Raw genomic sequence first — 57,671 nt, forward strand, 5'->3', positions numbered from 1 at the left:
CCGCGAACAGGAGGGAGTTCAGGCAGTAGCGGAAACCTTTTGGGTCCCTTTATTGAAGTCCATAAAGAAAATGCAGCGACGCCAGGACATATTCATGGCTGGAACGAACGAAATAAGTGGTGAAACATGGGTCATGAGCATGGGGCATTTTATGGGCCTCTTTGATAAAGATTGGATGGGGATCCGCCGAACAGGGAAAATGATCAACCTAAGATATGCAGAGTTTCATTGCGTGGAGAATGGAAAGATCACCAAAACGGGCTTATTCGTTGACCTGATCGGATTCATGATTCAGGCTGGAGTGAATCCACTGCCTCCTTCAACGGGTACATACTTTGTTTATCCAGGTCCAAGGAATCATGATGGACTGCAATTTGAAGATGTTCCAGAAGAAGAAGGTGTGAAAACGCTGACTCTTGTCAATCAAATGGTCGATGATTTATCGGAATTGAATAAGAGTGGAGCCATGGGATGTCCTCCAGAGGTCTTGGAGCGAACTTGGTCGGAGGATATGATTTGGTACGGTCCTGGTGGTATTGGGGCAAGTTATACCATTCCGAGATACCAACAGCAGCACCAGCTTCCCTTTAGAAATGGTCTGAAGGATAAGGAATTCAATGGTCATGTGTGCCGGTTTGCTGAAGGACAGTTCGCGTGCTTCTTTGGATGGCCGAACCTTTCGAATACGCCAATAGGTGGATTTCTGGGGCTGCCAGGGGGGAATATTCGTGCTGACATGCAAGTGGTGGATGTGTATTACCGCCAAGGAGATAAGCTTTCTGAGAACTGGGTTCTGATCGATATCCCTTATTGGCTGAAGCAGCAGGGATTGGATATTTTTGAGCGTACACAAGGGATTATAAATCCGTCACTTTAAGGATCAGCTTCAAGGGTAAGTACAGGATCACTTCTCTAACGGTATAACTGGAGATAAGAAATAATGAATGCGTTTACAAATTGAATGCTTGTAACTCTTCCTATATCAATTCCATACATCTTCGTCTCAATCATAAGCCTCTTGATAAAGGAAGTGGGTAGATCATATTGTTTGTTTTTGAATCCGCATTCAATAAAAATGGATATGGGGGGTCTTAGTTCAATATGGGTTGGATTGATATGACAATTGTTGCCGTATATATGATTGCTCTGATCATTATGGGTTATAAACTGGGGAAGGGAAATCACACACAAGATGACTATTTTGTAGGTGGGAGATCTGTTGCAACATTCCCGATTGCTCTTTCCATAGCAGCCACCACGGTCAGCGCAAATGGATTCATCGGCGGCCCAGGGTGGGCGTATGGTTCAGGGTTAATCGCTTTTATGTTGAATTTTAGTATACCGATCGTATTGATTTTAACATTATCGATATTCCTACCGTTTTTCTACAATCTGAGGGTGACCTCGATCTATGAATATATCGAAATGCGTCTGGGAGGGAAAAGTAGACTTTTAGTTGTCTTTGGATTCATTGTTTCTAATGTGATTCAGGTGGGTTCGTTTTTATTTATTCCTTCACTGGTCATCCAAACCTTCACAGGATGGTCATTGACGATTGTCGTTCCCATGGTGGTGGCAGTGGCGATTCTGTATACGTTACTAGGCGGAATTAAAGCGGTTATCTGGACGGATGCGATTCAGATGTTTGTCTTGTGGGGAGGAGTCATTGCTGCATTTGTTATTATTTTAAGCAATTTAGATATTGGCTTCTTTGAGGCGATGAAGGTCGTGAAGGAAGAGGGGAAACTGGATGCACTTGACTTCTCGCTGGATGCGAAATTAGAGAATGGTGTCTGGGTTGGCCTGATTGGCGGTCTCTTTATGTGGCTTAAATACTATGCCACGGATCAGACACAGACTCAAAGGATGTTCGCAGCAAAGTCCATCAATGAAGTGAAAAAGTCGATCTGTATCAGCGGATTTGTAATGAATATCATGTATTTTGTGTTCATGTTCATAGGAGTATTGCTTTTCGTTTTCTTTGACGGCAGGGAATTCGATAATTCCAACAACATTATGATTACTTTCATTGCAAATAACATCCCTGTAGGAATCTTGGGGCTGATCATGGCAGGAATATTTGCTGCTGCCATGTCCAGTATAGACTCCGTCTTAAACTCAGTGACGACCGTCTTCATTAAAGATATTTATGAAAAGTTCATCACGAAAGGAAAGCCGGCTTCTCTCAAGGTTTCGATGGTCTTCACACTCGTATTTGGGGTATTGCTGATCGGATTTACCTTGATGGCATTCAGCGGTACGACCGCTTCAATCTTAAAGACAGTGGGAAGCTATCTCTCATACTTCTCAGGATCGATACTGGCTATGTTTCTTCTGGCGATGTTCACGAAGAAAGCGAACGATAATGGAGTCGCCATCGGGTTTGTATTGGGAATCGTCATCACGACGTATATTGGAAACCTTGGCTTAGTGAACTGGCTCTGGAATTATCCTATCGGATGCGTAATCACTCTTATCATCGGTTACATTTTCAGCTTACTATTTCAAAAGAATAGAAGAATTGAACTGGAAGAATTCACGTTTAATGGTCAAAGAGCCAGGTTGATAAAAGAAGGAACTGTAACGGATGAAAACGGTCATTCCATCGTTCCAGGGGGCATGGACAAATACTCGTATGCACTCATCGGATTGTTTATTGCTCAGATTGTCATTTTGGGGCTTATCCAGTTATAAGGAATGAGGCTTTGTAATTGTCTGAATTTTTAATTATAATAGAATGTGAATCCGTATTCATAGTTGATTTCACAATAAAGACATCCGGATTTAATAAATGAAGGTAACATTTGAAAGGGTTTTGAAAAATGAACGGCAGAATCAGCGCATATGATGTGGCGAAAAAGGCAAGTGTTTCACAATCTACGGTTTCCAGGGTTCTGAATAATTATCCCCATATCAAGGAATCTACAAGAAGGAAAGTCCTTGAAGCGATAAAGGAATTAGGATTCACAAGAGATGAGATTGCCAGAAGCCTTGCCAGTAATAAAACGAGAACCATCGGGTTAATTGTCGGGGATATCACGAATCCCTTTTTTGCAGAATCAGCGAAAGTGATTACGGGAAAAGCACAGGAGATGCAGTATGATGTGATCCTCTGCAACACCAATCATAACGAAGAGAATCTGGATAAATATATTCAAACCCTTAAGGGGAAGCGAGTCGATGGGATAATCATTGCTTCTGCCGATAAGGACAATCAACGGATTAAAGAATTGTATGATCAAGGATTTCCTGTCATTCTTTTCAACAGTATCCTGGAACACGAGAAGGCAAATTATATAGCCGTCAACAACTACAAAGGAGCAAGGCTTGCGGTGGAGCATCTTTACCAGCTAAACCACCGTCGCATTGGATATATTGCAGGTCCTTCGAAGTATGTAACCACACACTTGAGAAACTTAGGATACAAAGAAGCACTTGCGGACTTAGGCATTGTAGGAAATGATCGATTTGTCTATGATAAAGAGTTCTCTTACGATGAAGTCTATCAATTCACGAGAACGTTATTAAAACAGAGCGACCGGCCAACGAGTTTTTTCTCTGCTTCCGACCAAATGGCCCTTGCCGTGTTAGATGCTGCAGCAAGTGAAAACATCAAGGTACCGGAAGAATTATCAGTCGTAGGATTTGATGATATCGATTTGGCTAAGAATCAGTATATTGGACTTACCACCATCACCCAACCGAAAGAAAAAATGGCAACCCTCGCCTTGGAAAAACTGATCTCCCTGATTGAAGAGGGCGAAGGGAAAGATGAAGGGTTCCAAATCATATTAGAACCCGATTTAATTCAACGAAAAACCACGGGAGTATGTAGGTACGAGAAGGAGGATAAGAAGTGACGCACTTTGCTGAACTCAAAGGTAAAAGGGTCTTGGTTACGGGAGGAAGTAAAGGCATTGGGAAGGATATTGCGCTCTCCTTTGCCAAACTGGGGGCAACAGTGATGATTTCAGGGAGGGATGAAAAAGCCCTGTCAGCTGCTGTCCTTGAGCTGAATCGTTACTCCCCCGATTGTTCTTATGTGAAGGCTGACATCCGGCATGTTGCTGACATTCATCAGATGGTGGATGAGGCAGCCGCTCAAATGGGTGGACTGGATGTACTGGTCAATAACGCAGGAGTGAATATTTCTAAACCAGCCATGGAAGTGACGGAGGAAGATTGGGACTCGATCCTTGATACAAATCTTAAAGGAAGCTTCTTCTCCTCCCAGCGTGCAGCGAAGTACTTTCTACCACAAAAAAGTGGGAAGATCATCAACATCGTGTCACAGATGGCATTCGTTGGCTATATCAAGCGGGCAGCCTATTGTTCCAGTAAGGGAGGGGCGGTTCAAATGACGAAGGCTCTTGCCGTTGAATGGGCGCCCTACAATATAAAGGTTAACGCAGTCGCCCCGACTTTCATTGAAACGGAACTCACCTCCAGCATGTTTGAAGACCATGACTTTTATCAAGATGTTCTAAACAGAATTCCATTAGGGAAACTCGCACAGCCTTCCGATGTGACAGGAGCGGTCCTATTCCTGGCGTCAGACATGGCAAACTTTGTAACGGGTGAAACCATCAAGGTTGATGGAGGTTGGACCGCAATTTAAAGAGTATCTTTCATTGCGTTTTGAATGCGCATTCAAAAAAGGAGGAATCAAGATGCCGAAAGTGGATGAACGAAAAGAGGAAAAAGTAGAAGTGGATCGTCCTTTTTATCAAGCACCTCAACATGACAACGTATTCTATGGCGACTCAAACGAAGTGAACCGGGTCGGCTATGCGGATTACAATGAATTCTCAAAGAATACGAAACGTAAACAGCGAATGAATGGATTTGACGAGGAGTATCTCGATTTTGTGGATTATATCATCAAGATCACCCATCGCATCTGGGAAGAGAAAGGGATCGGGATTATTTATCAAACCTATCATAATGATGTCACCATGCACACGGGAACAGCCCATATACAAGGTGTAAATGAGGTGGTGTCCGGGACCTTACAGGCTTTGCACGCCTTTCCGGATCGAAGGCTTGTTGGTGAAAATGTCATATGGTCAGGTAATGATGAGGAAGGATTTTTATCTTCTCACCGTATCGCATCGAGTGCTACAAACCTGGGGGATTCCTCATTCGGGCCCGCTACAGGTAAGAAAGTATTCTTTCGAACCACGGTTGACTGCTTTGTCCATTCAAACCGGATCGTGGAAGAGTGGCTGGTACGAGACAACCTGTATCTAGTCAAACAGTTAGGATTTGATCCCATCGAAGTGGCAAAGAAACTGGCACGGAATTCGGAGAACAAGACCCCGGCATTGCAATCCCACTTCGGTTCAAGCGGGACAATGGAAGGGCAGCTGATGCCACAAGTTTACTCTCCGAAGACAGAAGGTTTTGAAATTGGTGATTTTATTTTAGCCATGTACAACAAAGTATGGGAATGGCGACTATTCAATCACGTGAAGGACTTCTACGCCGATCATGCGGTGGTCCACTATATTTGCAATAAAGATTTGATTGGGACCAGCCAGATCCAGGGAATGCTCGTCAGTTTGTTTGCCTCTTTCCCAAGCGCTAAATATATGGTCGAGAGAGTGACCTGTAACGAGGGAGTCCAAAAGGGCGAATGGGATGTTGCTGTAAGATGGAGATTGCAAGGGATTCATGAGGGGATTGGATATTTTGGCCAGCCTAGTGGAAAAACAGTAGAGGTATTGGGGATTTCTCACCTGAAAGTGAGAAATGAGAAAATCGTAGAAGAATGGATGACATTTGACGGCTTGGATGTATTGAGGCAGATCTATTTAGGTACAGAGTCTGATGCTGACGATACAGAAACCGGAAAATACGAATAAACCATCTTTCATTTATTTGGTTTTGAATGCGCATTCAAAAGGAGGAAATACCATGTCAGTACAAACGTCTATTCAGAAAAATCCTTCAAGTATAAGTCATCAGGATTTTTATATGCCCGGGAATGTCCGTTTTGGAGTCGACACATTTTATTCCTTGCCGGATGAGATTAAGAAATTAGAGGTTAGCAGAGTCGTCATTATTAGTGATAAAGGTCTTGAACGGGTCGGAGTCGTTGAACGTGTACAGGAAGTAGTGGAATCGGCAGGAATCGAGAGTAACGTGTTTACAGACATTGAAGGAGAGCCGACCTTTACCCTGGTACAAAAGTCAGTAGAGTTTGTGAAGAAATCAGGGAGTGAACTCGTCATCGGTATCGGGGGCGGAAGTGCTCTGGATGTGGCCAAAGCGACGGCAGCCCTGGTTGATAAAGATGATGTAAGTCCTTATTTAAGTGGGACTAAAACCATAGAATCCAGACAGGTCAAGTGCATTCTGCTTCCGACGACGTCAGGAACCGGATCGGAAGTGACGATGAATGCCATATTCGGAGATGAAGAAGAGGAAGTAAAACGGGGGATTGTCAGCAGGCACCTTCTCCCGGACCTCGCCATCATCGATCCCGCTTTGACACGCTCCTGTCCGCCTCGGGTCACCGCTGCTTCAGGAGTGGATGCTTTCACACATGCCATTGAATCGTATGTTGCCGTGAAAGCTACCCCTTTAACGAAGATCTATGCTGAAAAGGCCATGAAGTTATTCAGTTCGAACATTACGAAGGCGGTTCATCATGGGAATGACATGGAAGGTCGCGTCGGAATGAGCTGGGTGAGCCTGTTGGCGGGCGTTTCGTTAGCCAATGCAGGTGTGGGAGCCGTTCATGCTTTGGCTTATCCACTCGGTGGAAAATATCATATCGAACATGGGGTTGCCAATGCGTTGCTTTTGCCGTTTGTTTTCGAAGAGACTGGGAAAACGTGCACTCAGGAAATGGTAGAGGTTGCAGGCTATCTTGAATTAGGGGATTACTCAAAAAATCCACACCAAGCGCTAAAGGCAATAGTGGGGTATCTATATGAATTACTGACGAATCTTGACCTCCCGACATCATTGGCGGAGCTTGGGATCAATGAGGAAGACTTGCCTCTTCTTGCCGGGCAAGCCTCACAGATTGATCGCCTGTTGTCCAACACACCGTACCAATTGACCGAAAAGAAAATCTTAGACATTTATAAAAAAGCATTCACGGGATACGAGAAAGGACGTGAGGAAGGGTGCTGAAAAATCAACTCAAAAAGAAACTCTACATCGATGGCAGGTGGCAGGAAGCAAAGGATTACTATGAGTTAAAATCCCCATTCAGCGGAGACGTCATTGCAAGCGTCCCCCTGGCAGATGAGCGTGAAGTGGAAGACGCCTTAGAGAGTGCACAATCAGGTTCTGAGAAAATGAAGCAGTTGACTTCCTTGGAACGTTCGGAAATCCTTGAGCGGGTTTCGCGACTTTTTGAAGAGAGATCTGAGGAAGCAGCAGAAATCCTTGCCCTGGAATGTGCGAAGCCGATAAAGGCAGCTCGTGCTGAAATAGCGAGAACGATTGAAACGTATAAATTTGCAAGCGAAGAGGCGAAAAGGATTCATGGGGAAACCATTCCCATGGATGCCGCCAAGAGTGGAAAGGGACGCTTTGCTTTTACGATTCGTGAGCCTTTAGGGGTCATCGCAGCGATCACTCCCTTTAACTTCCCATTCAACCTTGTGGCCCATAAACTGGGACCCGCCTTTGCTGCCGGGAATTCAGTGGTCCTGAAGCCGGCGAATCAGACGCCTTTAAGCGCACTCCTTACAGCGGAAATCTTTGAGCAGGCAGGCTTACCAGAAGGGGCGTTAAACGTAGTCACGGGGAGAGGCAGCGTCATTGGAGATCAGCTCGTGAAAGATCCGAGAGTGAAAATGGTCACCTTTACGGGGAGTGTGGAGGTGGGTATTGGCATCAAGGAGAAGGCAGGGCTGAAAAAAGTAACACTTGAACTGGGTTCGAACTCTGCTGTCATCGTCGATGGGGCGGAGGATATGAATGCTGTCGTCGATCGATGTGTGGAAGGTGCTTATTCATTTGCCGGTCAAGTATGCATTTCAGTGCAGAGGATATACGTGCAGGAAAAGCTCTATGAATCTTTTGTACATCAATTCGTTGAAAGAACGAAACGGCTTGTGATCGGCGATCCACTGTCAGAAGGCACAGACTTATCGGCCATGATCAATCTTGGGGAGGCAGAGAGGATTGAAGAGTGGTTCAAGGAAGCAACAGAAGCAGGCGCGCACATCTTGTATGGAGGAAAGCGGGAGGATGCCGTCATACACCCAACTGTGATCACGGGGGGATCATCCACTTTATCCCTGAACTGTAAGGAAGCATTTGCCCCCATTGTCACGATCACACCATACGGTTCGTTGGATGAAGCCATCGAACTCGTGAACGATTCGGAATACGGATTGCAGGCAGGGATCTATACCCCCTCTGTTCATAAAGCTTTTGATGCACTGCATCGACTTCAAGTCGGGGGAGTCATGATCAACGATATCCCTACTTACAGAGTCGATCAGATGCCTTATGGGGGAGTAAAGAACAGCGGTACCGGCCGTGAAGGAATTAAATATTCCGTGGAAGAGATGACCGAACTGAAATTAGTGACTTTTAATTTATGAGAATAGTCAATAAAAAACATTCTGAATAATAGAAAGGGAGATTAAAATGCCGACAGAACAACCGAAAGTGAAACGATATGTATCCAATGAAAAGATGGAAGATAACTGGATCGTCCGATTTGATGATCTAAAATCTAAAGCGATTCCCCTCATGTTTATTGATAGTATCATACCTGGTCATCAACGCCTGAATTACGCCCTGATCGGGGATACCGCCAGTGAAAATGATGCCTATTCCCCCGAAATCACGGAACCCCACGGGTTTCAAATCGGCATGGTGAAAGCACCTCCAGGGAATGGACCGGCCTACCATACACATGATTACATTGAGGCGTTTCTCCCTCTTTCCGGAAAATGGCGCTTCTATTGGGGAAATAGTGAAGATGAGATTGAGGGTGAAACCATCATCGAAGAATGGGATTTAATTTCCCTGCCGCCAGGGTTATGGAGAGGCTTTGAGAACATCAGTGATGAAGATGCTTGGATCTTTGCCGTACTTGAACAGCACGAAGTATTCAACGGGAAAGACCCATACTGGGCTCCACAGGTCGTAAGGAAAGCTGCGGAACATGGCTTCCATGCAGATACGTCAGGAAAGATGATCAAACCTGAGAATTTTTCCGCACTTGAGAAACAAATGGCGGAGAAGCTGAGAGCGGGAGAAAAATAGTAGATGAAGAAAGAAGCGTTAGTATTATTACCGGGTACGCTATGTGATGAGAGACTTTGGGAGCATCAGTTGGAGCATCTGACTGATGTTTCCGATCCTTCCGTCTCTATGTTAACCGAAGAAGACACCATAGAGGGAATGGCTGAATCCGTCTTGAAGCATGCCCCTGAACGCTTTGCTCTAGCTGGGCTTTCGCTTGGTGGGATTGTGGCAATGGAAGTCATTCGGCGAGCACCAGAAAGAGTGACCAGACTTGCCCTGTTGGACTCGAATCCACACGGCCCTAAGCAAGAGCAGTTGGAGGGCTGGAAGGACCTTATTTCAAAGGTGGAATCTGGGGAGTTTCAAAGCATTGTAGAGGAAAAATTGTTACCGAATCTCATTCATCCCAGCAGGCAGGAAGAACGTGATCTAGTATCAACCATAAGGGATATGGCGGAGAAAATCGGGCCAGAAGTATATGTGCAGCAATTAAGGGCAGTTTCTACGCGTTCTGACCTTCGGGAAGTGTTAAGGGAAATCAACGTTCCCACGCTCCTTTTAGTAGGAAGGGATGATCAGGTTTGCCCCTTGTCCTTACATGAAGAAATGCAGGAATCTATTTCAGAGTCACGGTTAGTTGTCGTAAATCACTGTGGCCATTTAAGCAGTTTGGAGCAACCGGAAGAAGTGACGGCTGCTTTACGTAACTGGCTGATGGAGTAAAGGATGGAAAATAGGGAGGTAATGTCATTGATCAATCCTGTAAAGGACAAACTTAGAAGCGGGGAAAAAGTGCTTGGAAGTTTCATTGGATTCTATTCTCCTAATTTCATTGAAATGATAGGATATGCCGGATTTGATTTCGTGGTCATAGACGATGAGCATGGTGCCTTCAGTCCTTCTGAATTAGAAAACATGATCCGGACAGCTGAATCAGTGGATCTGGTCCCCATTGTGAGAGTTTCATATGATCCTTCCAGCATCCAGAAGGCATTGGATAGAGGGGCCAAAGGAGTACAAATCCCTATGGTCAACACAAGGGAAGATGCCATAAAGGCTGTGAAAAGGGCGAAATTCCCTCCTTTAGGAAACAGGGGTGTCGCTTATTCACATAGGGCGGCGCGCTATGGGAATGAAGGAGGGAAGGCATTCTTAGATAGCTCCGATGAAAACATCCTAGTCATTCCACATATAGAAACCTTTGAAGCGGTGGAGAATATTGAGGAGATTATGGGTGTTGAAGGTATCGATGTTCTTTTCATCGGTACAACCGACCTATCGGTTGATATGGGGTTTAAAGAAGAAGGTGCCAAGCATCCAGAAGTACAAGGAGTCCTTCGAACATTGTATGAAAAAGCTTCAGAAAAAAACGTTGCGATTGGAACTGTGGCAGCTGATAGTACAGGAGCGCAGCAAGCTTTTGATAAAGGTGCAAGTTATGTAGGGGTTGTAGCGAATTCAGTGACTCTTAAGGCTCTACAGATAGTGGTAGAAGATACTAAAAGAGTCGGAAATGAAATGATCCAATAGCGGAATTGAAGTGAAAAAAGGAATCTTCACCAAACTCGTAAAAATGATGGTGAAGAATGGTGCTCTAGTGAACTTAATATATAGGAGGAAAAGGGACGGTTCTCGTGCTGACGAATAAGGAAGCATGAGAACCGTCCCTGTGGTTTTTTTCTGCGCATGCCTCCCAACCAGTGGAGCAGGCAGGGACCAAATCTCGTCCTTCGATCCAAGGCACCTTTCTCCCCGACTTACAGAAATTTCGTCAAAGCCATATGGAGACTAGATGTCACAGTAATGTTCGAAGAATCGATTCCGAGATGGGTCATGGTCTGGGCAATCTCGGGTCTTATACCAGATAGGATGGTTTCGACTCCGATCAGGGATAAGGCATCCACTACCTTGAAGATACGGTCTGCTACCATCGTATCAATGATCGGAACACCGGACAGGTCAATCACCAAGTATTCTAAGGATAATTCGCTTCCTTTTGAGAGTGCTTTATCCATCAGTTCTTGGGCTCTTTCGGTGTCAATATCACCTATCAAAGGGAGTATGCCAACTTGATTGGTTATTTTAATCACAGGGATGGATAATTCTAACGCTACAGCTTCTGCAGCGTTGATCCGGGTATAAAATCTTCTTGTATACGACATGCTCAGCCAATGTACGGCCTTGTCCACCACTGCGTCAAAATCTGAGATCAGGTGATAGAATTGATCGAATGTCAAGTTGAAAGCGGAAGCTTCCTCTTTAATGATTTGTCCGATTAAATTTCGGTAATCTCTCACCTCGTCCAGGGCAACCTCCAATGGAAGATTGAAATTAACGAGTGTATCGACGGCTTCTGATCCCCATTCCTGTAATTGCTCGAAGGCCGTATCCAAGTCACTTTCAATCGATTTTGCATAAATGTCAATGATATTCTCACGCCAACTATGAAGCTTCGATTCTATGTTACTGTACTGGCTTGATCTCAAATTGTCCTTTTGAACGATAAGCTCTTGCTTTTGACTCAATACTTTGTCACAGATAGCTTTCGTGTATGTTCGTTTACCTTGATCGATCATGTACTCACAGTCTCTCCTTTTACTGTAGTTTCCAAATATATTTTAACATAACTAAAAGGGAGAGGTGGAGCATGAACGATTGGGGTGAGCCAAGGAGCCAAGGGGAATCGGGAAGTAAAGTGGTGGTTTGGGGAGCCAAGGGGACAGGTCCCTTGGCTCAGGAGTAAACGATGAAATGGGGAAGAATTGCGGTGTTTGTGATTGGAGGCAAGGGGAATCGGGAAGTAAAGTGGTGGTTTTGCTACTTTTCCTAGTTCATGAAGGAAGCATGAGAACCGTCCCTGTGCTTCCAGGTAAAAAAAAGCGTATACACAGAAATCTGTGGTTTACGCTTTTTCTTTGCTATCAAACTTTCTAATTAAACCAGGGGAGTTGGTCTAAGAAGGATTAACGGTCGTTTTTGTTGAATTTTATATTGAATCAACAGTGCATGATAATGGGTTCGTAAGTTCCTTATAGTTAGTAAATTCAAAGGATCGCAGTCTTAGAGATATAATAAATGTTGACAATACCACACAATGATAAGGAGTTGGAATTATGAAGTTTCTACTCACATCTGCAGGCGTCAATAACAAAAGCATACACGACGCGTTGGTTGACATGCTTGACAAGCCAATCGAAGAATCCACAGCCCTGTGCATACCCACTGCGATGTACGGACACCCCTGGGTCGGACCAGGCGTCAAAGCATGGGAGTTCATCTCTGGCAACTCCGAGAATCCAATGGTCGATCTGGGCTGGAAATCCGTCGGTGTGCTGGAGCTCACAGCGCTGCCAAGTATCGATGAAGAACGATGGGTGCCGCTGGTCCGGGAGACGGACGTCCTGCTGGTCTCAGGCGGAGACGCCCTCTACCTTAGCTATTGGATGCAGGAATCCGGACTTGCTAACCTCTTGCCGTCGCTGCAGGCAGTCTATGTGGGAATGAGTGCCGGGAGCATGGTGATGGCACCCAACATTGGTGACTTCTTCGTTGGCTGGACTCCACCCGGTGGTGGCGATGATGCGCTCGGAATGGTCGATTTTTCAATCTTTCCCCACCTGGATCACGAAATGCTGCCGCATAATACTATGGTTGCCGCAGAGAAATGGGCCGCTGGCATGCAGGGGCCGGCTTATGCGATTGACGATCAAACGGCCATCAAGGTGATGGACGGAGCGGTCGAAGTGATCTCTGAAGGGAATTGTAAATTGTTTTCGTAGTGATGAGGTTAGGGTGGGGAGGGTCCCCACTCTACTCGAACCGTTTTTTAGACATAAAAACTCCCCCATAAAGACAAACAGATTTTTGTTTATAAGTGAGCATACCTCTGTCTGCGTGGCTTATAACGAGTGGGAAAATGTGGGTTTTTCAGTGAGGGAGACTGAGAGAGTTATAGAAAGGGGTCTGTGACCCGGGAATGGTGTTTGGCCCTGTAAGAAGTGTGACGGGGATCGGACATCATTTTTTTATGGAAGCAAAAGAGCCGCCCCATGATTCCGCGTCAATATCATACAAGAGAGCCTTGGGGTATATGTGTTACACTGTTCTTCAGAAAAACCAGGGAGGTTGTTCGCATGGGAAAAGGAGAAAGAATGGTCCGGTTCGATCAGGATTTACAGATAGAATCGTATCGTTTTGAGGGCATTATGCAAACATTTCCGAACCACTTCCATGAATATTATGTGATTGGTTTTATTGAAAGTGGCCAAAGACGAATGTCTTGTAAGAATAAAGAGTATGAAATCGGTCCGGGAGATCTGATCTTTTTTAATCCTCTGGACAATCACTCCTGTGAACCGATGGATCATCAACCTATGGACTACCGATGGATCATCAACCTATGGACTACCGATGTTTGAATATCAATACTGATATCATGCGAAGAGTGACAGAAGAGATTACAGGAGAAGATTATCTTCCTTTCTTTGCTTCTCCTGTTGCCTATAGCAGTGGTCATGCTCCATTACTGAAGAAGCTTCATCAGATGATCATGGATGAGATTTCAGATTTCGAAAAGGAAGAGACCTTTTATTTCCTATTTCAACAGCTCATCCAAGAATATGCTTCGGAAACCAGGGAGGCAGAATGTAGAGTGGTGAAGCAGGAAATTGAGGATGTATGTGATTACCTGAAAGTTCATTATGCAGAGCCTGTAACATTAGATGATCTGGCAAGGATAGCGAATATGAACAAATATTCATTATTGCGCTCCTTTACCCGATTCAAGGGCATCACCCCGTATCGTTATTTGCAGACGATCCGCGTCGGTGAGGCGAAAAAGCTGTTGGAACAAAATGTGAAACCGCTGGATGCTGCCATGGAGACAGGATTTGTGGATCAAAGTCATTTCAGTCGTTTCTTTATGGAGTTTATCGGTCTCACACCTGGACAGTACAGGGAGATCTTTATCAAAGGTGAATCTGCAGTAAATTAAAAACAGGTAAGGATGTGAAACGGGTTTATGCTAAATGAGGAAATCCGCTTTTCAAAAGCCCTGAAATCGATTGCCAGGGATCAGGAACTGAAAAGCTATTTACAACATTCAAAGGAACTTTACCCCATTTTCATGAAAGGAGCCAAGCGGTTTGTGGCGGGTGAAACGCGCGAGGAAGGAATGGATCGCGTGATTTCCTTATCAAATGAAGGGTATGAGGTATCATTAGAATATTTGGGGGAAAATACATCAACAGAGGAGGAATGTATCCTCGCAAATAATGAATTCCTGAAATTAATAAAAGATCTCGGGGCAGTCGAACTGCGGGCTACTGTCTCATTTGATCTTTCCCATATCGGCATGATGATATCTGATGAACTGGCACTGAACCATCTGAAAGAATTGGCCAAAGAGGCACAGCAGCATGGTATTCAACTGATGATCAGTATGGAGGAATCCCAGAAGACCGAACGGATTCTTTCCATTTATAAAAAGGCTTCTACGGAATATCCAAATGTCGGTATCACATTACAAGTGCATTTGAAACGTTCAGATCGCGATCTGGAGGATCTATTGAAATACCCGGGCAGAATCCGTTTAGTCAAGGGGGCTTATCAGGAGCCAAAGGATCTTTACATTCCAAGATCTTCAGAACTGGATAAGCGCTATATCGAATTTGTCACGAAATGTGTCCATCAGCAACATCCATTGTCCGTTGCGACTCATGATGAAACGATCGTGATGAAGTTAAAAGAAAATGGATTGCTTGATCGACCCACTGTAGAAGTAGAGATGCTGGATGGGGTGCGTCCGGACTTAAAAGCGTTCCTAAAAGATTCTCATATCCAGACAAAAGTCTATGTCACATATGGGAGCGAATGGTACTTATATCTCGTTCACCGGATCGCTGAACATCCAGCCAATATTTATCCTTTCATCTCAGATATTATTGAGTGGAAGCATGGGGACGGTTCTCCTGCTCTTACTTGATCAAATAAGAAGCACGGGAGCCGTCCTCGTGCTTCTATTTTTAAAGAATTCTTTGAAAACGCATTTGTAATATGATAACATTATTGGAAATTAGAGGTGAGTATTTATGCAATCATTTAAACAGCCAATGATCTCGTTCTCACAATTACATCATCATATCAAGTAGCCTTGCTATCCGATTTATTAAAAATCGTTCATAGGAAGGCTATTTATCAATAAACCGTATTTGATTAAGTTCAACACTTAAATCAAGTGCGGTTTTTTATTTTATTAAAAATTGGAGGCAATGAAAATGAAGAAAATGGATTATCAGAATGTTAAGGGTACTCAGGATTATTTGCCCAATGCTGAGGTGGTAAGAAGAGACATAAGAAGAACATTAGAAGATGTATTTATCCAATATGGATGTAAACCACTGGAAACGCCTATATTAAATTACACCGAATTAATGGCTTCTAAGTATGGGGGCGGGGCAGAAATAGTAGAAGAGATGTATACATTAACGGATAGAGGAGATAGAGATTTAGCTTTACGTTATGACCTCACTATACCTTTTGCAAAAGTTGTCGCAATGAACCCGACACTAAGGATGCCCTTTAAACGATATGAAATTGGTAAGGTATTTAGGGATGGACCGATTAAAACTGGAAGGTTTCGTGAATTCACCCAATGTGATGTTGATATAGTAGGTGTGGATTCGCAAATTGCTGAAGCTGAATTAATGATGATGGCATTGGATGCTTTCAGGAAACTGGAATTAAAGGTGACGATCCAATATAACAATCGAAAGTTATTAACTGGAATGCTTAATGTATTTGGTACAGAGTTTGAAAAAATCAATAAAGTAGTATTGATTCTGGATAAGCTTGAAAAGGTTGGAATAGAATCGGTTGTTTCTGAGCTAAATGAACAAGGGTTATCAAGTTCAACAATTGCTTTAATTAAACAGTTTTTAATGGATGAAGGAAATTCAAGCTTTGATTATTTTAAATCATTTGCCGAACAAAACGAAGAGGTGAGTCAAGGTTTAAATGAATTAAAAGAGTTAGAATCTTATCTTGAATTTCTAGGAGTAAAAGAACAGTGCGTATTCAATCCATTTTTAGCAAGAGGTTTAGAGATATATACGGGTACAATTTATGAAATATTCTTGGTTGACCAATCAATAAAGTCAAGCATTGGAAGTGGTGGAAGATATGACAATGCAATCGGTGGGTTGCTAGGGACAAACCAAGACTTTTCAACAGTAGGTATTTCATTTGGCTTAGATGTGATCTACACTGCTATGAGCTTGACCGTGAAAGAAGTAAAAGAAAATCCAAATGTAGATTATTATATAGTCCCATTAGGTACTCAAAAAGAATCTTTATTGGTAGCGAATTATTTAAGAAACAAAGGCTATAAAGTTGAATATGAAATGAGTAACAAAAAGGTAGGAAAAGCTCTTGATAAAGCAAATAAAGAGAAGATTCGTAGCGTTATTATCATCGGAGAGGATGAAGTTAGAAATAACCAGTTCAAAGTAAAAGATATGTTTTCAGGTGATGAAAGGACTGAATCGTATCCATTTTACTGATTTAATTTTCTAATTCAAGTAAAGGGGGGCTTTAACGGAACAAGAAGATGATATAGACATAAAAAAACCAAGCCATTTAGGCTTGGTTTTTTGCTGTTAAATAAAGTTTTATTAGCATTGCTATTTCTGTTGTAAATTTAATAATTAAACGGAACGCCTTACCTAAAGACAAACAGATTTTTTTAAAAAGCTGTCTACTTAAAAGTGAGCATATCACAATTCCCATGGGGTCTTGGAAAGATAGAAAAACGCCTATGAAGAGGCGTTTAAACTAATCATTTTCATTGATCTTACCGTCGTTCCCCTTGTCACTGCCCGTAGCATTATTGATTACTTGAGAAACCAAGTTTAACCCCTGATCCATCGCATTCATTGCATCTGCTTTTTGGCCAATATCCGTTGGTTTTTCTTGTTTTTTCATTATGGTCGCCTCCAATTGCTAGGATTAGTCGTAAATCAATTCACCTATATTCATTATGTTCACCGTACGATTAGGATATTCATGAATCGAGTAGGCCGATTTAACGTAAGAACAGACTTCAATTGGTCTAGAATCCGAGTCTTCCGCAACACGGAGCGCTCATCGAAAAAGTGTCACTCTCTTTTGGTTGAATTCTTATAATGAATGAGATCTAACCATATGTAAGGAGGATTCAAATGGAGAAAAGAGTTCAGTTCGACTTTGAAATAGATTTTACAAATGGCGGAGGGATACAAGGGCAGGAATTCCGCCTTGATATTGCTGGAGATGACATCTCTGATCAAGAGCTTGCTGAATACATTGTGGAGGATATGAGGTTACTGATGGTTGGTGAAGTGAGAATATTGAACAAAAAAATCATTCATGAGAAGCATAAACGAAGGTCAGTTTAAGTAAAGAATGGGGGCGGTTCTGGTGCTTTCAGACTGAATGATCGATATATACCCCGGCTACCATAATAAAGAAAATTCGACTCGGAGGATTGATTTTTTAAAAAGAGGATTAAAAAAGTTTAAACAGGATTAATCATTTTGAATCAGAATCGATTATGACCCGGTTTGGACCGAATTCCATAGCAGAAGGGATTCCCTATAAGGAATTTCACTCTCATTCCGGTGCTCATTATCACTCAAGGACCGAATGTAGCTAACGAATGTCCTTATCCGTTGAAAAACAGATAAAAAAAGAGGACCGATGGACTTCTATTCAAACATCAATCCGGATGATCGATGGGAGCCCTCCCCGGTTCACTTTGATTTGAGCTCGAATATACGCCTTTTCCCGAATGGGATCGGCGTTTTTTTTGTGCGCCTAAAAACTTAAGGTTGCGTTAAGTTTCCGTTAAGTTTCTTGTAAATGTTTCCCACTATAATACATAGAGAAGAATTCTTCATATTCATTTGAGTCGATCGATTGATACGGCAGATGCAACATGATGTATCTGCTTTGACTAATAGAAAGGTTACATCAAACAAAATGAAACGTAAAGAGACTTATCGTGTAATAGGCATCATTGCATTGTTACTTGGTATAGCGCTGTTGCACTTGATTTATGAGAAGAAGCCAATCAAGGTCGCTGTACTGGACAGTGGAATTAATAAAGACCATCCGGCATTGAAAGGAAAGATCCATCAATCATTTAATGCCATAGAGCCCAACAAACCGATTGAAGATCATTATGGTCACGGGACTGCCATTGCAGGCATCATTGCTGCCGAGGATACGGGAGGAAAAATGAGCGGGCTGGCTCAGAATGTGTCCATCTATGATGTGAAGGTTCTAGATAAGAAAGGCAACGGGAAGGTAGCCGATTTGGTCAAAGGAATCAACTGGTGCATCGAAGAGAAGGTGGACATCATCAATATCAGTTCCGGCTTTCAAGTGGATGACCCTTCTCTTAGGAAAGCCATTGATGAGGCGCTTTCTTCCGGGATTATCATCATAGCGGCAGCAGGAAATACGCTGGGGCAGGAGGCTGACTATCCGGCACGGTATGAGGGTGTATGGTCCATCACATCCGTAAATTCCAACCTTGTCCGATCTACATTGGCGGCAAGGGGGAAGGTGGACTTTACCACAACTGGGACAGAGGTTCTTTCGATTAATAAGGAAGGGGACTTCGAAACGTTCAGCGGTACCTCTTTCGCCGCAGCCCAAATATCTGGATATACAGCCCGCATACTGGATTCTGAACACTCCCGTCACCGTGACATCAAGAACATTTACAGAATGCTGCAAACAGAAGCAATCGATTTAGGAGAAGCAGGACCTGACCAAGACTATGGACATGGATTGGTTAGAATAAAATAAAGAGGTGCGCTCATTGAAAAAACTACTAGTAAAAATTTTAATTATTACATTGTTGTTCTCCATCCTCCCTCAAGGCAGTTTGGCCGCAACAGAGGAAACGGTTCAACCACAGGGAATCGATTTAGAACAGGCTGAAAGGTCACTTAGTGAGGAACATGATATTAACCTCTCAGAACAGGTGAAAGTAGAACTTAAAGAAGATAGTGATGAAAAACTTATCTTGGATATGAAAGTAGATGAACAAGATCTTAAAGTGGATACCGAATTGACCATGGACCTTGAGAGCCAGGATGCCATTATCACAGGCAGCATCGTGGATGAGTCAGGGAATGAATACCAGGAATCCTATCATGTGGTCTTTCACGAAGTAGACGATGAGATCCTGATCGCTACTCTGATTGATACCGAAACAGGCGAAGAGTACGAGATCAACTCTACTACTCTACAAGCTTCGGTTATACCGATTATCGTCGGTGTTGTATTACGACTAGGTATCAAGTATGCTATTAAAAAGTTTGGGAAAACAGCCGTAAAGAATGCCCTGAAACAAAGCTTGAAGAAAAAATGGAGTGCAGACGATTTAAAATCACTTCCAAAAGCAGACCAAAATGACATCAAAAAAATGTACGGCACGGCGTCCGATGCCTGGGATTTCTTCAAAGCCCAAGTTTCCAGTCATAGGGAAGTTTCACCTGGAGTATTTGTCGGAAAAGACAAGAACGGGGTTACCTTTACATACAGGAAATCTTCTAAATCAGGGCCGCCTACCATTGATGTAAACGGCATAAAAGGAGTTAGAAAAATAAAGTTTCTTTAGGGAAAGAGGGGTAAAAAGTGGAAAGATTTCAAAAAGTAGACGACATCTCCCGGTTAAAGGAAGCCTTCCATAGAGTATTTAAAAAATCGGATCCATTTGGCGATCCATTTCAAGAAACCCTCAACGAAAGGGTGCTGATCTTCCCCACCAACGGATATTATCTTCAGGAAAATCAGTTCCATGCTCTGATGAAAACCATTGAAAAGGTTGGACAGGGGACCTTTTACGTGTCGGAGTCGGAAGGGGATTCTTTTAATCTTTCACAGGACTTTTTCTCGGAGTTGGCACCGCACCACTGGGGCGCCGAGAATACCATTGCCTACGAAGACTATCTGTCCATTCCTCTTGTGGTCGAAAATTCCCTCTTTTCGCCAGATGGAGAATGGGGCTTACAAGTCTCTCATGAAGATCACGCGGTCCTTGCAGGGACTTCAGCATTCATTGACGCCTTTAAAGAAGCGTATCCCGAATGGAAAGAGGATAAGGAAAAATTTCTTAAATATTGGGTTCGTGCAAATAAGGAATTTTCTGCGGATATTACATGGGTTGACGACTTCTTAAAACAATTTTAAGCAAAAGGTCTACAAAATCGACTTCCAAATAGAGTGAGTAGAGTGGGGACGGTTCCCACTCTACTTTTCTTCTTTTGCTAGGGGAAAAACTCCCCTAATAAAAAGCCCCGCTACGTCTCAGTTCACCAGTAGGATAAGAACCGTTCCCGGTTAGTCCATGTATCCTCTACCTATAAACTTTTCAATATTGAGCTTATCAATGAAATCTGACAAGTAAGTGATATCGTAGAGAAGGGACTTATGAAACAGAAATGTAGAAACACATTCCCTAGACAAGGATGATGATGATGAAACAAAAAGAAAAACTATACTTCCGCGGATACTTTCTCGTATTCCCACTCATATTCATTACGAGCTTTTTGTTATGGGGGTTTATGATAAAAGGAAGAGATCTATGGACCGTGATAACAGATGCGTTATCAATCATAGGAATCTATTATATCCTCACAAGTATCTTTAGCTTTGTAATGAAGAAAGAAGTGAAGTTCGAAAATGAATGAAATGTAAATGCCCCCGAACGTTGAAACTTTCAGCGGACGGGGGCATTTCTTTTTTAGTTGAATTTATGACTATCATACTGGGTTTACATCACTTATCAATCACAATATTTGAATTGATTTTTAATAGTTCCTTAATAAATCTCTCTTTATCTTTTGGGGAAATGGTAACAAATTTTGATTTTGAATGTGTAAGACCTATCCGATCGACTGAAAGAGCGGGACCTACAAAGGGGCTTTTTATATAATGTAATCTTTGAATGTCATGAATATTCACTTTGAATTTCATGGGTCCATATATGATGATGATTTTTTCATTAATTATTTTATATCCTGTTCTTAACCACACAAACAAAGAAATCAATCCTGGAATAATCAGTGTAATGATTAGAAGGATTGAAAAATTTTCGGACCTTGCTGGCAATACAATCAAAATAAAGGCTGCAAAAAAATGAATACTACTCATCCAGATATCTTTTTTCGAAGGGAAATACATTTGACCACTCCATATTGTCATTAAGAGATGAAAATATTGCTATCAAAATCTTCTTTAGTTTACCATGAAATACCTATTTTGAAAGTGTAAAGTATTTCGCTTTCTCCTTATATTGTTGCCTGACCTCCAGCACGGGAAAGCTCGGGGTCAGAAACCGTTTTTCGTTACTCCCTGATGTTGAAAATCAGAAACTCATCAAGAACTGAACAAAGAAGGAAATAAGGAATCTATGAAGAATAGTTAAAAGCGGATACTGGTTTATTACATGCTGTTGATCTCATTCATGCTTTAGCTTCTTTTCCAGATATCATGTCGGCTATTGATTTGACATGCGTCAAGTCTTCTCTATTGCAATGAGGGATCATTGGGTATTTTTCATCATTGGGTATATTTTGATTGCAGTGTCCTACGTTTTTGCCGTAAAAACGAAATACCGTTTTATGATGTGATTCGAATCAAAATACTCTTATGTCGGGAGGAAATGAAATGACCAGCAATACGTTGACTTCAAGGGTGGAAAATGATCGGGTACTTGTACTTGAGCGAGAATTTGATGCGCCCCGTGAGCTAGTGTTTACAATGTTTAAAGACTCTGAACATCTCAAACAGTGGTGGGGACCAAGGGGCTGGGAGCTTCCCGTATGTAACGTGGATTTCCGGCCGGGAGGTGTGTGGCACTACTGCATGAAGTGCGCTGATAAAGGTCAAGGAGAATACTTCGGTATGGAATCTTGGGGAAAAGGGGTTTACAAGGAGATCATCGAACCGGAGAAGATCATCTATGTCGATTCCTTCTCAGATCCGGAAGGCAATACGAATGAAGACATGCCGTCGACGACTAATACATTGGAATTCATCGATTTGGGTGGCAGGACGAAGCTGGTCAACCGAGCTGAATATGCTTCGGAAGAGGCACTCAAGACCGTTACTGACATGGGTATGATAGAAGGCATCACCGAAACGTGGAACCGCCTGGAGGAAGCCCTTCAGCAGATGAAATCATGAAGAAAGCGGGTAGAAGTGCCGTCCAAATAGGAAGACCAGTTCCATACCTCCACTGTGATTTCTTGATCTTTATCACTTACATTCGCTAAGTTCACTACTGCAGATACTGTTCCAGGCTCTTTTCGTAACACACCGGTTGATAATGTTTTTTTTTCATTTTTCATCCTCCTTCCATTAGAAAATAGACCTTCATTTAATAGTATGGGAAATAGTAGAATGTGAATGGATCCTTTGACTAGAAATAGGATAAATCCGCATATGCATGTCATGTGGATCAGGGGAGGAAGACTGTTGGATTTGCCGCTGGGAGTTTTCTGGACAGAAACAAATCTGTATGTTGTTGTTGAAGTGAGTTAATCTGGTGAGAATTGATGGCTGCCCCTCATTCTATGTGGGGAAAGGAAACTGGGGTATGAACCTCCGTTTGTAATGATGATGGATAGGATGAGTGCTTGGTTAAACTTGGGAGGGTGAACGGTGGGAGTTAACTTGGTAGAGTGGGGATGGCTCCCACTCTACCATTTATTATTTTGTAACGAAAACGGGACGAAAAGGAAGATGTAACACATAAACTCACCAAGTAGAATGGGAACCGTTCCCATGTAAACTCAGCTCTTAGTAATCTTTACACTTTACTTTTATTAAAATAGTTAGCTATTTGTTCAGTAGAGTAGAAAAGTATTAACCCTACAGATAAGATAATGAACGAACTACTTATTATTGGTCTATTATTTACCATTTCAAAGAGTGCATTTATAAAAAGGGTTACTCCCCAAAATATAAATGTACTCTTAAATGCCGTATTAACACTATTCTTATTAGTTTTTTTATCGTTCTTAAAAAACATAATTATTTCCTCTCATTGTCAACGATTATATTTTAGGGTTATTGAGGTTTGACACTCAGCGAATCGAGGGGAGTCACTGTTTTTCAGACGGACCTCCTGCTTCAGCAAGGTTCGCCCCTCGTTCACTTATTCAAAAACTTTTTAGCAACTACATGATCAGGGTCCAATGACAGCATCCTTTTCACCGTATCAAATGCATCCTCTTCACTGACTATTTTTTCATCGGGGATTTGATGCAAAAATAACAGATAGGATAAGTACCTGATATCTTGTCGGTCTGTTAATTCCACACACCTCCTTGCGTGATAAAGGGCAGCGTAATAAGCCCCGTTCAGGTAACTTAGCGGAATAGCCATCAATCTAAACGCCATTTCATGTAACTCAACGTTTTCCTCTTCAACTAGTAAACTCATTATGAATGCGTAATTCGTTATACTTGAATTCTTGAAGGTCATTTCCATCAGTTCTCCATCAAGTTCTGGATAGGAAAGTTCATTCGTCATTTCTTTTGCCTCTTTAAAGTGTCCTTTTATGATGAACTCATTTAATTTGTTTGTCATGTTCATTACCCACCAAATACTACTTTTTTTATATTGCCTGTCCCCATGGTTCCCAATGGCACTTGGGGCCGGGGTACCTGTCCCCCTGGTTCCCCTAACTCATTCATTGTACACAACTTCCTTAACCCCAACCTTAAAGCAACCTTAAATTAACCATAAATCTCAAAGACCACCGTCATTTTCATGATAAAATAGGATGAAAATTCGATTTTACAAGACTGGGAGTAAAGGTATGGCAGAGTTGATTTATATAGCGGAAGATGACATGGAAATTAACCAGTTGATCGCCCTTCATTTGCGGAATGAGGGGTATCAAGTGGAGCAGAGTTATGATGGAGACGAAGTGATCCGTAAATGCAGGGAGAAGCGGCCGAGCCTTCTCATCCTGGACTTGATGATGCCGAAAGTGGACGGGTTTCAGGTGATCAAAGAGGTTCGGAAATGCTGCAAGGTGCCGATCATGCTGCTGACAGCGAGGGCGGATGATGCGGACAAAGTACTGGGGTTCGGGCTGGGGGCAGATGATTATGTAGTGAAACCTTTCAGTATGATCGAGCTGGTCTCGAGGGTGAATGCCCAGATTCGGAGGTATACGGATTATAGTGTGGTGATGGAAGAAGGGGTCATTCGAAACGGCGCCCTGGAATATCACCCCATCAATCAAACGGTGACCAAGGATGGGGAGCGGCTCCTATTGACCCCGAAGGAAACGAAGCTGTTGTCCATTTTCATGAAGAATGTAAACCGGTTGTACACGAAGGCCCAGTTATATGAGCTAGTATGGAAGACGGACTATATCGGTGACAGCAATACGATCATGGTTCATATCAGCCGGATCAGAGAACAAATTGAAGCAGAGCCTAAATCCCCGACCTATATCACAACAGTAAAGGGACTCGGCTATCGGATGGAGAATCATGAAGACTAATCCGATTCTCCTTAAGAAGTCCATTTCCATTACCAAGCAGTTTTTTATAAACTATGCTTTATTGTTCATCATTTTATTGGGAGTGGGGACGTTCACGCTGGTGGCTAACTTTGTGTATGTCGAGACCGTGTATGAGGACTTGGATCAGGACTTCCTGAAAGGGACGTATGAAGATGCGAAGAAATTGGGGATGAAAGCGGCATTCAAGAAGAATGAACTGCCGGATCATGCCTATCTTGAAATCGTCAGTCCCGAGTATAAGGTCACCGATCAGTTCAATAGTCCTCACAAGATCGGGTTTACCTATGGATTGAATGAATTTTTGAAGGAAACCGACACGTATGATACGGATTTATATATACCTGAAAAAGGTGAAGAGTATCTATTACTCTACTTTCCCGCAGAGGACTATTTCCAATTGGATGATGTATTCTTCTTCACCATCCTCTTTTTCATGGTGTGCTTGATCGTCATCCTGTATTGGTACGTGAAGAGGACGTCCGTCCAGCTCATTCAGCCGATCCAGAAGCTTCTGAAGGGGATCGATTCGATTTCATCAGGAAACTATGGAGAGAAGATCGAGTTCGAGGCGAATCAGGAACTGAACCAGTTGAAACAAAACATTAACCAAATGGCAGAGAAGATCGGCACCGAAATCGCATTGAAGGAAAAATCCGAGAACTTGAGAAAGCAGCTGATCCTGGACATTTCCCACGATTTGAAAACCCCATTGACCAATATTCAGGGGTACGCTGAAACGTTGACCAGCCTGACGAATCTGAGTCGAGCGGATCAGAAGAAATATACGGACATCATCGTGTCCAACAGCAAAAGAGCCAACCGGCTTATCCATGACCTGTTCGACCTGTCCCATCTGGATATAGACTGCGATTCGGTTTCGCTTAAGGAAAAGGATATGGCCGAATGGCTCCGTACCATGCTGGCTTCTTTTGTAGAAGAGTTTGAAGAAAAAGGGATGGAGTATCACCTGGATATTACCGAGGAACCCTTGATGGTGACGTTCGATGCTTCAAAGCTTGAAAGGGCGATTACAAACATTCTCCATAATGGGATGGCGTACAGTGATGGGTATCTGTCCATTTCACTCAAGCGCCAAGGGAACCAGGCCGTAATGATCATCGAAGACAAAGGGATAGGGATCCCCGCCGACTACCATGAAAAGATATTTGAACCGTTTGTGCGGATGGATGTATCCCGGAATGGTGAGACCGGGGGAACAGGCCTCGGACTCTCGATTGCGAAGAAGATGATTGAACAAAATGGTGGAAAAATTGAGTTGGATGGAAGATATGATGGGGGCTGCCGGTTTAGGGTGATGTTCGATTCAGTCTAAAAAGTCGAGCCAGTTCCTGTTTCTATAAAGTTATTTCCTGACGGGGGCACGAGAACCGTCCCCTCGATCTCCCTTGACAAGTATTGAAAATTTTATTATCTTAATAAAAAATCTAATACGATTCTCACATTCGTATAACTCCAATAATATGGTTTGGAGGTCTCTACCAGGAACCAATAAATCCTGATTACGAAGAAGGTACATTTAGTTGTATTTTCTTCGTAATCAGGATTTTTTTTATTGAAAAATTGAGGAGGTACAACAATGAAACATTCTATAATGCCTAAAATTGAACTGCACTGCCATTTGGATGGGAGTGTAAGACCGGAGACGATCATTGATATCGCAAAGAGGGAGGGTATCCCTATTCCTTCCTTTGATATTGAAGAGATGAAAGAGGAGCTCATCGCCCCATTAGACTGCAAATCACTGGATGAATATTTAGAGAAATTCTCGATACCTAATGCTGTCATGCAGTCAAAAGAAAACTTAAAGAGAATCACTTTTGAGCTTTATGAAGATGCAGCCAAGGAAAACGTGAAATATATGGAGGTTCGATTCGCCCCTTTGCTTCACACAGAGAAGGGATTATCTGTAGAAGAAGTCATTGGAAGTGTAATCGAGGGAATGAAAGAAGCGGAAGAACACTTTGATATTAAAGGGAATATCATTTTGTCCTGTATGAGAACGATGTCTGCAGAACGTGCCTTTGAGGTCGTCGAACAGGGAAAGATCTTCCTTGGAAAAGGAGTTGTCGCAATTGATTTATGTGCTTCCGAAGAAGAAGGGTTCTGCGGGAAATTCATTGAACCCATCGCACTTGCCCGGGAATATGGCTACAGAGTCACCATCCACGCCGGCGAAACGGGAATCGGAAGAAATGTCCTCGAGGCGGTTGAATGGCTGGGGGCAGAAAGAATCGGACATGGTGTTTATATGACAGACTGTCCGGAAGCTTATCAGGTTGTAAAGGAAAAACAGATCGTGCTTGAAATCTGCCCTACGAGTAATGTTCAAACGAAAGCCGTCAAAGAGTTCCGTGATCACCCCCTATTCGATTTTCACAGGGACGGAATCAAAATCACCCTCAATACAGACAACAGAACGGTATCCGATACAACGATGACAAAGGAATGCGATTTAGTCTGGAATGAATTTGCGATGAGTGAAGAGGATTATAGAGAGATCTATATGAACAGTGTGGAGGCTGCTTTTGCGAGTGATGAGGTGAAGGAAGGTTTGAAGAAGTATTTGTGAGCCATGGGGACAGGTTCCTTGGCTCCTTTTGTATGAGAGCCACGGTACCTGTCCCCGTGGTTACGTGGTTAGTGGTTCGCGTAAGTTAAAGAAGGATCAAAGAACACCCCAACGTTCTTTGATCCTTCTTCTTTTGTTAAAGCTATGTTAAAGGTTATTGTTGATAATTGAACTAAAAAAAAGGGAACTCCGCAACAGTGGGGATTCCCTGAGTTATTCAAGAATCGCTCCCTTTTGGTGAAGAGGGACTCTGATCAGTAGAATTTGGGGGTTCAACCAATTCAAGGGATACTTTTTTGGTCATGTTTTAGAAATCTGAATCTATCAGGGACCCCTCGGTATCAAGTAATATAGAACTAAAATTAAGAAAAGAATCGCTGATTGGTGAGCCTATTATTAACCAGTGAAAGCAACAACTATTATAAAGTGCTTTTCGGCTTCTTAATTGATAATTTTTTTAATATGTTCCTTCCAGCTAACAACGCAACATATAAAGAAATTGTAACAAGTAATATTACATAAAGGTCTCGTCCAGCAAGGTAAGTGGCAGAGTGAAGACCTTTTATAAGTAAGTGAGCAAACAGGTACGAGATAGGCAATAGAATCATTTTTTCTAGTCCATTTCTTCTTTTTTCGTTCTTACGGAATATGACCAATCCAATTCCACAAATAAGTAAAAATCCTATAGCAAACAACACATAGTAGCTTAAAACAAGCCGAGGTAACGTCATGACAGAACCATCCGTTATTGGATCTCCATAAATTAAAGTATTTTCAGTTCCATCGGTATTGTAATAGTAGATCGAAGCGACCGTTTCCCCATTCGGGTTTAAGACCGTATTTTCCAGGTTGTTTTTGTTTATTTTCTGTTGCCAAATCGTTTCCCATGTAGTTATATCATAGACATAACCTGAATTGTCTGCTGCTGGATATTGATTTACATTAAATCCAGAGACTTCTTCACTAAAATTCAAAAGTACGGTTCCGTCATCCTTTTCAATAATTGAAACCGCATTTTCATTATAAGAGATGTATGCTGGGGTTGTCAGATAAGCGATTGTAACCACTGCAAAAACCAATGTTACCATGACTGAAAGAATAATCGTTTGCAGCTTTTTCTTTCGCAATGTATTTTGTATGTTTCTTAAGGGAGCTATATCGGTATCTACTGGCGGTTCTTCAAAAGTCCTCATTTCTTCAAGTCGTTTTTTACAGTTCTCACAAGAAGCTATATGCTCTTCAACTAGATCTCTAGTATCTTGACTTGCCATATCCTCGACATATAACGGCAGTATATCCCTGATCATATTACAGCTAATTTTCATCGATAATCCTCCGATCGCGCTTTAATTTTTTCTCTAGCGCGGTGATAAGTAACACAAGCCCAGTTTTCACTTTTTCCAAACAATTTGCCAATTTGCTTAAATGACAGTTCTCCAAATGCACGGAGAGTAAAGACCTTTTTGTAAGGCTCTTTCAAATTCTGGATAACTTCATGTACCTTCATAGACGCTTCTGAAACGGCTATTTCTTGTTCTACATTGTCTCCACTAGCTGATTCTGGAACCGACTCAAGATCCACCAAGCTTTTATTCTTACGCAAATAAGAGTAATAACTGTTTTTGGCAATTTGGCATAACCAAACACGGATATCACTATTCCCTCTGAAACTGTCTAGCGATGTTAATGCCTTCATAAAAGTTTCCGAAGTGATATCTTCAGAGATATGCTTATCGCCAGATAAACTATACACATATAAAAATACATCTTTAAAGTATGTATTATAAATTTCCTCAAGCTGTGTCACCATCTCACCTCCTTACATATAAGACGCGATAAACTCGAATATCTTACAAAAATATAAAAAAAAGCCGAACAAAGTAAGCCTTCATTCTTTTTTCGTATTTTGGAAAAATTGTTCCTGGAATACAAATATCAACAGAGTTATTTAACATAGCTTTTTTAAAAAAAACGTTCTATTACTCACCTCTATAGTGTATGATACATAGTATAAACCATATAGTGTACGACACACAGTATAAATCAATCAAAGAGGTGAACATATGGATAAGTCACTGCTGACATCTCTGACGACGGAGCTGCGGAGGGGGACATTGACCCTGGCTGTATTAAGTCAATTGCGAACACCCCAGTATGGATATTCACTTGTCCAATTACTGGAGAAAAGCGGAATCTCGATGGAGCAGAGTACACTCTATCCGCTGCTGCGCCGTTTGGAGAAGCAAGAACTGGTCACTAGCAGCTGGGACCGGTCGGAAAGCAGGCCGAGGAGATATTACGTGTTGAGCGAATACGGCACTGAGATCCTGGGACAGTTACAGGCCGAATGGGAAAAGATGTCTGGTGAATTGGCCATTTTATTAAAAGGGGATGAGGAAGGATGAAGCTTGTTGAATTATATATTCAAGAAGTGATGAGAAGGCTGCCGGAGAAGAATCGGGAAGATATTGCCCTTGAATTGACATCTACGATTGAAGACATGCTGCCGGAGGATTATACAGAGGATGATGTGAGGGAGGTACTGACGTCACTCGGGAATCCTGCGGTGCTGGCCTCGAATTATCAAGACAGGCCGATGCACCTGATCGGGCCAAGATATTATGATTTGTATATGACGCTATTGAAGATCATTTTTCCGATTTCTGCAGCCATCACGTTCATCGTGTTAGCTGCTACATCTGTTTTGAACTACTCAGGGGAATCAAGCCCCGTTGAGATCATCCTCTCCATCGCAGGAAATGGCGTGGTCGAGGTCATCGGAACAGGAATGCAGGTATTCTTTTGGCTGACGCTCATCTTTGCCATCATCGAGCGGACCGTTTCCTCGGACAGTCAGGTTCCAATCACCATGAAAGGAAAAGAGTGGACGCCTGATGACTTGAAAGACATCCCGTATGTCCCGAAAGAAAAACGAATTTCCAAGATGGAGATTTTCGGTGGCTTGATCTGGACGGTGATTTGGTCAACCTGCTACTTTAAAGCGTCGAGTATCGTCGGATTGTATGAAAAGAGTGAGAACGAAAGAATGTTTACTCCTTTCTTTGATCAGGATGTGCTCATGGGATATTGGCCATTGGTGGTGCTCCTGATCGTCTTGGAACTTCACCTGCTTCTTCGAAAATGGAAAGCGGGGATCTGGACCAGGAAGCTTGCGATCTTAAACGCCGTCTATCAGTTCATACCTGTTGCAGCCTTTATGTTCATTTTCCGGAACATGGAGGTGCTGAATCCGGAATTCACAGATCGGATACAGGAACTGTTCAACGGCTCCTTCAATTTTCAGTGGCTCTACTTGACCGTATCGGTTGGATTATTGGTCACTGCGGTGATTAATAGCTATGAGGGGTTTAAGAAGGCTTTAAAAATGAATGGAACGGATAGGGTTCTGTGATGGTGTAAGGTTCTGATCAGGAGATCGGAGCCTTTTTTTCTTGGCTAGAGGTAAATGATTTTGCTTTTGAAAATAAGCTAGTGAATTAGCAATAGAGTATAAAATTGCAAAGGCATTGTTCTCGATAGTTGGGATGTGTTAGAAATTATAATAAACAATATTAATAGGTAATTTATGTTAAAATATCTTTAGAAACGGGGCGCAATCCATTAACAGGATAGTGAAGAAGAGGAATAACGAAGTATAAAATATAATGATTACATTCGTTGACGTAAATACCGATACCAGAAGAAATGGAGGGAGAGAGATTTTATGGAAGTGATCTTAGTCATTTTACCTTTAATTCTAATAGGTTTTATTTATTTTATTCCGAGCTACATAGCTAGTAAAAGAAATAAGCATAACAAAATTCTCATTTATGTTATTAATTTCTTTTTAGGATGGAGTTTGTTTGGTTGGTTTGCCGCTTTATTTTTGGCACTTAAAAAAGATCATCGCGACCAATTGTCAGTTAATAAAGGGCTTAATAAATAAAACGTGAGCCATGGGGACAGGTACCATGGCTCCATTTTGTCTAAGTTCCATGGTACCTGTCTACGTGGTTTTTTATCATGAAAATTCGACACAGAGGATCAATTATGTAAGAAGAGGATTATATAAACCAAAAAGAGGATTGATAAATTCTGAGCAGGATTAATAGTTTGAAATCAGGATTGAATGCGGGCCAAACGGGATCAATTCAATAGCTGAAGGGATTTTTTCGAGAAATCACACTCTACATCTGGCACCTCATACCCACCAAAGAGGGGTCTCCAACTAAAAATGGACATTCTAACGTCCTTTCCCCTCGAAAAGCAGATAAAAGAGGACCGATGGACTTCAATTGGGACAGCAATTCCAGAACCGAAGCCTTGCAATAACGTTTGTAAGGGGCACTCCTTGGCCACATTTTTATCAAGAAGCCACGGTACCTGTCCCCATGGCTCCTCCCCATGGCTCCCCCGTCTGATATAATTTCTACAAGAAGAGTACATAAGAGGTGTCCAATAATGAACTGGAAATTAAAGAGCTTTAATGAACTATCCACTCACGAGTTATACGGGATTTTACAGGTGAGGACCCAGGTCTTTGTAGTGGAACAGCATTGTCCCTACATGGAAGTCGATGGGAAGGATCTTCACGCGTACCATCTTTATAAAGAAGAAAACGGTGAAGTGGTTGCTTATGCAAGACTTTTACCGCCAGGAGTGTCATATAAAGAACCGTCGATTGGCAGAGTTCTTGTGAAGGAAGATTATCGTGGTAAAGGGCTGGCTAGCGAATTGGTAAAAAGGGGATTGGATTTCATCCATGATGAATTAGGAGAAAGAACCGTGAAGATTCAGGCTCAGGAATACTTGCGGGAGTTCTATGGGTCATATGGATTCAGGGCGATAACGGAAACCTATCTGGATGATGGGATCCCTCATATCGATATGATTTTGCAAAAGTAACGGCCCCATTCCGTAAGGCTATAGGTGAGGGGAAGGCTTTTTTCTTTGAATGGACATTATTTCGGTTAATTTTATAAGACGTTGGGGATTCTTCTTAATAGTAACAAAAGAGGAGTGGACGTATGAAGTTAGATGGGAAAAAGTTCAAAGACAGGGCTATGGCCGCAATGAATAAGTTTAAACACAATATGACGGGGACGTACTATTCTATCGCTGATATACCCACTGCTTCCGTGCAGGAGCTGGCGGATTTCATTCAGATACATCCTGAAACAAATCAAATCGAGAAGCATCTTCTCGGCAACACCTATACCTTTTTCAGACTTCATTTGAACAACTACCGGTTCTACTTAGAAACCACCCATGGCCGTATTTTACAACTGGATGGCTCTTTCAATGAAAAGGAATTGGTTTCCTATCGATCCTACCGGGATTCTGAAGATATAGATTCGCCGGTTAGATTGAGTTAAAAACGTTTTTTTCTAGAAGTGACAATCCCTTCAATATGATTTTCATTTCAGAGGTCACGTGGGTGTGCCCCTTTTGGATTGGGGACAGGTCCCTTGGCCCGACATGCATCGGATATTCTCTTGAATTAGGTCATGAGGAAGAGTTGACATGTTATCGTTGGAAGAATGGTAAAATCGTAATAGCTAATTCTTATGGAAGCACTGGGAAGGATCTCGTGCTTCCATCCTCATATCTGGAATGGTCGTGTTAAAATATAGGGGATCTATGTTATCAATTGGCAAGTTGATAGAATAAGAGATACTACTAAAAAGGGGCGAAAAATACTAGCGTTGAGCGATAACCCGGAACCGCATATAAGGGGGCATTATGAAACACTTTAATGAAGAAGGTATCCAAATAACACAATACATAAATGAATTACTTCATGATCATAAGGGAGTCGGAGTAAGCGTTACCATTGTAAAAGACGCAGAAACAATCTATTCTAAAGGTTTTGGAAACGCCAGGATCCGACACGGAGAACGCCCGATTGACGGTGATACGAAGATGAGCATCCAAAGTATATCCAAGAACTTTATGGCCCTGTCCATTATGCAGCTGGTAGAGAAGAACCTGATAGCATTGGATGATCCGGTCGTTACACATTTACCTTATTTCAGAACGAAGAATAAAGAAGAGAGCGATAACATCACGATCAAGCATCTGTTGTCCCACACGGCAGGTTTTCCGTCAGAAGTGGGGATTGCCAACATGATTGCTCCGAATGTAAGGGAAATATTCTCCGATACACCGACGGAATTTCAGGAAGCATTAGATCATTATCAGCTGAAAGAAGAAGAGATTACTAGTATAAAGACGCGCGAAGATATCACGAAATGGTTCAAAAAAGTAGAATTGGAATACACGCCAGGAGAGGGATGGAATTATTGCACGGATGCATATGTGATCCTTGCCGATCTGTTTGAAAAGGTGACGGGCAGCAAATGGGAAGTATCCCTTCACGATGAAATCCTCACACCACTTAGTATGAAGCGAACTACGAGTGACTCATATGAGGTTGAGGAAGATCAGAACAGTGCCAGATATTATGTAGGTGAGGATAAAATCGAAACGCCTTTTCCCATCAACCCGATCTCGGCGCCAATCGGGTATTTGTATTCGACTGCCAATGATTTAGGCAACTATTTAACATTCCATTTGAATAAAGAATCTACTGTTTTAAAATCTCAATTAATAGAAGAAATGCAAAAGCCCATCCATCTTGTAAGCGAAGAATGGAGGGCGCCTGGATGTGATGTCAGGAGCTATGGTCTCGCCTGGTTTACGGATACTTATCGGGGATATAAAATCGTCGAACATGGGGGAGGCCAGTTAGGTGTAAGATCCCTGATGACCATGGTACCTGAGCTCAATCTGGGAGTGGTGGTCTTATTGAATTTTGACGGGACTATTCATCATGATATTTGTGATAAGATCGTGGACGTTTTTATTGATTCATAAGATGATTGGGTCATGCCCTCACAAGGAGAGTATACTTTGGGGGCATAAGACTAAAAGGGTAAAGGATTAACAGAAGAATGACATTCACAGGAGGGATCCACCCATGCCATATGAAAAAGTCCGATGGGGAATCATCGGTTGCGGGGATGTGACAGAAAAGAAAAGCGGCCCTGCTTTTCAAAAGGTTAAAAATTCTGAGCTTGTTGCGGTCATGAGAAGAACAGGGGAACTGGCAAGGGATTATGCGGAAAGGCATCAGGTTCCGAAGTGGTACGATGATGCGGATGATCTGATAAACGATCCTGAGGTGGATGCGGTTTATATCGCCACGCCTCCAGGCTTTCATAAGGAATATACGCTGAAGGCAGCGGCCGCGGGGAAACCGGTATATGTGGAGAAACCGATGGCCCGTACCTTTGATGAATGCAATCAGATGGTCGCTGCTTGTAAGAGTGCCGGTGTTCCATTGTATGTAGCATACTACCGCCGGGCACAGGAACGCTTTTTGAAGATAAAAGAACTGCTGGATCAAGAGGCGATCGGGGACGTGCGTTTTGTCTCATCGACCCAGTATCAAAAAGCGGGGGACGACGTGAAGGATCCAGAACGTCTTCCTTGGCGTGTCCAGCCTGATGTTGCTGGTGGCGGATTATTCTTCGATCTCGCCAGCCATACCCTCGATATTCTTGATTTTCTGCTCGGACCCATACAAGAAGCAAAAGGCTTTGCGTCGAATCAAGCGGGCTATTATGAGGCGGAAGATATTGTGAGCGGTACATATCGATTTGCATCTGGCGTTCAAGGAATCGGAAAGTGGTGCTTCACGGCTTTTGAACATGTGGACATGAATGAGATTGTCGGAAGTAAAGGAAAGATCAGTTTTTCTACATTCGGGGATGATCCCGTGATCTTGACGACAATTGAAGGAAAAGAGCAATGGAGTTTTGAACGACCCCTCCATGTTCATCAGCCGCTGGTTGAAACGATGGTGAAAGAGCTGACGGGGGGCGGCACTTGGTGTCCGAGTACTGGAGGTTCTGGGGCGCGAACGAATTGGGTGATGGATGAGATTGTTGGAAGGAAAGACACCTGAATGGGTTAAAGATCTAATTGATTTTAGAAATGGCACGCCTTTGAATGAAATGGATTCACCATAGTCTTGGAGCATGACCTCGGGCACGGTAGAGTTATAACGTACTCTGGGCAGGCTCCGTTTTATAAAAAGTATTTTATTTATTCCATTTGACAGTAGGTAATAAATGATATATAGTTAGTTTGTCAAACTAACTTAAAGGCAGGTTGTTGCAAATATGGAAGAAATTCTTCGTGAATTTATCGTGACACTTGACACTTCTTTTAAGAAATTGGTCCAAGAGACGATTGAAACAGCAGGTGTCTCCAATTTAAGTGTCAATCAGATTCAGTATATACAAGCGATCGGCACACTTCGGTATCCTACTATCAGTGAGATAGCCGAAGAGCTTAACATCACGAAAGCATCGGCCACGACTGGTATTAATAAATTGGTTTCACTCGGGTATGCGAAGAAAAGCCAATCAACCGAAGATAAAAGGATCTATCACGTGACACTTACTGAGTCCAGCCAGACATTCATGCGTCTGCATCAGAAAGCCTTGGAGGATTATGTCGCATTCATCGGACAGCTGCTTACTCCGGATGAGGCTGAACAGTTCAAACGGACCTTGGAGAAATTGATCAAAGGGTTTTACGAGAAAAACGCCTAATAACGTTCTGGAACAGTGGGAAGTCCCTTGTTCCATCTAAAGATAAGTTAGTCTAACTAAAAGAAAGTTCCATGACAATCAGTTAGCCTAACGAATGAATGACTTAAAAGGTAAGTTAGCCTAACTAAATTAATTTGGATATGAGGTGTTAACGAATGAAAATTTCATTATTAACCACAGGTACAAGAGGAGATACCCAACCATACATTGCGCTTGGGAAAGAACTAAAAAATCTTGGTCATGAAGTGAAACTTGCCGCATTTGAAAATTATGGGGAGTTGGTGGAGCAGCATGGTTTGCACTTCCATCCAATCAAAGGGGATATTGCCAAAATTTCAAGGGAGATGGCCAAAAGCTCGATTGAGTCCGACAACCCGATTAAATTTTTTTCTAGCTTTCAAAAGATGAAGCCTTATATAAAAGATAAACAGTTGGGAATGCAGACGGACCTGTTCGAGGCGTGCGAGGGAGCAGATGCCATCATCTATCATCCGGGGGCAGCCATCGGACAGTTCGCCGGTGAACACTCAGGTGTGCCGACTATTCTTGCGTCCCCTTTTCCCATGGCACCTACAAAAGAATACCCGGCCCTCATCTTTTATCAGCTGAGATGGGGCAAGACGGTCAATCTTCTGACACATAAATTGTTCGAGAAAGGATTCTGGCTTACGATCAAGCCTTCGATCGCTGCATTTTGGAAGGAACGTTTCGGGGGACTTCCGCTCCATTTCAGCAACCCGTTTGGCAGAGAGTCGACAACGGATCATACCTCTGTCATGTCGATGAGTCCCTGCGTATTTCCACAACCCAAAGCCGGGATGAAGTCCTTGGGTTATTGGTTTCTGGATGAGGACCTGAGCGAGTGGACTCCACCCCGCGATCTTGTCGACTTTATGGATAAAGGGGATGCGCCCGTTTATGTGGGATTCGGAAGCATTTATGATGAGCGTGCCGAGACAACAACGAAACTGGTCGTAGAGGCACTCCGTAAATCCGGTAAAAGGGGGATTATCGGGACGGGTTGGAATCAGGTTGAGGACAAAGAAGGATATGAAGATATGTATTTCATTGAAAGTATTCCTCATACATGGCTTTTCCCTAAAATGGCCGGGGTCATCCATCATGGAGGAGCGGGTACCACAGCATCCGCATTCCGTGCAGGTGTCCCAAGTGTCGTCATCCCCCATGGAAATGATCAGTTCGCCTGGGGAAAACGGACAGAAGAATTGGGGGTAGGGCCCGCCCCCATCCCGAGAAAGAAAATGACGGTGGAAAATTTATCGCGGGCTATTCTTTCCATGCAGCAAGAATCGATGAAAGAGACGGCTCTCGAATTGGGAAGACAGCTGCAACAAGAAAATGGTGCCGGAGAAACGGCCCGCTATATTCATCACTTTCTGAAAAGGTAGGGATCGATATGACAGACGCAAGTAACAAGGACCTCCGTTTTGGCCCAATGTTTACGGTCATGCTGTTAGGGGCTTTCGTGGGCATTCTAAATGAAACTTTATTGTCTACGGCATTGCCATCCATTATGAATGACTTCGGTCTGAATGAGAATAAGGTACAGTGGCTGACGACGGCTTTCCTACTGACCAACGGCGTCATGATTCCCATTTCGGCTTATTTGATTGAACGGTTCTCGACAAGGACCCTTTTCCTGTCAGCGATCGGGTTGTTTGGTCTGGGGACTATGCTTGCAGCCATCTCCCACAGCTTTTCATTGCTATTGTTGGGGAGGGTGGTCCAGGCAGCGGGTTCCGGAATCATGCTGCCACTGATCATGACGATCATCCTGACCATCATTCCCAAGGGGAATAGAGGTCGGATGATGGGATGGGCTGGAATCGTCATTTCCTTTGGACCAGCGATCGGACCAACCTTATCCGGGTTCTTACTGGAATATTTCTCTTGGAGAGCGCTATTCTTCGTTGTCCTGCCCATTGTAGCTGTGATCATGGTGCTGGCGGTTGTGTATGTGAAAAATGTGACAAAGCTGACTCGCCCAAGAATCGATATCCTGTCGATTTTCCTCTCTTCATTGGGATTTGGAGGGTTGCTTTATGGCTTCAGCGTCGCGGGGGAAAAAGGCTGGTCCAGCCAAACCGTCATCCTCTTCATCACAATGGGCTTCATGACGCTTGGAATTTTCATATGGAGGCAGCTAAGACTCAAACAGCCATTACTTCAATTCAGAGTCTTTGGTTATAAGACTTTTACGTTATCTCTAGTGATCACGATGGTCGTTATCATTTCGATGATCGGCGCGGAAACATTGCTGCCACTGTATATGCAGAATGTAAGAGGATTCAGTCCGCTCCAATCCGGCTTGATGCTATTGCCGGGGGCGATTGTGATGGGAGTCATGTCCCCGGTGACCGGAATTCTTTTCGATAAATGGGGGGCAAGAAAACTGGCTGTTCCTGGACTCCTGATCGTCGTCGTGACCTCTTTTTTAATGACGAATTTGTCCATGGATACGTCGATTGTCTACCTGTCCGCCATTTATTGTCTTCGGATGTTCGGATTGTCTCTTGCAATGATGCCAGTGATGACGAATGGGCTGAATCAGATCCCCGTTGAGTGGAGTGCCCATGGATCCGCAATGGCCAATACATTCCAGCAGATTTCGGGTTCGATCGGGACCGCCATATTAATCACGATTATGACAATGTCCTCAAAAGGTTACACACCTGAAGGTCCTTCCGGAGACGGATCACATATGATCGGTGAGATGGCCATGGTACATGGATATAACCAGGCATTTCTATTTGCTTCATTCCTTGCCATTGGGGCACTGGTTCTATCCCTCTTCTTAAAAAAGGGAGCCTCAGAACAAACGGAAGGCCATGAAGTAAGCAATGGATAAAACAAAAGTACATTCATTATAGGAGGAACAACACATGAGTATCAAAGTCAGCAACATTAAGAGATCTTATAAGCTTGGTAAAAGTGAAAGTGTTCAAGTATTGCATGGTGTCGATGTGGAATTCAATCAGGGGGAGTTCGTATCCATCCTAGGGGAGTCCGGGAGCGGGAAGTCCACCCTGATGAACATCATCGGCGGGATGGACAGGGAGTTTGAAGGAGATGTGATGGTGGACGGAACAAGCCTTCAAGGGATGAAGGAAAATGAGCTCGATGCGTATCGGAAGCTTAAAGTAGGATTTATCTTCCAGAGCTTTAATCTGATCAGTCATTTGTCCGTATTGGAAAACGTTGTCCTGACTATGCAGATGACGGACATGAGTGCGTCTGAAAGAGAACAGAAAGCCAAGAAGACTTTGACCGACCTAGGCTTGGGAGATCATATAGCTAAAAAACCGAATCAACTTTCCGGAGGTCAGAAACAAAGGGTGGCCATCGCACGCGCGCTTTCCAATGACCCTGATATTATCCTTGCAGATGAACCGACAGGGGCTCTTGATAAGAAAAACAGCGAGCAGATCATGCAGCTGCTGGATCATATCGCGGCACAAGGAAAGCTCGTCATTACGGTTACACATTCTCAAAAGGTGGCGGATTATGGGACCAGAATCATCACCATGGATGATGGGAACATCATCAAAGATGAATCCTTGAGAGAACCTTATGGACAAAAGGGGAACGCGCCGAAGGTCAAAACGAAGAACTTGAGATTTGGGGCAGCCATGAAAATGGCTTTCAACAATATCCGATTGAACCTCAAACGAAATCTGCTCGTATCATTCGGTGGTGCAATCGGAATCTTGAGTGTCATCCTGATGTTGGGGTTGGGGTCAGGGGTGACCGACTATATCAATAAAGAAATCAACGCCAATCTGAATCCGAACCTCATTCAAGTGACGAAAGCGCCCGAAGGTGATGCAAATGCAGGCTCAGGACCACTACCGAATCCAGTGCAGGAAACGGTGCCCCTTGGACAGGATGATGTCATGCGAGTAGAGAACATCGACCATGTCAAGAAAGTCGAAAATGTCTATACGTTAACGATGGGAAGCTCCATTTTGTACAAGGATACATCAGTAAATATCGTACAATTCCAAACGATGAACGATAGTGTGAATAAAGAGGATCTCATTGCAGGCGAACTCCCCGGGGCTGATGAAGTACTGCTTTCTGAAACGGCCGCAGAAAAAGTGAAAGACTCTCCTGAAGAACTTGCCGGAGAACAAGTGGAACTTTACATCAATACAACAGATGATCAAAACAGGCCGGTCATCGTAAAGAAAGAAATGACTGTGTCAGGAGTCATCAAAGGCAGCATGAATCAGGATCTTGCCTACACATCGTATCAGACATTAGATGAGATGTTTCAAAGTGAAGACATCACATTAATGGCCACCCAGCTGGATGTGTCGGTGGAAGAGGATAAGTATGTTGATAGGGTACAGGCAGATCTGGAGGACGCAGGCTTCACCGGTACCGGGGTAGGGAACATCCTGAACCAGGTGACAAATTACTTGAAAATCGCCACCAATGTATTAGCCGGGATAGCCGGTATTTCCCTGCTAGTGTCCGCTATCATGATCATTGTCGTGCTGTACATCAGCGTAGTGGAACGGACAAAGGAAATCGGGATCCTGCGTGCCGTGGGGGCAAGAAGAAAAGACATCAAACGGATCTTCTTTTCAGAAGCCGCTTTACTCGGTTTTGCTAGCGGCGTGATCGGGGTCCTGATGGCAAGCATCATCGGGGTATTGGGAAATAATGTGATGCAACAGGTGTTCGATGCCCAGTTGATCCAAATCAGTGCAGGGAATGTTCTGACGGGAATCCTGATCAGTGTGATCATCAGCATCCTTGCTGCCTTGTTGCCAGCTGCCAAAGCGTCAAAGCTGGATCCGATGGAATCGCTGCGCTACGAATAATCAGGCTTTGGTCATTTGAGCAAAACCAACGCTAATGAATATGTTATATAGGGCCCAGGCCATCATGCTGGGCTCTTTCTGTGAAATGGAGGAGGTAACGTGATTCACGCTTATGGAATTACACATGAAAACAAGCTTGAGACTGATATTTTGATTGGCGGGGGATTTGAATCATATAAATGGATCTGGATCGATTTCGATACGCCTACGGAAGAAGAAATCAGACATTTGTCTGATACGTTCCACTTTCATCCTTTAGCGATCGAGGACTGCCTCCAATCGATTCAAAGACCTAAATTGGACTATTATGGGGATCATACCTTCTACGTGACCCATGCGGTGAAGAAAGGACCGGAAGGACTAACAAAGGAAGAGGTTCAATTCTTTGTCGGAAAACAGTTCATAGTAAGCTTCCACCGGTACCGATCAATAGAGATCAATCAAGTACAGAGACGGATACGGGAAGTACAAGCTGGGATTGAAAACTGGGACCCCAATTATGTGTTTTATCAAGTGGTAGATAAAATCGTGGACAACTACTTCCCCGTTATTTATGAAATAGAAGACCGCTTGGACAGAATTGAAGATAATCGGCAAAACCAGTCGATGAATGTTCTAATGACCCAGCTTTTTGATACACGCTCCCAATTGCTGACACTACGCCATATCATCCATCCAATGCGCGATCTCCTTTATAGAATGCTCAATTCCCAGCACTTACAAGGGATTAAAGAGAAAAGGAAGTATTTTTCGGATATTTACGACCATCTTCTAAAACTATCTGAAATGGTCATGTCGAACAGGGAAATCACAGTGGATATCCGAGATAGCTATCTATCATTGAACTCCTTGCAAACCAACAATGTCATGAAAATCCTTACGATCATTACGTCCATTTTCGCTCCTTTGACGTTTATCGCAGGAATTTATGGGATGAACTTTGTTCACATGCCGGAACTGAGGTTGACCTACGGCTACGCCATTGTACTCGGAGTCATGGGATTGGTATGCATCTTGATGATCGGGTGGTTTTGGAAGAGGGGGTGGTTTAGATGAGACATGGTATGTCGAATCTGCCGGGTGGTGGAACCAGGGGACCTGTCCCTGTGGTTCCATGGGGCCCCATGGCTTCCTCCCAACCGACCCCTACTTTACCATCGCCAGAACCTTCTTTCCAACTCTCTCATCGCGTGCGATGATGGACACCTTCCTCATTAAATGGAAGTCATCGATTGGGATCGCCCGGATATCCGCGGAGATTCTTTCAGCGAAGATATCAGGCAGTATGGAGATGCCGATATTTGCTTCAATAAAACCGAGGATGCTGTGTCCGAACTCGATTTCCGAAGATATATGCAGCTTGGCCCCGAGCCCTTCGAATTCCCTCTGAATTAATCTCCTCGCATCACATGTTTCAAGGAGCATGAGAAATTCTTCTTCTTTTATTTCGTCAAAAGTGACCTTTTCTTTTTTTCCGTAAATCGGATGGTCTCTATGGGTATATAAGAGAAACCCTTCCGAGAAAAGGAAAGTTGAGAAGAAAGGGTGTTCAATTCCAGTGTCGTCAAAAAGAGCGACATCAATCGTTCCTTCTTTTAATAGTGCTAGCAAATCCACATAGCTGTGGGAAATCTTTAAATTGTAGTCCGAGCGGTTCGTATAGGCAAGCTTTTTCGGCAGATAGGAAGTGGCGACGCTTGGCCAGGCCCCGATGGTGATCCCTTTTAGCCCTTGTTCGAGTGCAATCGCTTTTTTTGCTTCATTCCATTCATTCCGGATGGTTTTTGAAGCAGGTAAGAGCTGTTCTCCTGCCTTGGTCAATTTCACTCCTGTCGTGGAGCGGGCAAACAGTTCGGCACCGACATCCGATTCCAGATTTCTGATTTGTTTACTGAGGGCGGGCTGTGTCATATTCAAGAGCTCGCTTGCTTTAGTAAAGCTTTCTGTCTCCACAGTGGTCAGGAATGCTTCGATCCATTCAATTCTCATGATTTTCTCTCCATAACGTTTGGTTATATCCACCTTACTTAGTGGAAGTACCATCTTATTAAGTCAGATGATAACCTAATGATGTACCAAAAACAAACACGATGTTTTCAAGCATTTGTGAATAGAGAAAGGAGTGATTGTATGTTACTTGAGAAAAACGTCATAAACGGAGAATGGTTTACAACGAGGGATACCATTTCAGTATGGAATCCTGCTACCAAAGAGTTGCTCGGTGCGGTCCCGATGTCAGGAAGGGACGAGGCTAAAAGGGCTGTGGATGCTGCCGGAGACGCATTCCAGGCGTGGTCAGGAAAAACAGCCTATGAACGGAGTGCGTTATTGCTGGAATGGTCCAGGTTAATCGAAGAAAACCGTGAGATCCTGGCACGGACGATGACCCTTGAACAAGGAAAGCCGTTCCGTGAAGCGCTAGGTGAGATCGATTATGCTAATCAATATGTCGTCTGGTATGCAGAAGAAGCCAAGCGCATATATGGCGAAACGATCCCGGCTTCATCAAGAGAGAAGCGGTTAATGGTGCAACAGGTTCCGATCGGCGTGGTGGCTGCGGTCACACCTTGGAATTTCCCTGCAGCCATGATCACACGTAAGCTTGCACCGGCCTTAGCGGCAGGATGTACAGTGGTACTGAAGCCTTCTGAAGAAACCCCATTCACGGCTTTGAAATTAGGGGAGTTGGCCAGTCGCGCCGGTATCCCGGATGGTGTCATCAACATTCTGACAGGTGACGCGAAAGAAATTGTAGGGGTCTGGCAGGAGGATTCCCGTGTCCGCAAATTGACTTTTACAGGGTCTACGCCAGTAGGGAAGTTACTTATGAAGCAGGCGGCAGACACGATGAAAAAGCTGTCACTTGAATTAGGCGGGCAGGCACCCTTCATTGTGACAGATAAAGCCGATCTCGATGCCGCTGTAAAAGGTGCGATTCAGTCGAAGTTCCGAAACGGCGGTCAGGCATGTGTGGCGGCAAACCGCTTCCTCGTCCAGGAAGATATAGCAGAGGAGTTTGCTTCAAGATTTGGCGATCAAGTCAAGGACATGAAGATAGGAAACGGGATGAATGACGGAGTGGAAGTTGGGCCGTTAATTAACCAAAAGGCATTGGCCAAAGTGAAAGAGCATGTGGAAGACGCTGTCCTAAAAGGGGCAGAAGTGCTTGCTGGAGGCAGTCCCCTAATGGGGGAAAAAGGCTTCTTCTTTGAACCAACTGTATTAAAAAATGCTACAGATGACATGCTGTGCATGCAAGAAGAGACGTTCGGTCCTGTAGCCCCTATCTCCACCTTTAAGACGCTGGAAGAAGCCATTGAGCGTGCCAATCATACCCCATTCGGTCTGGCAGCGTACGTATTCACCGGGGATCTCAATGAGGCGATGCACATCGTCGAACGTCTTGAGTATGGAGTGATCGGTCTGAATGATGGATTGCCTTCAGCCGCACAGGCACCGTTTGGCGGAGTGAAAGACAGCGGAACCGGCCGGGAAGGCGGAAAAGCAGGGATAGAAGGATTCTTAGAGTGGAAATATATATCGTTAGGAAATATCAATTAAACATTTGGAGGAATGAATCATGACAAAACATATTTTAATGGTCGTAACAACAGCAGACGAAATGAAAGAAGGACACAAAACAGGTCTATGGTTATCAGAATTCGGAGAAGCCTATGTAGAATTCAAAAAACAAGGCTATGAGGTTACGGTAGCAAGCCCTAAAGGCGGGAAAGCACCTGTGGATGACCGCAGCCTTGAAGATGAAGTGCCTCAAGAGATTTTAGACACGGCCAAGCATCTGGAAAATACAATCAAGCTTGAGGAAGTGGGAGACGTATCGAAATTTGACGGGATCTTCATGCCCGGCGGTCACGGTACTATGTTCGACCTTCCCGATAACACAACTCTTCACACAATGGTTCGCGAACTGTATGAAGCAGACAAAGTGGTGGCCGCAGTATGCCACGGCCCTGCTGGATTAGTCGGAGTCAAGCTGTCAAACGGTGAACCACTGGTTAAAGGAAAAACCATTGCAACCTTCACGGATGAAGAAGAGCGTGAAACAACACTTGACCGCTTCATGCCGTTCTTACTTGAAACACGCCTTCGTGAACTTGGAGCGAATGTCATCGTAAAAGACAACTGGGCAGATCATGTGGAAGTGGATGGCAACCTGGTAACAGGTCAAAACCCTCAATCTACAGAGACAGCGGCCAAAGAAGTAGTTAAGCTGTTAAGCAAATAAGATCGTTACCGGCCTATAAGTCCCTTGGCTTGTAGGCCTTTTTGTATGTGAGTGTACAAGAGGAAAACTTATTAATAGGAGGAAAAGGATATGGAACCGATTGTCATTACAGCTGTCTTAAAAGCAAAATCAGGCTCTGAAGGTGAACTGGAAAAAGCTCTTCAACAAGTGATTCAGCCTTCCAGGGAAGAGGACGGATGCATACAATATGACTTGCATCAATCCACTGAAGACCCGGGAGTATTTGTCTTCTATGAACGATGGGAGAATGAAGCTTCTCTGAAAGCACATATTCAGTCTGCTCATTACCAGACCTATCGTCAGCGTGCAGAAGGTATTTTGGAAAGTCGTGAGGTATATCGACTTAAGTTGGTATAAGGTAGATAGAATCCTGCCAGTTTCTTTGAAGCTGGCAGGATTCTTTATTTTGGATGCCAGGGGGACAGGCCCCGGCCCCTTGGCCTTATTTTTTTGAAAGAGCCACGGTACCTGTCCCCGGCTCCCCTTTTATTTTCCTTTTTTTACAATTAAATCTATGGTATCTTCCAGTAGAGTGCTTCATGGATGTCGAGTGGGAAAAGGGGTGATTCTTCATGCACATCGTATCAATAAAAGAGATGCCGAAAGAGACGATAGTCGATTTCTTCAATCGGTATTGGGGCAGTCCGAAGATGGTGATTTCCAGCGGAATCTATGATTGTTCTACTTTAGACGGCTTTGTCGCTCTAAATGAAGGATACAAAATCATTGGATTGATTACGTATATTTTCAGGGACGGACAATGCGAGATTATTTCACTTGATAGTCTGGAAGAACGGAAGGGGATCGGCACCGCCCTTATGAAAAAAGTAGAAAAGGTGGCTGCCGAATATCATTGTAAACGGATCACGCTGATCACGACCAATGATAATTTACTGGCACTGAAATTTTACCAAAAGAGGGGCTATATGATTTCACACATCCACCGGTTTGCCGTGGAGAAGGCAAGAAAAGTAAAACCTGAGATCCCCTTGATCGGGAATGACGGGATTCCGATCAGGGATGAGATCGGATTGGAGTGTGACCTGACGGATGGAACATAATCATTGGCCAAAATGGGCTGTGGAAACGATTGAAATCGTGCCGCCAAATCCCGATTGGATCGACAGGGGAAATGCTGCAGTGAAGGAACTCCTGCAATTGTTAGATCCCTTTGGAGTAAAGGAAGTAGAGCACGTGGGAAGCACCTCGATCCGTGACCTTCCTGCCAAACCGATCATTGACTTGATGGCCAAGATCCCATCCTTTGGTGGTCTTGAAGAGATTGCCGAAAAGCTTGGGGAGGATCAATGGCACTATGTACCGCCTAAGCTCGATAACCGGCCGTGGAGAAGGTTTTTCATCAAAGTGGAAAAAGAAAAGCGTGTCGCCCATCTTCACCTCATGCTGGAGGGGGAACCGAGGTGGGAGCAACAGCGGTTATTCCGGGATCGGTTGAACGGAACCCCCTCTTTGAAGGAAGAATATGCAGAGCTCAAAAAGCATTTGGCGGACAAATTTCCTGATGACCGGGAAGCCTACTCGGAAGCGAAAACAGTATTTATTCAAAGAGTGTTGGATAAGGAGAGGTAAGGTTTGAGAAAGGGTGTGTAATGAGCTTATATAGCAATCGTTTTTGATTTAAATGATACCTTGCTTGATAGGGATCTTGTGGTAGATCAATTGTTTTTGAGTATTTGTTAGTTCACTTTCGATTCCAAAAAAGGGTGCGAGCCCCAGCACGGTCAATGTGCCGGGGGGCTCGCACCCATTTTAAATAAGAACCCTTACTTCGTCACAGAAAAGCCTTCCTCATCTTTTACTCCATCTGCATACTCATCAAGCAGAGCGCGTACTTCGTCGGTGGTGACGGTTTCCATAAGACGATTTCTCAGCTCGCTTGCTCCACGGAATCCGCGGACATAAATCTTGAAGAAGCGGCGGAGCGGTTTGAACTGCCGTGGCTCGAGTTCATCGTTATATTTATCATGAAGGTCCAGCTGCAGCCTTAGTAGGTCAAGCAGTTCTTCACTTGTATGTTCCTTCTTCTCCTTTTCGAAGGCGAACGGATTGTGGAAGATTCCTCTTCCGATCATGATGCCGTCCACGCCGTATTTCTCGGCGAGCTCAAGTCCCTTCTCGCGGTCGGGGATATCTCCGTTGATCGTCAGTAAGGTATGAGGGGCGATTTCGTCACGGAGTTTCTTGATCTCCGGGATCAGCTCCCAGTGAGCATCGACGTCACTCATTTCCTTTTTCGTACGGAGATGGATGGACAGATTGACAATGTCCTGCTCCAACAGGTGCTTCAGCCAGTCATGCCATTCCTCCACCTTGGTATAACCGAGGCGGGTCTTCACGCTGACGGGAAGTCCTCCCGCTTTGGCAGCCTGGATGAGTTCCGCTGCGACATCCGGTCGGCGGATCAGGCCGGAGCCTTTTCCGTTGGCTGCAACATTGTGCACAGGGCAGCCCATATTGATATCGATTCCTCGAAAGCCCATTTCAGCCATCCCGATACTCATTTGACGGAAGTATTCGGGCTTGTCCCCCCAAATATGGGCGACGATCGGCTGTTCATCTTCCGTGAACGTCAAACGCCCGCGTACACTGTCTTTTCCTTTCGGATGACAGTAGCTTTCTGTATTTGTAAACTCTGTAAAAAACACGTCAGGTCTTGCCGCCTCACTCACGACATGACGAAATACCACATCGGTCACGGCTTCCATCGGTGCCAGAACAAAAAACGGCTTAGGCAACTCGTGCCAGAAATTATCTTTCATACTCTATTTAAACCCTTTCCTTTAGGGAAACGTGTTCCCGAAATTAAAAAGTAGAATGCTTCAGATTGATCCAGTCCCGGTCAGGACGGATTCCAACCAGTATATACTTTAATGGTATTAGGCGAAAAGTGCAAGGGGACGGGTCGTTTTCTCTTGAGGAACATTCACTTTAATAGTGGAGGATAAGAGACAATGAAGGGAACCTGATGATGCTGTCATTAAACCTGGGAACCTTATCAGAAATAGGGGTTCCGCTAGTCAGCTGCCGGGGGCCAGGAATGTATTCATACCTGAAAGATGAAAATATACCCAAAAATAACAAACAGATTCTGTAAAAAATTGCTATAATGATTCTTATAGTGCAGTGCATGCACTCACATATCGAATGACAGTAAAGGGGAGCGACTGATGTCTGAGTTTAATGAAAGTCCGTTAATGAAGAGCGATGAAAAGAAACCAAAGATCAAGGTGGAAAGAAAAGAAGGGGAACCGACTGCCGCTTTCAAAGGGGCAAGCTGGGCCGCTTTCGTAGTGGGTGCTTCCGCTTATCTGATCGGTCTGTTCAATGCCTCCATGGAACTGAATGAGAAGGGGTATTATTTTGCGGTATTGATATTCGGTCTGTATGCAGCAGTATCCTTGCAAAAAGCGGTAAGGGACAAAGAAGAGGATATCCCTGTTTCCGGCATCTATTATGGACTCAGCTGGTTTGCGGTCATCGTGGCCATTTCCTTGATGGCGATCGGACTTTATAATGCTGGGAGCATCATCTTAAGCGAAAAAGGGTTTTATGGTATGTCATTTGTCCTTTGTCTGTTTTCGGCCATTACCATCCAGAAAAACATCCGGGATACGCAGTGGGCAAGAGAAAGGGATTAATTCCTAATAAAAAAGAAGTATCCAAGAACCATCCAATGTTCTTGATACTTCTTTTTTTGTGTTTAAGCCGAAGTCTCATGCTTCCGGTCCAGTCGATGACTCATGAACGTCAACAGACTCGCACAAAGTGCAACGACCCCGCCGACAAGTGTCACATTCAACAATGGCCCCTGATGGTAGACAAGGCCTCCGAGTGCCGATCCCATGGCGATCCCGACATTGCTTGCAACGGGCATCAAGGAAGCGGCGAGTCCGGTCGCTTTCGGCTGATACACACCCGCAAGGTCAATCAGGTAAAGCTGGGTTGAGGTCGTCAGCAGGATCGCCATCAAGGACATCAAGCCAATGTTGATCAATCCGATGACGAAATGGCCGGTCGTAACGTACAATCCGAACAGGACAAACGCCTGGATCAGGAAAACGAATCGGAGGCGTCCGATGGCATTGTGGCTGGCAATCTTTCCGGCCAGGATGTTGCTGAAAATCGAGATGAACCCGTAGGCGAACAGAATCAAGCTGATCGAACTGCCTGGCGCCCCCATCATGTCCAGGATCGGCACAAGATACGTAAAGACCGCATACGTTGCGCCGAAACCGAGAGCCGGGATGAAGAAAGCCATCAAGATCCGCGGGTGGGTCAATAAAGAAAACTGATCACGCATGGAACTGTGATATTGACTGAGCTTACTCGGCAAATTCATGAAAGAGGCCAAAAAGGCAACCACACCAAGAATCGTCGTTAACAGGAACGTGGCATGCCAGTCGTACCACTCCGCGATGACGGTACCGATGGGCACTCCGATCACATTTGCCAGGGTGAATCCGCCGAAAACGAAGGAAATGGCCACTCCCCGTTTTGTCACGGGAATTGCTTCGCTCGCGATCGTCATGGCAAGGGAAATCGAAACGCCTGTGACGATGGCCGTCAGCATGCGAAGGACAAGGAGCATGACGTAGCTTGTCGAAATCACGCATAAAGCATTCAGAATGATAAATGCCCCTATTAGGAACAACATCCATTTCCTTTTTGGAAAATGGCTTGTTGCGGACATGACGACCGGGGTGGCGATGGCAAAGGTAATGGCAAACGCTGACACCAGCGTACCCGCCTTTGCGTTCGTTATATGAAGGCTCGAGGAAATCTCCGTTAAGATTCCGACGATGACAAATTCGCTTGTCCCGAGAACAAAAGTTAGTAAACTAAGTGTGAAGATAAGAAACCAATGCTGTTTGGTTAATACAGTCTCTTGCATAAGTACCTCTTTTCTAAGATGAATATATATACGTATTTGTTTGTTTAAACAATTTAATCATCATACCATAAATCATATAAGGAAGTAGCGCATGCATTGAAATCAATTCCATAGGACACTCCTGCTATCCAATAGAAGAATTCATCCAATGTTCATTGTGCCCTTATCTTTAATCATACTGAACGCCGCTAGCACGCCTTTTCCTCTAATTGGTATCATTCTCTCCTTGGGAAATTCAAATACTTGGTTAATAAATTTGACGAGAATACTTTTAAGCCTATAGGGAAAAATAATTAGACATAAACCTACTCCCTCTTCATCTGAAGAGGGTTTTTCGTGATAGAAAGGCAGGGAAAATTCATGGATCTAGATTGGATTTGGAAAGCCGTGCTTATTGTACTGGCGGGAACTTTGTTATTAAGGGTTGCCGGGAGAAAGTCCATTTCCCAGATGACATTGGCACAGACGGTCATTATGATCGGGATCGGATCATTACTCATTCAACCCGTTGCCGGAAAGAATATCTGGACGACGATTGGTGTCGGCCTTATTCTTGTTTTAACGTTGATGGTAATGGAATATCTGCAGGTGAAATTCGATCGTGTCGAACAGTTCATCACAGGGAAATCCAAGATTCTTATGGAAAATGGCGTCATCAATGAAAAGAACTTTAAAAAGTTACGGATGACAGTAGATCAACTTGAAATGAAACTGAGACAGCAGGGAGTCAGTAAGCTTTCGGATGTGAAATGGGCGACCCTTGAACCGAATGGACAAGTCGGGGTGGAATTGATGCCCGGGGCAAAGCCGGTAACGATGAAAGATTTTGAAAAACTACAGGCAGAAGTACAACGGCTGATTAATATGCTCAATGTCCCGCCATCCACGAAGAGGCCGGTCAGTCCAGAGGTGGGAGGGGAAGATATATTTCAGGAAATCAAACAGAAATCTTCCGTCAATCCTCCTCCGAAACATCTTCAGTAGAAACCTGCGAAAGGAAGGTGTCCATGAAAAACGTCACCTATCAAGGAAAAAATTCCGTAGCCGTCAAGAAAGTAGAGGACCCGCCTTGCTCCTGAATATGTAAATGATACCGTGCCGATGCCTCCAATGATAATTTCGTTCTATTAACGCATCAAAAAAAAGATTCTCAGGTTGACTGGAAATGTCAGAACAACCTGGGAATCTTTTTGATTCAGTGATTACTCACAATGTTCATTTTTGTTCTTGTGAAGCGGTGGTGGGATCAGCCATCCCTTTTCTTTGTTTAACTTAAGCACTTTAGCACCCATTTGAGCTTTTTGCATATGGAATTGGTCGAACATCATGGCTACATCTTCACGGATACTCTGTCCCATGACTGTGCTGCATGCGACTAAACCTGAAGCGATATTAGCGGATAATCCTGCTGCTATGGCAGGATCCGGCATGCGGGCACCTGTCGGAATATCATCCAGGCAGGCATGTGGAGGCTCTGGAGGAGTTGGAGGTAATCCAATCCCATTTTCTTTCAGAAGCTTTTCCACTTGCTTGATCTCTTCTTGCCCAGCCTCGACGCTGTCCTTCAGTAATTTCTTCAGATCATCATCACCGGCATGGTTCAGCTGCATCTGATATCCTCCAACAGTGGCTTTGGCCGTCAACAGATAATTCCACGTTCCAAATACTTCACCATAGTGCAACGGTTCTTCTTGTGGATCTCCACTCAAAATGCCCATAATCATCCTCCTGATTGTCATGATGTGCCGCCTTTCAAAGTGAATGTGTTAGCACAAAAAGTATTTTTACACTAAGTACATTGGAATATGTAAATGGTTTACATTTTTTTATGGGAATCTAAGGTAGGGAAAAGCACTGGGACGGTTCTTATGCTTCCAAAGCAAGAGATCCGTCCCAGTAGTTTGTTAGCATTATTGATAGTTGACGATCGCAGGGCTCGGGTCCATTTTCAACACATCCTCCGGCTCCAGGACCGGCACATCCTTATCATAAAAGATCTTGAATGCGCCGTACTGTTTCGGTTCATCACGTATGTATTTCCCGTACAGGGCCTGCTTGTCCGCAGAGGCTCCCCAGCCGTCAAAGTTTATGGCGACTTCGACGTTATCGGTCGGTTGAATCACATCTTTGTTCGTCAGAACATCACCGGTGAACTGGTGGACGAGGACGATTTTATCAGGGAGGTCGTTCTTTTCCGTAAGCCCCGACACATATTCGACGGCCTTCTGGATTTCCTTACCATCCACTTGCCCGAGATCCTCTCCGGGTTTCTCCTCTTCGGCTACGTGGAATTCCGTATCGATCGCCAGGTGAACGTGCGGGTGCTTAAGCCACTTCTCGACCATTTTCACCTGCTCCATGACCGTATCCATTCCGAGCTGAATATCGAGAAGCACCAATGCGTCGTGTTTCTCTGCAAGCTCCACATATGTTTCAATATTTTCCTCAGATGTCATTCGCACATAATCTCCATCAGGACCCGGCTCACTCTGTGCCATAGTTGTAATCAACTCGATCGTCGGCACCGCTGGCCGGTCGGGATCAGCGTCGGAATAGGCCTGGGTCTGTTCCTTCAGTTTTTTCATGTACTCCTCCGGCTCCATCTCGCCAAGAATCCCCATATTTTCAGAATCCGGCGTCCCGTAATAGGCGACCAACCGGTGATCCTTTAACGGTCCGTCGGATGGATCTTTCACTCCTTCGGCAAGTGTCTCACCTGCAGGGACCGTACGCTCGGGATTTCCGCCCAGCGCAGCCTGCATTTCAGGAATTTCCTGCTGTTCCTTTTCTGATAAGCTTTCCTTCAGAGATACAGCATCTTCAGACGGTTCCAATGGTTTGAAGGGCTGTTCGGGCTCTTGTTTTTCTTCGTTTTCCACTTTTTTCGTGTTAGATTCGCTCTGGTCGGAAGACGTCGATTCCTTCTGACTCTCTTCTGTTATCGAAGGATCAGCGCACGCTCCTAGCAGAAGTACTCCAGCTGCAAATAGCAGCACTAATTTCTTCATATCCTCACACTCCTTTTTATATAGAAGAATATGGAGGACTTTAACACATTTTCCTGTAGATGAAACCTATGTAAAGGAATTGATAGAAATTCTTAATTCAAACGTTAATGCTCATAAGTGAAGAACTTGGAAACGGGTTTATTGAAAATATTCTGATATTTAACAAGGGAAAATTTGGTACAATCAAAGTAGAGGGAACCAAAAGGACAGATCCCAAGGCTCCTTTTCGCACTGGACAGCTTTAAAATGAGAGATGAAGGAGGATTATAAGTGATCAATTACGATGGCCGCATGTTCGTATCCACTGAAAATACGACAAATGGTGAAGTTTCTTCAAAAACAGTTTTTGAATATAAGCAAGAAGGAAATATTCTTTCAGCAACCTATAGTGGTGGAGAAATTATGAAGGGAACGCTGATTGGCATCGTGAATGAAGATGGCTCTTTATCGTTTAGATACAACCATGTAAACGTTCATAGTGAGATAAGGGGAGGTCAATGTACTTCTGTTCCTGAATTTCTATCCGATGGAAGGATAAGACTTCATGAAAGCTGGAGGTGGATGGATCGTGACCAAAGTGAAGGGGAATCGATTGTTGAGGAAGTGATGTGAATAGTAGCTGTTTAATGCACCATTAATGCAGCATCTTTCTCGAAGCATGGGTCGGGGTGAAGGGAATGGGGACATATGTGAAAAACTTGGATGAAAGGGCTGTATTTCTATAGAAGTATTTAGCGTAATCCAAAAATCGGGAGGGTGTTCCTATGTTCAGCAACTTTCATTTTGACACGATTTATCGTGAACGGGATCATCGCACCCCTCTGGTGGTCATGATGTGTGGTGTGGCCGGCTCCGGGAAAACGACATTTTCTCAGCAATTAGAGAAGAATGGTTTCGTACGCCTTTCCATTGATGAAGAAATATGGGCGACTTATGGGCGTTACGGGATCGATTTCCCTATGGAAAAGGTGGAGGAATATAAGAAAGAGGCAGAAAGGAAACTGCGTAATGAATTAGTAAAGTTCATTCAAGATAAAAAACAGGTGGTCATCGACTTTAGTTTTTGGGACCGTGCAAGGAGGGACCAATACAAACAATTAATTGAAAAGTCCGGTGGTAAATGGAAACTGATTTACTTGAAAGTTTCCCCTGATGATTTGCGTGAACGCCTTAAAATAAGGAACAAACGCTTTGATGCAAATGCTTTCCCGATTACAGAAGAACTGTTGACTTCCTACCTGAATGGTTTCGAAATTCCTAATGGTGAAGGCGAAATGGTCATTGAGAATTGACTTCCTCTCATTTCGCCTTCATCATCTAATCCGTCATATACTCATTCACTAACTCATAACATCTATCCTTGGTCGACTCATATAAAGAGATGTACCAAGCAACATTCTCAAACGTCCCACCTTCATACTTCAGTCTCTCTTTCTCCGCTTTCTCTTCTTTCTGTTCGATCCATCTTAATTGTTCAGCTTTTAACTCCTTCATTACCTCTGGAGACAGCTCTTTTTCCAGCAGGGCGTAGATCTCATTCAATGCACCATCATACTTTTCGTAGGATACTCCATAATAGTTTTTCATCGCATTCGTGACACCTTTATCTGAATCCTTCTTATCTGGCATGGCATCAAGTTCTTTTTGGATGTTGTCGAGTTTGTTCAGGTAATCTTTTCTTCCCGGTACCTTTGTTTTGGGAGTACCACCCTCCTCCTGACTACTGTCTACCTTCGCGCTGCTATCTTCCATAGAGGATTCTTCAGATTGACTCTTTCTGTCGTTATCGGATGTAACTGTGTTTTCTGTAGATGAATCATTCGATTGAGAGGAATCATCTGTACTTGCTGGAATCGTATCAGGCTCAAGATTAAAAGCATCCTCTTCATTTGAATGGCTACAGGCAGACATGAAGACGACTAAAAAAGTTAATGCCCCAATAATAATTTTCCATTTTTTCATAATTACAGCTCCAATTCTTAAGTGATAATACTGGATTATTTTAACATATAAGGGAATGTCCTTCTAGCGAAGGTTCGTGGGGGCAGGTCCCATGGGAGAATTCTTAAAGAAGCATTTTCAGTACAGAATAAGCTCATTTATGGGTTTTATAAGAATTAAACCAAGGAATTTTTTAAAACTTCTTACCCTGTACATAGATTGTTAATAGTTTCGTAATATTTTCCCTCTAAGATGAAATCAACAGCAAAGATCAACCGCGAAAAAATCAATCGAGGAGGAAACAAGATGCTGGAACACAACAATCAAAATGAAGAAATGAAGCATATAGAATCAGACACTACGGAAGCCGTGAATAAAGAGGGAATGCAACGAAGCCCGAAGCCGAAGAAGCCTTTTAAAGGACGGGGATTTCTAAACACTGTAGGTGCCGGCATCATCGGTTCGGTCCTGACACTGACGGTATTGCCTCAAACCGATTATTATCAGAATCTGGCCCAGTCGGGCATCGAACAATCGGCAGGTGAAAACGGGCAGGTGGAGAGTTCGGATGATTCGGGAATCAACCCTACAACGGTTTCAACAACGGGTAGCGGCGATATAGCCAACATTGTGGAAGATGCCTCTGAATCGATTGTCGGAATCGTCAATTATCAGCAGCAGAATGGCATGGGCGGTTCACAAGAGGCTCAAGCAGGCACAGGTTCAGGCGTTCTCTTCAAGAAAGAGGGGGACAGTGCGTACATCATCACCAACAATCATGTCATTGAAGATGCTTCCAAGATTGAGGTGTCTCTCTATGATGGTGAAAAGACCGAGGCGGAGCTGATCGGAGCGGATCCCCTGACAGACCTTGCCGTATTAAAGATCGATGGGAAATATGCGGACAATCTGTTGGAAGTGGGGGATTCCAGTGCATTGCGTGCCGGTGAACAGGTGATTGCGATCGGAAACCCGCTGGGACTCGATTTATCAAGGACGGTTACACAAGGAATTGTAAGTGCCGTCGATCGTACCATTCCCGTGCAGACATCTAAAGGTGAATCTGAATTGAATGTCATCCAAACAGACGCGGCCATCAATCCCGGAAATAGCGGAGGGGCACTGTTGAATTCAAAGGGTGAATTGATCGGTATCAATAGCGCAAAGATCTCGAACTCTGGTGTTGAAGGACTTGGATTTGCCATTCCAAGTAAGGATTTTCTGCCGATCGTGAGTGAAATCATGGAAAAGGGGAAAGTGGAGCGCCCGTATATCGGAATCGGCATGACGAACCTGACCGATGTTCCACGCAACTACTTGGGGGATTTACCTAAGGAAGTGGAGAAGGGTGTCATTGTCGCCAATATTGATGGCACATCAGCGGCAGCCGAAGCCGGGATCAAAGAGGGCGATGTCATTACGGAGTTGAATGGAAAAGCAGTAGCGGATGTGGCCGATTTAAGAAGACAGCTATACGCTGACCTGAAGGTGGGAGATGAGATTGATTTGACCATCTTCAGGGGTGGAGAAGAAATGACGATCAGTTTGACTTTGACTAGTAATGCGATGGTTAACTGATTGATTGGGTGTGGTGCCGGGTGTGAATTGAGTGTGTGGTGCCCGGCACCAATTGAGTGAATTGTACCAGGTACAGATGAAGCGGATTGTACCAGGTACAGATGAAATGAATTGTATCAGGTACAAAAAAGTACAAAAGAATCGAACCGAAAATAGCACCTACACCTAAAAATAAAACTAAAGGAGTACGAATAAGTGGATAAAAAAAAGCGTTCGATCACGTTATGGAGTGTCATCGGAGGCATTGTCGTCGTAGGGACGATGCTTGTGATGTTTGGGTTTTCGAAGGATGAAGTGGTGGCGAAGGTTGGAGACAAGTCGATCAGTAAAGAGGACTTGTATACGACGCTTGTGGACCAGTATGGGGATGCGGCCCTGGATACACTGATTGCCGAGAAGATTGTGGAGCTTGAGAGTGATAAGAAAGAGATCACAGTCAAGGACAGTGAAATCGATGAGGAGCTGGAGTCCATCAAAGCTTCCTATGGGGGCGAAGAGGCGTTCAATGAGGCACTTGCCTCAAGTGGAACGAGTCTTGATAGTGTCAAAGAGAATATCCAATCGTTTTTGCTAACGGAAAAATTGCTGAAGGACAGAGTCTCGATTTCGGATGATCAAATAAAAGAATACTTTGAAGCGAACAAAGACTCGTTTGCTCAAAATGAGCAGGTAGAGGCAAGCCATATTCTTGTAGAAGATGAAAAAACTGCCCAGGAAGTGAAGACAAAGCTTGATGACGGAGGGGATTTCGCGGAGCTTGCGAAAGAATACTCCACTGATACCTCCAATGTCGAGTCAGGCGGGGAGCTAGGGTATTTTGCAAAAGGTGAGATGGTGACGGAATTTGATGATAAGGCGTTTGCCATGAAGAAGGGTGAAATCAGTGAGCCGGTTAAGACGGAGTTTGGCTATCATATCATCAAGGTGACGGACAAGAAAGAAGCGAAGGAAGCGGTTCTTGACGATCATAAAGAGGAAATAAAGGATATTCTGTTTGATCAGGCACTTCAAACGGAGTATGGGACTTGGTTCGAGGAACAGAAAGAGGAGTACAAGATTGAAAATATATTAAAAGATTCATAAACCGGCC

58 protein-coding genes, 1 pseudogene and 1 riboswitch (1 of these 60 only partly in view) are annotated in these 57,671 nt (G+C 43.8%); of the genes and pseudogenes, 46 read left to right on the forward strand and 13 right to left on the reverse strand.

The window, feature by feature from the left end; translation table 11 throughout:
* From ACCB35_RS04075 to ACCB35_RS04120, 10 genes are all read left to right on the forward strand, one after another.
* A protein-coding gene (locus ACCB35_RS04075) for a hypothetical protein (protein WP_374055856.1) crosses the window boundary here: on the forward strand, positions 1-877 show its 3' portion. 137 nt of this gene lie to the left of the window's left edge; 877 of the gene's 1,014 nt are visible here — the last part of the coding sequence; its start codon lies beyond the left edge, outside the window; it ends in the stop codon at positions 875-877.
* A 224-nt stretch (positions 878-1,101) separates the two neighbouring features.
* Entirely contained in the window at positions 1,102-2,694 is a 1,593-nt protein-coding gene (locus ACCB35_RS04080; RefSeq protein WP_374055857.1) for a sodium/solute symporter, read from the forward strand.
* Between the two features lie 128 nt (positions 2,695-2,822).
* Positions 2,823-3,860, forward strand: coding sequence for a LacI family DNA-binding transcriptional regulator (locus ACCB35_RS04085; RefSeq protein ID WP_044338753.1), 1,038 nt, complete (start codon positions 2,823-2,825; stop codon positions 3,858-3,860).
* Complete coding sequence (locus tag ACCB35_RS04090) at positions 3,857-4,618, forward strand: SDR family NAD(P)-dependent oxidoreductase (protein ID WP_374055858.1); 762 nt, start codon at positions 3,857-3,859, stop codon at positions 4,616-4,618. Before ACCB35_RS04085 ends, ACCB35_RS04090 begins: the two co-directional genes overlap by 4 nt.
* A 52-nt stretch (positions 4,619-4,670) precedes the next feature.
* Positions 4,671-5,864, forward strand: coding sequence for an ester cyclase (locus ACCB35_RS04095; protein WP_374055859.1), 1,194 nt, complete (start codon positions 4,671-4,673; stop codon positions 5,862-5,864).
* Positions 5,865-5,916: 52 nt separating this feature from the next.
* Positions 5,917-7,143, forward strand: coding sequence for an iron-containing alcohol dehydrogenase (locus ACCB35_RS04100; RefSeq protein ID WP_374055860.1), 1,227 nt, complete (start codon positions 5,917-5,919; stop codon positions 7,141-7,143).
* Entirely contained in the window at positions 7,140-8,570 is a 1,431-nt protein-coding gene (locus tag ACCB35_RS04105) for an aldehyde dehydrogenase family protein (protein ID WP_374056945.1), read from the forward strand. The genes ACCB35_RS04100 and ACCB35_RS04105 overlap by 4 nt, the downstream gene beginning before the upstream one ends.
* Before the next feature lie 46 nt (positions 8,571-8,616).
* Positions 8,617-9,240 carry a cupin domain-containing protein gene (locus ACCB35_RS04110; RefSeq protein ID WP_374055861.1) on the forward strand — a complete coding sequence of 208 codons (624 nt, stop codon included), beginning with the start codon at positions 8,617-8,619 and terminating at the stop codon, positions 9,238-9,240.
* 3 nt (positions 9,241-9,243) lie between these two features.
* Positions 9,244-9,945, forward strand: a complete 702-nt coding sequence (locus ACCB35_RS04115) for an alpha/beta fold hydrolase (RefSeq protein ID WP_374055862.1) — start codon at positions 9,244-9,246, stop codon at positions 9,943-9,945.
* Between the two features lie 27 nt (positions 9,946-9,972).
* Positions 9,973-10,752: an HpcH/HpaI aldolase/citrate lyase family protein gene (locus ACCB35_RS04120; RefSeq protein ID WP_374055863.1), complete on the forward strand. Its 780-nt coding sequence runs from the start codon at positions 9,973-9,975 to the stop codon at positions 10,750-10,752.
* A 227-nt stretch (positions 10,753-10,979) separates the two neighbouring features.
* Here ACCB35_RS04120 and ACCB35_RS04125 read toward each other — a convergent pair whose 3' ends face one another.
* A complete protein-coding gene (locus ACCB35_RS04125; protein WP_374055864.1) occupies positions 10,980-11,798 on the reverse strand; it encodes an STAS domain-containing protein in 819 nt (272 codons plus the stop codon).
* Positions 11,799-12,335: 537 nt separating this feature from the next.
* Between ACCB35_RS04125 and ACCB35_RS04130 the strand changes: the two genes are divergently transcribed.
* From ACCB35_RS04130 to ACCB35_RS04145, 4 genes and pseudogenes are all read left to right on the forward strand, one after another.
* The gene (locus ACCB35_RS04130; RefSeq protein WP_374055865.1) at positions 12,336-13,001 is read left to right on the forward strand and encodes a Type 1 glutamine amidotransferase-like domain-containing protein; all 666 of its coding nucleotides are present in this window, start codon (positions 12,336-12,338) and stop codon (positions 12,999-13,001) included.
* A gap of 354 nt (positions 13,002-13,355) precedes the next feature.
* Positions 13,356-14,215: pseudogene (locus ACCB35_RS04135) on the forward strand (helix-turn-helix domain-containing protein).
* Positions 14,216-14,242: 27 nt separating this feature from the next.
* Positions 14,243-15,205 carry a proline dehydrogenase family protein gene (locus tag ACCB35_RS04140; RefSeq protein ID WP_374055866.1) on the forward strand — a complete coding sequence of 321 codons (963 nt, stop codon included), beginning with the start codon at positions 14,243-14,245 and terminating at the stop codon, positions 15,203-15,205.
* Between the two features lie 292 nt (positions 15,206-15,497).
* Entirely contained in the window at positions 15,498-16,781 is a 1,284-nt protein-coding gene (locus ACCB35_RS04145; RefSeq protein ID WP_374055867.1) for a histidine--tRNA ligase, read from the forward strand.
* A 271-nt stretch (positions 16,782-17,052) separates the two neighbouring features.
* Here the strand turns inward: ACCB35_RS04145 and ACCB35_RS04150 are convergent, their stop codons facing one another.
* The gene (locus ACCB35_RS04150) at positions 17,053-17,202 is read right to left on the reverse strand and encodes a hypothetical protein (RefSeq protein WP_374055868.1); all 150 of its coding nucleotides are present in this window, start codon (positions 17,200-17,202) and stop codon (positions 17,053-17,055) included.
* Between the two features lie 236 nt (positions 17,203-17,438).
* Here ACCB35_RS04150 and ACCB35_RS04155 point away from each other — a divergent pair, with 236 nt between their 5' ends.
* The 5 genes from ACCB35_RS04155 to ACCB35_RS04175 all read left to right on the forward strand — a co-directional run bounded on the left by ACCB35_RS04155 (position 17,439) and on the right by ACCB35_RS04175 (position 20,960).
* Positions 17,439-17,654 (forward strand): cyclase, encoded by a 216-nt coding sequence (locus ACCB35_RS04155; RefSeq protein ID WP_374055869.1) that lies wholly within the window; start codon positions 17,439-17,441, stop codon positions 17,652-17,654.
* A gap of 583 nt (positions 17,655-18,237) precedes the next feature.
* A complete protein-coding gene (locus ACCB35_RS04160) occupies positions 18,238-19,071 on the forward strand; it encodes a S8 family serine peptidase (RefSeq protein ID WP_374055870.1) in 834 nt (277 codons plus the stop codon).
* Between the two features lie 13 nt (positions 19,072-19,084).
* Complete coding sequence (locus ACCB35_RS04165; protein WP_374055871.1) at positions 19,085-19,888, forward strand: SAR2788 family putative toxin; 804 nt, start codon at positions 19,085-19,087, stop codon at positions 19,886-19,888.
* Positions 19,889-19,905: 17 nt separating this feature from the next.
* Positions 19,906-20,460: a hypothetical protein gene (locus ACCB35_RS04170; RefSeq protein ID WP_374055872.1), complete on the forward strand. Its 555-nt coding sequence runs from the start codon at positions 19,906-19,908 to the stop codon at positions 20,458-20,460.
* A gap of 278 nt (positions 20,461-20,738) precedes the next feature.
* Entirely contained in the window at positions 20,739-20,960 is a 222-nt protein-coding gene (locus ACCB35_RS04175) for a hypothetical protein (protein ID WP_374055873.1), read from the forward strand.
* A gap of 88 nt (positions 20,961-21,048) precedes the next feature.
* Here ACCB35_RS04175 and ACCB35_RS04180 read toward each other — a convergent pair whose 3' ends face one another.
* Complete coding sequence (locus ACCB35_RS04180; protein ID WP_374055874.1) at positions 21,049-21,474, reverse strand: PH domain-containing protein; 426 nt, start codon at positions 21,472-21,474, stop codon at positions 21,049-21,051.
* A gap of 465 nt (positions 21,475-21,939) precedes the next feature.
* Between ACCB35_RS04180 and ACCB35_RS04185 the strand changes: the two genes are divergently transcribed.
* Entirely contained in the window at positions 21,940-22,458 is a 519-nt protein-coding gene (locus ACCB35_RS04185) for an SRPBCC domain-containing protein (protein WP_374055875.1), read from the forward strand.
* Here ACCB35_RS04185 and ACCB35_RS04190 read toward each other — a convergent pair.
* On the reverse strand, positions 22,440-22,622 hold the full coding sequence (locus tag ACCB35_RS04190) for a hypothetical protein (protein WP_374055876.1): 183 nt from the start codon (positions 22,620-22,622) through the stop codon (positions 22,440-22,442). The two genes, ACCB35_RS04185 and ACCB35_RS04190, sit on opposite strands and share 19 nt — an antisense overlap.
* Positions 22,623-23,427: 805 nt before the next feature.
* Positions 23,428-23,865 carry a hypothetical protein gene (locus ACCB35_RS04195; protein WP_374055877.1) on the reverse strand — a complete coding sequence of 146 codons (438 nt, stop codon included), beginning with the start codon at positions 23,863-23,865 and terminating at the stop codon, positions 23,428-23,430.
* Between the two features lie 232 nt (positions 23,866-24,097).
* On the opposite strand from ACCB35_RS04195, the gene ACCB35_RS04200 reads away from it, so the two are divergent.
* The 3 genes from ACCB35_RS04200 (at position 24,098) to add (ending at position 27,404) form a co-directional block, all read left to right on the forward strand.
* Positions 24,098-24,793, forward strand: coding sequence for a response regulator transcription factor (locus tag ACCB35_RS04200; RefSeq protein WP_374055878.1), 696 nt, complete (start codon positions 24,098-24,100; stop codon positions 24,791-24,793).
* Positions 24,783-26,147 carry an ATP-binding protein gene (locus tag ACCB35_RS04205; RefSeq protein WP_374055879.1) on the forward strand — a complete coding sequence of 455 codons (1,365 nt, stop codon included), beginning with the start codon at positions 24,783-24,785 and terminating at the stop codon, positions 26,145-26,147. The genes ACCB35_RS04200 and ACCB35_RS04205 overlap by 11 nt, the downstream gene beginning before the upstream one ends.
* Before the next feature lie 110 nt (positions 26,148-26,257).
* A riboswitch (purine riboswitch) is annotated at positions 26,258-26,357 on the forward strand.
* Positions 26,358-26,411: 54 nt separating this feature from the next.
* Complete coding sequence (gene add / locus ACCB35_RS04210; RefSeq protein WP_374055880.1) at positions 26,412-27,404, forward strand: adenosine deaminase; 993 nt, start codon at positions 26,412-26,414, stop codon at positions 27,402-27,404.
* A gap of 419 nt (positions 27,405-27,823) precedes the next feature.
* Here the strand turns inward: add and ACCB35_RS04215 are convergent, their stop codons facing one another.
* Both ACCB35_RS04215 and ACCB35_RS04220 read right to left on the reverse strand, forming a co-directional pair.
* The gene (locus ACCB35_RS04215; RefSeq protein ID WP_374055881.1) at positions 27,824-28,729 is read right to left on the reverse strand and encodes a zf-HC2 domain-containing protein; all 906 of its coding nucleotides are present in this window, start codon (positions 28,727-28,729) and stop codon (positions 27,824-27,826) included.
* On the reverse strand, positions 28,726-29,214 hold the full coding sequence (locus ACCB35_RS04220) for an RNA polymerase sigma factor (RefSeq protein WP_374055882.1): 489 nt from the start codon (positions 29,212-29,214) through the stop codon (positions 28,726-28,728). The genes ACCB35_RS04215 and ACCB35_RS04220 overlap by 4 nt, the downstream gene beginning before the upstream one ends.
* 253 nt (positions 29,215-29,467) lie before the next feature.
* Here ACCB35_RS04220 and ACCB35_RS04225 point away from each other — a divergent pair, with 253 nt between their 5' ends.
* From ACCB35_RS04225 to corA, 12 genes are all read left to right on the forward strand, one after another.
* Positions 29,468-29,809 (forward strand): PadR family transcriptional regulator, encoded by a 342-nt coding sequence (locus ACCB35_RS04225; RefSeq protein ID WP_044338773.1) that lies wholly within the window; start codon positions 29,468-29,470, stop codon positions 29,807-29,809.
* Entirely contained in the window at positions 29,806-30,816 is a 1,011-nt protein-coding gene (locus ACCB35_RS04230) for a hypothetical protein (RefSeq protein ID WP_374055883.1), read from the forward strand. The genes ACCB35_RS04225 and ACCB35_RS04230 overlap by 4 nt, the downstream gene beginning before the upstream one ends.
* Before the next feature lie 312 nt (positions 30,817-31,128).
* The gene (locus ACCB35_RS04235; protein ID WP_374055884.1) at positions 31,129-31,350 is read left to right on the forward strand and encodes a superinfection immunity protein; all 222 of its coding nucleotides are present in this window, start codon (positions 31,129-31,131) and stop codon (positions 31,348-31,350) included.
* A gap of 515 nt (positions 31,351-31,865) precedes the next feature.
* Positions 31,866-32,309 (forward strand): GNAT family N-acetyltransferase, encoded by a 444-nt coding sequence (locus ACCB35_RS04240; protein WP_374055885.1) that lies wholly within the window; start codon positions 31,866-31,868, stop codon positions 32,307-32,309.
* A gap of 122 nt (positions 32,310-32,431) precedes the next feature.
* The gene (locus ACCB35_RS04245; RefSeq protein WP_374055886.1) at positions 32,432-32,779 is read left to right on the forward strand and encodes a hypothetical protein; all 348 of its coding nucleotides are present in this window, start codon (positions 32,432-32,434) and stop codon (positions 32,777-32,779) included.
* 367 nt (positions 32,780-33,146) lie between these two features.
* Positions 33,147-34,280, forward strand: coding sequence for a serine hydrolase domain-containing protein (locus ACCB35_RS04250; RefSeq protein ID WP_374055887.1), 1,134 nt, complete (start codon positions 33,147-33,149; stop codon positions 34,278-34,280).
* Positions 34,281-34,383: 103 nt separating this feature from the next.
* Positions 34,384-35,373: a Gfo/Idh/MocA family protein gene (locus ACCB35_RS04255; protein ID WP_374055888.1), complete on the forward strand. Its 990-nt coding sequence runs from the start codon at positions 34,384-34,386 to the stop codon at positions 35,371-35,373.
* A gap of 217 nt (positions 35,374-35,590) precedes the next feature.
* Positions 35,591-36,025 carry a MarR family winged helix-turn-helix transcriptional regulator gene (locus ACCB35_RS04260; RefSeq protein ID WP_374055889.1) on the forward strand — a complete coding sequence of 145 codons (435 nt, stop codon included), beginning with the start codon at positions 35,591-35,593 and terminating at the stop codon, positions 36,023-36,025.
* A gap of 155 nt (positions 36,026-36,180) precedes the next feature.
* Positions 36,181-37,434, forward strand: a complete 1,254-nt coding sequence (locus ACCB35_RS04265) for a glycosyltransferase (RefSeq protein ID WP_374055890.1) — start codon at positions 36,181-36,183, stop codon at positions 37,432-37,434.
* An 8-nt stretch (positions 37,435-37,442) separates the two neighbouring features.
* Entirely contained in the window at positions 37,443-38,894 is a 1,452-nt protein-coding gene (locus tag ACCB35_RS04270) for an MDR family MFS transporter (RefSeq protein WP_374055891.1), read from the forward strand.
* A 34-nt stretch (positions 38,895-38,928) separates the two neighbouring features.
* Entirely contained in the window at positions 38,929-40,875 is a 1,947-nt protein-coding gene (locus ACCB35_RS04275; protein WP_374055892.1) for an ATP-binding cassette domain-containing protein, read from the forward strand.
* A gap of 99 nt (positions 40,876-40,974) precedes the next feature.
* On the forward strand, positions 40,975-41,931 hold the full coding sequence (gene corA, locus ACCB35_RS04280) for a magnesium/cobalt transporter CorA (RefSeq protein ID WP_374055893.1): 957 nt from the start codon (positions 40,975-40,977) through the stop codon (positions 41,929-41,931).
* Between the two features lie 90 nt (positions 41,932-42,021).
* On the opposite strand, the gene ACCB35_RS04285 is transcribed toward corA, so the two are convergent.
* Positions 42,022-42,864 (reverse strand): LysR family transcriptional regulator, encoded by an 843-nt coding sequence (locus ACCB35_RS04285; protein WP_374055894.1) that lies wholly within the window; start codon positions 42,862-42,864, stop codon positions 42,022-42,024.
* A 141-nt stretch (positions 42,865-43,005) separates the two neighbouring features.
* On the opposite strand from ACCB35_RS04285, the gene ACCB35_RS04290 reads away from it, so the two are divergent.
* From ACCB35_RS04290 to ACCB35_RS04310, 5 genes are all read left to right on the forward strand, one after another.
* Positions 43,006-44,436 carry an NAD-dependent succinate-semialdehyde dehydrogenase gene (locus ACCB35_RS04290; RefSeq protein WP_374055895.1) on the forward strand — a complete coding sequence of 477 codons (1,431 nt, stop codon included), beginning with the start codon at positions 43,006-43,008 and terminating at the stop codon, positions 44,434-44,436.
* Positions 44,437-44,455: 19 nt separating this feature from the next.
* The gene (locus ACCB35_RS04295; RefSeq protein ID WP_374055896.1) at positions 44,456-45,121 is read left to right on the forward strand and encodes a type 1 glutamine amidotransferase domain-containing protein; all 666 of its coding nucleotides are present in this window, start codon (positions 44,456-44,458) and stop codon (positions 45,119-45,121) included.
* Positions 45,122-45,211: 90 nt separating this feature from the next.
* Complete coding sequence (locus ACCB35_RS04300) at positions 45,212-45,499, forward strand: putative quinol monooxygenase (RefSeq protein ID WP_374055897.1); 288 nt, start codon at positions 45,212-45,214, stop codon at positions 45,497-45,499.
* Positions 45,500-45,714: 215 nt separating this feature from the next.
* Positions 45,715-46,203, forward strand: a complete 489-nt coding sequence (locus tag ACCB35_RS04305) for a GNAT family N-acetyltransferase (protein WP_374055898.1) — start codon at positions 45,715-45,717, stop codon at positions 46,201-46,203.
* The gene (locus ACCB35_RS04310) at positions 46,193-46,732 is read left to right on the forward strand and encodes a GrpB family protein (protein ID WP_374055899.1); all 540 of its coding nucleotides are present in this window, start codon (positions 46,193-46,195) and stop codon (positions 46,730-46,732) included. Before ACCB35_RS04305 ends, ACCB35_RS04310 begins: the two co-directional genes overlap by 11 nt.
* 194 nt (positions 46,733-46,926) lie before the next feature.
* Here the strand turns inward: ACCB35_RS04310 and ACCB35_RS04315 are convergent, their stop codons facing one another.
* A complete protein-coding gene (locus ACCB35_RS04315; RefSeq protein WP_374055900.1) occupies positions 46,927-47,922 on the reverse strand; it encodes a tRNA dihydrouridine synthase in 996 nt (331 codons plus the stop codon).
* 408 nt (positions 47,923-48,330) lie between these two features.
* Between ACCB35_RS04315 and yiaA the strand changes: the two genes are divergently transcribed.
* A complete protein-coding gene (gene yiaA / locus ACCB35_RS04320) occupies positions 48,331-48,801 on the forward strand; it encodes an inner membrane protein YiaA (protein WP_374055901.1) in 471 nt (156 codons plus the stop codon).
* A 62-nt stretch (positions 48,802-48,863) separates the two neighbouring features.
* Here yiaA and ACCB35_RS04325 read toward each other — a convergent pair whose 3' ends face one another.
* Complete coding sequence (locus tag ACCB35_RS04325) at positions 48,864-50,054, reverse strand: MFS transporter (RefSeq protein WP_374055902.1); 1,191 nt, start codon at positions 50,052-50,054, stop codon at positions 48,864-48,866.
* Between the two features lie 360 nt (positions 50,055-50,414).
* On the opposite strand from ACCB35_RS04325, the gene ACCB35_RS04330 reads away from it, so the two are divergent.
* Positions 50,415-51,038, forward strand: coding sequence for a DUF421 domain-containing protein (locus tag ACCB35_RS04330; protein ID WP_374055903.1), 624 nt, complete (start codon positions 50,415-50,417; stop codon positions 51,036-51,038).
* Between the two features lie 218 nt (positions 51,039-51,256).
* Here the strand turns inward: ACCB35_RS04330 and ACCB35_RS04335 are convergent, their stop codons facing one another.
* Both ACCB35_RS04335 and ACCB35_RS04340 read right to left on the reverse strand, forming a co-directional pair.
* Positions 51,257-51,772: a DUF3231 family protein gene (locus ACCB35_RS04335; protein ID WP_374055904.1), complete on the reverse strand. Its 516-nt coding sequence runs from the start codon at positions 51,770-51,772 to the stop codon at positions 51,257-51,259.
* 192 nt (positions 51,773-51,964) lie between these two features.
* A complete protein-coding gene (locus tag ACCB35_RS04340; protein WP_374055905.1) occupies positions 51,965-53,062 on the reverse strand; it encodes a hypothetical protein in 1,098 nt (365 codons plus the stop codon).
* A 270-nt stretch (positions 53,063-53,332) separates the two neighbouring features.
* Here ACCB35_RS04340 and ACCB35_RS04345 point away from each other — a divergent pair, with 270 nt between their 5' ends.
* Both ACCB35_RS04345 and ACCB35_RS04350 read left to right on the forward strand, forming a co-directional pair.
* On the forward strand, positions 53,333-53,674 hold the full coding sequence (locus tag ACCB35_RS04345; RefSeq protein WP_374055906.1) for a n-acetylglutamate synthase: 342 nt from the start codon (positions 53,333-53,335) through the stop codon (positions 53,672-53,674).
* 152 nt (positions 53,675-53,826) lie between these two features.
* Positions 53,827-54,354 (forward strand): AAA family ATPase, encoded by a 528-nt coding sequence (locus ACCB35_RS04350; RefSeq protein ID WP_374055907.1) that lies wholly within the window; start codon positions 53,827-53,829, stop codon positions 54,352-54,354.
* Positions 54,355-54,379: 25 nt separating this feature from the next.
* Here the strand turns inward: ACCB35_RS04350 and ACCB35_RS04355 are convergent, their stop codons facing one another.
* Complete coding sequence (locus tag ACCB35_RS04355) at positions 54,380-55,024, reverse strand: lysozyme inhibitor LprI family protein (protein ID WP_374055908.1); 645 nt, start codon at positions 55,022-55,024, stop codon at positions 54,380-54,382.
* A gap of 285 nt (positions 55,025-55,309) precedes the next feature.
* Here ACCB35_RS04355 and ACCB35_RS04360 point away from each other — a divergent pair, with 285 nt between their 5' ends.
* Both ACCB35_RS04360 and ACCB35_RS04365 read left to right on the forward strand, forming a co-directional pair.
* The gene (locus tag ACCB35_RS04360; protein WP_374055909.1) at positions 55,310-56,581 is read left to right on the forward strand and encodes a S1C family serine protease; all 1,272 of its coding nucleotides are present in this window, start codon (positions 55,310-55,312) and stop codon (positions 56,579-56,581) included.
* A 195-nt stretch (positions 56,582-56,776) separates the two neighbouring features.
* The gene (locus ACCB35_RS04365; protein WP_374055910.1) at positions 56,777-57,664 is read left to right on the forward strand and encodes a peptidylprolyl isomerase; all 888 of its coding nucleotides are present in this window, start codon (positions 56,777-56,779) and stop codon (positions 57,662-57,664) included.
* Positions 57,665-57,671 lie beyond the last annotated feature (7 nt).

Origin of the sequence: Rossellomorea sp. FM04394, assembly GCF_041889765.1 — a bacterium.
GTDB classification, from domain to species: Bacteria; Bacillota; Bacilli; order Bacillales; family Bacillaceae_B; genus Rossellomorea; species Rossellomorea aquimaris_B.

Bases quoted from the DNA above. Each gene is read 5' to 3' on its own strand.
- ACCB35_RS04080 (WP_374055857.1), top strand. From the start codon at position 1,102: ATGGGTTGGATTGATATGACAATTGTTGCCGTATATATGATTGCTCTG.
- ACCB35_RS04085 (WP_044338753.1), top strand. From the start codon at position 2,823: ATGAACGGCAGAATCAGCGCATATGATGTGGCGAAAAAGGCAAGTGTT.
- ACCB35_RS04095 (WP_374055859.1), top strand. From the start codon at position 4,671: ATGCCGAAAGTGGATGAACGAAAAGAGGAAAAAGTAGAAGTGGATCGT.
- ACCB35_RS04100 (WP_374055860.1), top strand. From the start codon at position 5,917: ATGTCAGTACAAACGTCTATTCAGAAAAATCCTTCAAGTATAAGTCAT.
- ACCB35_RS04110 (WP_374055861.1), top strand. From the start codon at position 8,617: ATGCCGACAGAACAACCGAAAGTGAAACGATATGTATCCAATGAAAAG.
- ACCB35_RS04115 (WP_374055862.1), top strand. From the start codon at position 9,244: ATGAAGAAAGAAGCGTTAGTATTATTACCGGGTACGCTATGTGATGAG.
- ACCB35_RS04125 (WP_374055864.1), bottom strand. From the start codon at position 11,798: ATGATCGATCAAGGTAAACGAACATACACGAAAGCTATCTGTGACAAA.
- ACCB35_RS04130 (WP_374055865.1), top strand. From the start codon at position 12,336: ATGAAGTTTCTACTCACATCTGCAGGCGTCAATAACAAAAGCATACAC.
- ACCB35_RS04140 (WP_374055866.1), top strand. From the start codon at position 14,243: ATGCTAAATGAGGAAATCCGCTTTTCAAAAGCCCTGAAATCGATTGCC.
- ACCB35_RS04145 (WP_374055867.1), top strand. From the start codon at position 15,498: ATGAAGAAAATGGATTATCAGAATGTTAAGGGTACTCAGGATTATTTG.
- ACCB35_RS04150 (WP_374055868.1), bottom strand. From the start codon at position 17,202: ATGAAAAAACAAGAAAAACCAACGGATATTGGCCAAAAAGCAGATGCA.
- ACCB35_RS04155 (WP_374055869.1), top strand. From the start codon at position 17,439: ATGGAGAAAAGAGTTCAGTTCGACTTTGAAATAGATTTTACAAATGGC.
- ACCB35_RS04160 (WP_374055870.1), top strand. From the start codon at position 18,238: ATGAAACGTAAAGAGACTTATCGTGTAATAGGCATCATTGCATTGTTA.
- ACCB35_RS04175 (WP_374055873.1), top strand. From the start codon at position 20,739: ATGATGATGATGAAACAAAAAGAAAAACTATACTTCCGCGGATACTTT.
- ACCB35_RS04180 (WP_374055874.1), bottom strand. From the start codon at position 21,474: ATGACAATATGGAGTGGTCAAATGTATTTCCCTTCGAAAAAAGATATC.
- ACCB35_RS04185 (WP_374055875.1), top strand. From the start codon at position 21,940: ATGACCAGCAATACGTTGACTTCAAGGGTGGAAAATGATCGGGTACTT.
- ACCB35_RS04190 (WP_374055876.1), bottom strand. From the start codon at position 22,622: ATGAAAAATGAAAAAAAAACATTATCAACCGGTGTGTTACGAAAAGAG.
- ACCB35_RS04195 (WP_374055877.1), bottom strand. From the start codon at position 23,865: ATGACAAACAAATTAAATGAGTTCATCATAAAAGGACACTTTAAAGAG.
- ACCB35_RS04200 (WP_374055878.1), top strand. From the start codon at position 24,098: ATGGCAGAGTTGATTTATATAGCGGAAGATGACATGGAAATTAACCAG.
- ACCB35_RS04205 (WP_374055879.1), top strand. From the start codon at position 24,783: ATGAAGACTAATCCGATTCTCCTTAAGAAGTCCATTTCCATTACCAAG.
- add (WP_374055880.1), top strand. From the start codon at position 26,412: ATGAAACATTCTATAATGCCTAAAATTGAACTGCACTGCCATTTGGAT.
- ACCB35_RS04215 (WP_374055881.1), bottom strand. From the start codon at position 28,729: ATGAAAATTAGCTGTAATATGATCAGGGATATACTGCCGTTATATGTC.
- ACCB35_RS04220 (WP_374055882.1), bottom strand. From the start codon at position 29,214: ATGGTGACACAGCTTGAGGAAATTTATAATACATACTTTAAAGATGTA.
- ACCB35_RS04225 (WP_044338773.1), top strand. From the start codon at position 29,468: ATGGATAAGTCACTGCTGACATCTCTGACGACGGAGCTGCGGAGGGGG.
- ACCB35_RS04230 (WP_374055883.1), top strand. From the start codon at position 29,806: ATGAAGCTTGTTGAATTATATATTCAAGAAGTGATGAGAAGGCTGCCG.
- ACCB35_RS04235 (WP_374055884.1), top strand. From the start codon at position 31,129: ATGGAAGTGATCTTAGTCATTTTACCTTTAATTCTAATAGGTTTTATT.
- ACCB35_RS04240 (WP_374055885.1), top strand. From the start codon at position 31,866: ATGAACTGGAAATTAAAGAGCTTTAATGAACTATCCACTCACGAGTTA.
- ACCB35_RS04245 (WP_374055886.1), top strand. From the start codon at position 32,432: ATGAAGTTAGATGGGAAAAAGTTCAAAGACAGGGCTATGGCCGCAATG.
- ACCB35_RS04250 (WP_374055887.1), top strand. From the start codon at position 33,147: ATGAAACACTTTAATGAAGAAGGTATCCAAATAACACAATACATAAAT.
- ACCB35_RS04255 (WP_374055888.1), top strand. From the start codon at position 34,384: ATGCCATATGAAAAAGTCCGATGGGGAATCATCGGTTGCGGGGATGTG.
- ACCB35_RS04260 (WP_374055889.1), top strand. From the start codon at position 35,591: ATGGAAGAAATTCTTCGTGAATTTATCGTGACACTTGACACTTCTTTT.
- ACCB35_RS04265 (WP_374055890.1), top strand. From the start codon at position 36,181: ATGAAAATTTCATTATTAACCACAGGTACAAGAGGAGATACCCAACCA.
- ACCB35_RS04270 (WP_374055891.1), top strand. From the start codon at position 37,443: ATGACAGACGCAAGTAACAAGGACCTCCGTTTTGGCCCAATGTTTACG.
- ACCB35_RS04275 (WP_374055892.1), top strand. From the start codon at position 38,929: ATGAGTATCAAAGTCAGCAACATTAAGAGATCTTATAAGCTTGGTAAA.
- ACCB35_RS04285 (WP_374055894.1), bottom strand. From the start codon at position 42,864: ATGAGAATTGAATGGATCGAAGCATTCCTGACCACTGTGGAGACAGAA.
- ACCB35_RS04290 (WP_374055895.1), top strand. From the start codon at position 43,006: ATGTTACTTGAGAAAAACGTCATAAACGGAGAATGGTTTACAACGAGG.
- ACCB35_RS04295 (WP_374055896.1), top strand. From the start codon at position 44,456: ATGACAAAACATATTTTAATGGTCGTAACAACAGCAGACGAAATGAAA.
- ACCB35_RS04300 (WP_374055897.1), top strand. From the start codon at position 45,212: ATGGAACCGATTGTCATTACAGCTGTCTTAAAAGCAAAATCAGGCTCT.
- ACCB35_RS04305 (WP_374055898.1), top strand. From the start codon at position 45,715: ATGCACATCGTATCAATAAAAGAGATGCCGAAAGAGACGATAGTCGAT.
- ACCB35_RS04310 (WP_374055899.1), top strand. From the start codon at position 46,193: ATGGAACATAATCATTGGCCAAAATGGGCTGTGGAAACGATTGAAATC.
- ACCB35_RS04315 (WP_374055900.1), bottom strand. From the start codon at position 47,922: ATGAAAGATAATTTCTGGCACGAGTTGCCTAAGCCGTTTTTTGTTCTG.
- yiaA (WP_374055901.1), top strand. From the start codon at position 48,331: ATGTCTGAGTTTAATGAAAGTCCGTTAATGAAGAGCGATGAAAAGAAA.
- ACCB35_RS04325 (WP_374055902.1), bottom strand. From the start codon at position 50,054: ATGCAAGAGACTGTATTAACCAAACAGCATTGGTTTCTTATCTTCACA.
- ACCB35_RS04330 (WP_374055903.1), top strand. From the start codon at position 50,415: ATGGATCTAGATTGGATTTGGAAAGCCGTGCTTATTGTACTGGCGGGA.
- ACCB35_RS04335 (WP_374055904.1), bottom strand. From the start codon at position 51,772: ATGGGCATTTTGAGTGGAGATCCACAAGAAGAACCGTTGCACTATGGT.
- ACCB35_RS04340 (WP_374055905.1), bottom strand. From the start codon at position 53,062: ATGAAGAAATTAGTGCTGCTATTTGCAGCTGGAGTACTTCTGCTAGGA.
- ACCB35_RS04350 (WP_374055907.1), top strand. From the start codon at position 53,827: ATGTTCAGCAACTTTCATTTTGACACGATTTATCGTGAACGGGATCAT.
- ACCB35_RS04355 (WP_374055908.1), bottom strand. From the start codon at position 55,024: ATGAAAAAATGGAAAATTATTATTGGGGCATTAACTTTTTTAGTCGTC.
- ACCB35_RS04360 (WP_374055909.1), top strand. From the start codon at position 55,310: ATGCTGGAACACAACAATCAAAATGAAGAAATGAAGCATATAGAATCA.